The 57,671-nt window shown below is 47.5% G+C and carries 31 protein-coding genes (1 of these 31 running past the window's edge); 16 read left to right on the top strand and 15 right to left on the bottom strand.

Translation table 11 applies throughout. From position 1 onward, the window contains the following. The first annotated feature begins 46 nt into the window (after window positions 1-46). Both AC6R05_RS07400 and AC6R05_RS07405 read left to right on the top strand, forming a co-directional pair. Window positions 47-8,530: a hypothetical protein gene (locus AC6R05_RS07400; RefSeq protein WP_500647016.1), complete on the top strand. Its 8,484-nt coding sequence runs from the start codon at window positions 47-49 to the stop codon at window positions 8,528-8,530. A 6,574-nt stretch (window positions 8,531-15,104) separates the two neighbouring features. Beyond that, window positions 15,105-18,320 (top strand): Ig-like domain-containing protein, encoded by a 3,216-nt coding sequence (locus tag AC6R05_RS07405; RefSeq protein WP_500647094.1) that lies wholly within the window; start codon window positions 15,105-15,107, stop codon window positions 18,318-18,320. 93 nt (window positions 18,321-18,413) lie between these two features. On the opposite strand, the gene AC6R05_RS07410 is transcribed toward AC6R05_RS07405, so the two are convergent. Together AC6R05_RS07410 and AC6R05_RS07415 are read right to left on the bottom strand one after the other, a co-directional pair. Then, window positions 18,414-19,607 carry a class I SAM-dependent methyltransferase gene (locus tag AC6R05_RS07410; protein ID WP_500647017.1) on the bottom strand — a complete coding sequence of 398 codons (1,194 nt, stop codon included), beginning with the start codon at window positions 19,605-19,607 and terminating at the stop codon, window positions 18,414-18,416. Between the two features lie 129 nt (window positions 19,608-19,736). Further along, a complete protein-coding gene (locus AC6R05_RS07415) occupies window positions 19,737-21,140 on the bottom strand; it encodes a methyl-accepting chemotaxis protein (RefSeq protein ID WP_032549141.1) in 1,404 nt (467 codons plus the stop codon). An 88-nt stretch (window positions 21,141-21,228) separates the two neighbouring features. Between AC6R05_RS07415 and yccX the strand changes: the two genes are divergently transcribed. Continuing rightward, complete coding sequence (gene yccX, locus AC6R05_RS07420) at window positions 21,229-21,516, top strand: acylphosphatase (RefSeq protein WP_500647018.1); 288 nt, start codon at window positions 21,229-21,231, stop codon at window positions 21,514-21,516. Window positions 21,517-21,556: 40 nt separating this feature from the next. Here the strand turns inward: yccX and AC6R05_RS07425 are convergent, their stop codons facing one another. The 6 genes from AC6R05_RS07425 to AC6R05_RS07450 form a co-directional block, all read right to left on the bottom strand. Then, on the bottom strand, window positions 21,557-21,886 hold the full coding sequence (locus AC6R05_RS07425) for a TusE/DsrC/DsvC family sulfur relay protein (RefSeq protein WP_032549139.1): 330 nt from the start codon (window positions 21,884-21,886) through the stop codon (window positions 21,557-21,559). Window positions 21,887-22,022: 136 nt separating this feature from the next. Beyond that, the gene (locus AC6R05_RS07430; protein WP_150872326.1) at window positions 22,023-22,688 is read right to left on the bottom strand and encodes a Bax inhibitor-1/YccA family protein; all 666 of its coding nucleotides are present in this window, start codon (window positions 22,686-22,688) and stop codon (window positions 22,023-22,025) included. 221 nt (window positions 22,689-22,909) lie between these two features. Then, a complete protein-coding gene (locus AC6R05_RS07435; protein WP_032549136.1) occupies window positions 22,910-23,674 on the bottom strand; it encodes an amino acid ABC transporter ATP-binding protein in 765 nt (254 codons plus the stop codon). 22 nt (window positions 23,675-23,696) lie between these two features. Beyond that, complete coding sequence (locus AC6R05_RS07440) at window positions 23,697-24,794, bottom strand: amino acid ABC transporter permease (RefSeq protein WP_500647019.1); 1,098 nt, start codon at window positions 24,792-24,794, stop codon at window positions 23,697-23,699. 1 nt (window position 24,795) lies between these two features. Further along, window positions 24,796-26,001, bottom strand: a complete 1,206-nt coding sequence (locus AC6R05_RS07445; protein WP_032549134.1) for an amino acid ABC transporter permease — start codon at window positions 25,999-26,001, stop codon at window positions 24,796-24,798. 149 nt (window positions 26,002-26,150) lie between these two features. Then, complete coding sequence (locus AC6R05_RS07450; protein WP_150872329.1) at window positions 26,151-27,179, bottom strand: amino acid ABC transporter substrate-binding protein; 1,029 nt, start codon at window positions 27,177-27,179, stop codon at window positions 26,151-26,153. Window positions 27,180-27,669: 490 nt separating this feature from the next. On the opposite strand from AC6R05_RS07450, the gene AC6R05_RS07455 reads away from it, so the two are divergent. Then, window positions 27,670-28,608 (top strand): precorrin-2 dehydrogenase/sirohydrochlorin ferrochelatase family protein, encoded by a 939-nt coding sequence (locus AC6R05_RS07455; RefSeq protein ID WP_500647020.1) that lies wholly within the window; start codon window positions 27,670-27,672, stop codon window positions 28,606-28,608. A gap of 104 nt (window positions 28,609-28,712) precedes the next feature. Here the strand turns inward: AC6R05_RS07455 and AC6R05_RS07460 are convergent, their stop codons facing one another. Both AC6R05_RS07460 and AC6R05_RS07465 read right to left on the bottom strand, forming a co-directional pair. Further along, window positions 28,713-29,195 (bottom strand): YajQ family cyclic di-GMP-binding protein, encoded by a 483-nt coding sequence (locus AC6R05_RS07460; RefSeq protein WP_150872333.1) that lies wholly within the window; start codon window positions 29,193-29,195, stop codon window positions 28,713-28,715. A 10-nt stretch (window positions 29,196-29,205) separates the two neighbouring features. Continuing rightward, on the bottom strand, window positions 29,206-30,264 hold the full coding sequence (locus tag AC6R05_RS07465) for a 3-deoxy-7-phosphoheptulonate synthase (RefSeq protein ID WP_032549130.1): 1,059 nt from the start codon (window positions 30,262-30,264) through the stop codon (window positions 29,206-29,208). A gap of 264 nt (window positions 30,265-30,528) precedes the next feature. On the opposite strand from AC6R05_RS07465, the gene AC6R05_RS07470 reads away from it, so the two are divergent. Continuing rightward, on the top strand, window positions 30,529-31,008 hold the full coding sequence (locus AC6R05_RS07470; protein ID WP_500647021.1) for a PaaI family thioesterase: 480 nt from the start codon (window positions 30,529-30,531) through the stop codon (window positions 31,006-31,008). A 67-nt stretch (window positions 31,009-31,075) separates the two neighbouring features. On the opposite strand, the gene AC6R05_RS07475 is transcribed toward AC6R05_RS07470, so the two are convergent. Next, window positions 31,076-32,428, bottom strand: coding sequence for a hypothetical protein (locus AC6R05_RS07475; RefSeq protein WP_152468645.1), 1,353 nt, complete (start codon window positions 32,426-32,428; stop codon window positions 31,076-31,078). 97 nt (window positions 32,429-32,525) lie between these two features. Here AC6R05_RS07475 and AC6R05_RS07480 point away from each other — a divergent pair, with 97 nt between their 5' ends. Continuing rightward, entirely contained in the window at window positions 32,526-33,365 is an 840-nt protein-coding gene (locus tag AC6R05_RS07480; protein ID WP_150895953.1) for a CvfB family protein, read from the top strand. Between the two features lie 403 nt (window positions 33,366-33,768). Here AC6R05_RS07480 and rsmF read toward each other — a convergent pair whose 3' ends face one another. The 4 genes from rsmF to AC6R05_RS07500 form a co-directional block, all read right to left on the bottom strand. Further along, window positions 33,769-35,190, bottom strand: coding sequence for a 16S rRNA (cytosine(1407)-C(5))-methyltransferase RsmF (gene rsmF / locus AC6R05_RS07485; protein WP_500647022.1), 1,422 nt, complete (start codon window positions 35,188-35,190; stop codon window positions 33,769-33,771). A 145-nt stretch (window positions 35,191-35,335) separates the two neighbouring features. Further along, window positions 35,336-37,993: an MlaD family protein gene (locus AC6R05_RS07490; protein WP_500647023.1), complete on the bottom strand. Its 2,658-nt coding sequence runs from the start codon at window positions 37,991-37,993 to the stop codon at window positions 35,336-35,338. Beyond that, a complete protein-coding gene (locus AC6R05_RS07495) occupies window positions 37,980-39,263 on the bottom strand; it encodes a PqiA/YebS family transporter subunit (RefSeq protein WP_500647024.1) in 1,284 nt (427 codons plus the stop codon). The genes AC6R05_RS07490 and AC6R05_RS07495 overlap by 14 nt, the downstream gene beginning before the upstream one ends. 95 nt (window positions 39,264-39,358) lie before the next feature. Continuing rightward, window positions 39,359-41,155 carry an ABC transporter ATP-binding protein gene (locus tag AC6R05_RS07500; protein WP_500647025.1) on the bottom strand — a complete coding sequence of 599 codons (1,797 nt, stop codon included), beginning with the start codon at window positions 41,153-41,155 and terminating at the stop codon, window positions 39,359-39,361. An 89-nt stretch (window positions 41,156-41,244) separates the two neighbouring features. On the opposite strand from AC6R05_RS07500, the gene AC6R05_RS07505 reads away from it, so the two are divergent. The 10 genes from AC6R05_RS07505 to rlmKL form a co-directional block, all read left to right on the top strand. Next, the gene (locus AC6R05_RS07505; protein WP_500647026.1) at window positions 41,245-41,718 is read left to right on the top strand and encodes a GAF domain-containing protein; all 474 of its coding nucleotides are present in this window, start codon (window positions 41,245-41,247) and stop codon (window positions 41,716-41,718) included. A 97-nt stretch (window positions 41,719-41,815) separates the two neighbouring features. After that, window positions 41,816-42,439: an RNA chaperone ProQ gene (proQ, locus tag AC6R05_RS07510; protein WP_032549122.1), complete on the top strand. Its 624-nt coding sequence runs from the start codon at window positions 41,816-41,818 to the stop codon at window positions 42,437-42,439. Between the two features lie 17 nt (window positions 42,440-42,456). Continuing rightward, on the top strand, window positions 42,457-44,451 hold the full coding sequence (prc, locus tag AC6R05_RS07515; RefSeq protein ID WP_500647027.1) for a carboxy terminal-processing peptidase: 1,995 nt from the start codon (window positions 42,457-42,459) through the stop codon (window positions 44,449-44,451). A 190-nt stretch (window positions 44,452-44,641) separates the two neighbouring features. Next, window positions 44,642-45,340, top strand: a complete 699-nt coding sequence (locus AC6R05_RS07520; protein ID WP_500647028.1) for a hypothetical protein — start codon at window positions 44,642-44,644, stop codon at window positions 45,338-45,340. Between the two features lie 237 nt (window positions 45,341-45,577). Then, complete coding sequence (pepN, locus tag AC6R05_RS07525) at window positions 45,578-48,184, top strand: aminopeptidase N (RefSeq protein ID WP_500647029.1); 2,607 nt, start codon at window positions 45,578-45,580, stop codon at window positions 48,182-48,184. Between the two features lie 170 nt (window positions 48,185-48,354). Continuing rightward, complete coding sequence (locus AC6R05_RS07530) at window positions 48,355-48,573, top strand: DUF2835 domain-containing protein (protein WP_084181798.1); 219 nt, start codon at window positions 48,355-48,357, stop codon at window positions 48,571-48,573. 228 nt (window positions 48,574-48,801) lie between these two features. Beyond that, a complete protein-coding gene (locus AC6R05_RS07535) occupies window positions 48,802-53,646 on the top strand; it encodes an NAD-glutamate dehydrogenase (RefSeq protein ID WP_500647030.1) in 4,845 nt (1,614 codons plus the stop codon). Window positions 53,647-53,902: 256 nt separating this feature from the next. After that, entirely contained in the window at window positions 53,903-54,913 is a 1,011-nt protein-coding gene (gene pyrD / locus AC6R05_RS07540) for a quinone-dependent dihydroorotate dehydrogenase (protein ID WP_500647031.1), read from the top strand. 196 nt (window positions 54,914-55,109) lie between these two features. Beyond that, window positions 55,110-55,658, top strand: coding sequence for a cell division protein ZapC (locus AC6R05_RS07545; RefSeq protein ID WP_032549115.1), 549 nt, complete (start codon window positions 55,110-55,112; stop codon window positions 55,656-55,658). A 496-nt stretch (window positions 55,659-56,154) separates the two neighbouring features. Then, window positions 56,155-57,671, top strand: the 5' portion of a protein-coding gene (gene rlmKL / locus AC6R05_RS07550; RefSeq protein ID WP_500647032.1) for a bifunctional 23S rRNA (guanine(2069)-N(7))-methyltransferase RlmK/23S rRNA (guanine(2445)-N(2))-methyltransferase RlmL. 604 nt of this gene lie beyond the right edge of the window; the window shows 1,517 of its 2,121 coding nt (coding positions 1-1,517); its start codon is at window positions 56,155-56,157; its stop codon lies off the right edge, out of view.

Here is a 57,671-nt window from a genome sequence, read left to right on the forward strand (position 1 = left end):
GAGCACGCCAGCGCTGACGGAAGACTCTGTATCAGCAGGCACGACCGTGGCGACGCTGTCGGCGACGGACGAAGACGGTGGCAACATCAAGTTCAGCATCACTGACGACACCAACGGCTTCTTCAACATCGATGAAGACACGGGCGTGGTGACGCTGACGCCAGCGGGCGCGGACCATGTGAACGCGGGCAATGACCTACCAAACTTCAACGTGCACGCAGAGAGCACCACGGGCAACACGTCAGAGAACAACATCGACGTGAACCCAGCGGACACGACGGACGTGAACGATCCACTGAACATCACCGTGGAGAGCACGCCAGCGCTGACGGAAGACTCTGTATCAGCAGGCACGACCGTGGCGACGCTGTCGGCGACGGACGAAGACGGTGGCAACATCAAGTTCAGCATCACTGACGACACCAACGGCTTCTTCAACATCGATGAAGACACGGGCGTGGTGACGCTGACGCCAGCGGGCGCGGACCATGTGAACGCGGGCAATGACCTACCAAACTTCAACGTGCACGCAGAGAGCACCACGGGCAACACGTCAGAGAACAACATCGACGTGAACCCAGCGGACACGACGGACGTGAACGATCCACTGAACATCACCGTGGAGAGCACGCCAGCGCTGACGGAAGACTCTGTATCAGCAGGCACGACCGTGGCGACGCTGTCGGCGACGGACGAAGACGGTGGCAACATCAAGTTCAGCATCACTGACGACACCAACGGCTTCTTCAACATCGATGAAGACACGGGCGTGGTGACGCTGACGCCAGCGGGCGCGGACCATGTGAACGCGGGCAATGACCTACCAAACTTCAACGTGCACGCAGAGAGCACCACGGGCAACACGTCAGAGAACAACATCGACGTGAACCCAGCGGACACGACGGACGTGAACGATCCACTGAACATCACCGTGGAGAGCACGCCAGCGCTGACGGAAGACTCTGTATCAGCAGGCACGACCGTGGCGACGCTGTCGGCGACGGACGAAGACGGTGGCAACATCAAGTTCAGCATCACTGACGACACCAACGGCTTCTTCAACATCGATGAAGACACGGGCGTGGTGACGCTGACGCCAGCGGGCGCGGACCATGTGAACGCGGGCAATGACCTACCAAACTTCAACGTGCACGCAGAGAGCACCACGGGCAACACGTCAGAGAACAACATCGACGTGAACCCAGCGGACACGACGGACGTGAACGATCCACTGAACATCACCGTGGAGAGCACGCCAGCGCTGACGGAAGACTCTGTATCAGCAGGCACGACCGTGGCGACGCTGTCGGCGACGGACGAAGACGGTGGCAACATCAAGTTCAGCATCACTGACGACACCAACGGCTTCTTCAACATCGATGAAGACACGGGCGTGGTGACGCTGACGCCAGCGGGCGCGGACCATGTGAACGCGGGCAATGACCTACCAAACTTCAACGTGCACGCAGAGAGCACCACGGGCAACACGTCAGAGAACAACATCGACGTGAACCCAGCGGACACGACGGACGTGAACGATCCACTGAACATCACCGTGGAGAGCACGCCAGCGCTGACGGAAGACTCTGTATCAGCAGGCACGACCGTGGCGACGCTGTCGGCGACGGACGAAGACGGTGGCAACATCAAGTTCAGCATCACTGACGACACCAACGGCTTCTTCAACATCGATGAAGACACGGGCGTGGTGACGCTGACGCCAGCGGGCGCGGACCATGTGAACGCGGGCAATGACCTACCAAACTTCAACGTGCACGCAGAGAGCACCACGGGCAACACGTCAGAGAACAACATCGACGTGAACCCAGCGGACACGACGGACGTGAACGATCCACTGAACATCACCGTGGAGAGCACGCCAGCGCTGACGGAAGACTCTGTATCAGCAGGCACGACCGTGGCGACGCTGTCGGCGACGGACGAAGACGGTGGCAACATCAAGTTCAGCATCACTGACGACACCAACGGCTTCTTCAACATCGATGAAGACACGGGCGTGGTGACGCTGACGCCAGCGGGCGCGGACCATGTGAACGCGGGCAATGACCTACCAAACTTCAACGTGCACGCAGAGAGCACCACGGGCAACACGTCAGAGAACAACATCGACGTGAACCCAGCGGACACGACGGACGTGAACGATCCACTGAACATCACCGTGGAGAGCACGCCAGCGCTGACGGAAGACTCTGTATCAGCAGGCACGACCGTGGCGACGCTGTCGGCGACGGACGAAGACGGTGGCAACATCAAGTTCAGCATCACTGACGACACCAACGGCTTCTTCAACATCGATGAAGACACGGGCGTGGTGACGCTGACGCCAGCGGGCGCGGACCATGTGAACGCGGGCAATGACCTACCAAACTTCAACGTGCACGCAGAGAGCACCACGGGCAACACGTCAGAGAACAACATCGACGTGAACCCAGCGGACACGACGGACGTGAACGATCCACTGAACATCACCGTGGAGAGCACGCCAGCGCTGACGGAAGACTCTGTATCAGCAGGCACGACCGTGGCGACGCTGTCGGCGACGGACGAAGACGGTGGCAACATCAAGTTCAGCATCACTGACGACACCAACGGCTTCTTCAACATCGATGAAGACACGGGCGTGGTGACGCTGACGCCAGCGGGCGCGGACCATGTGAACGCGGGCAATGACCTACCAAACTTCAACGTGCACGCAGAGAGCACCACGGGCAACACGTCAGAGAACAACATCGACGTGAACCCAGCGGACACGACGGACGTGAACGATCCACTGAACATCACCGTGGAGAGCACGCCAGCGCTGACGGAAGACTCTGTATCAGCAGGCACGACCGTGGCGACGCTGTCGGCGACGGACGAAGACGGTGGCAACATCAAGTTCAGCATCACTGACGACACCAACGGCTTCTTCAACATCGATGAAGACACGGGCGTGGTGACGCTGACGCCAGCGGGCGCGGACCATGTGAACGCGGGCAATGACCTACCAAACTTCAACGTGCACGCAGAGAGCACCACGGGCAACACGTCAGAGAACAACATCGACGTGAACCCAGCGGACACGACGGACGTGAACGATCCACTGAACATCACCGTGGAGAGCACGCCAGCGCTGACGGAAGACTCTGTATCAGCAGGCACGACCGTGGCGACGCTGTCGGCGACGGACGAAGACGGTGGCAACATCAAGTTCAGCATCACTGACGACACCAACGGCTTCTTCAACATCGATGAAGACACGGGCGTGGTGACGCTGACGCCAGCGGGCGCGGACCATGTGAACGCGGGCAATGACCTACCAAACTTCAACGTGCACGCAGAGAGCACCACGGGCAACACGTCAGAGAACAACATCGACGTGAACCCAGCGGACACGACGGACGTGAACGATCCACTGAACATCACCGTGGAGAGCACGCCAGCGCTGACGGAAGACTCTGTATCAGCAGGCACGACCGTGGCGACGCTGTCGGCGACGGACGAAGACGGTGGCAACATCAAGTTCAGCATCACTGACGACACCAACGGCTTCTTCAACATCGATGAAGACACGGGCGTGGTGACGCTGACGCCAGCGGGCGCGGACCATGTGAACGCGGGCAATGACCTACCAAACTTCAACGTGCACGCAGAGAGCACCACGGGCAACACGTCAGAGAACAACATCGACGTGAACCCAGCGGACACGACGGACGTGAACGATCCACTGAACATCACCGTGGAGAGCACGCCAGCGCTGACGGAAGACTCTGTATCAGCAGGCACGACCGTGGCGACGCTGTCGGCGACGGACGAAGACGGTGGCAACATCAAGTTCAGCATCACTGACGACACCAACGGCTTCTTCAACATCGATGAAGACACGGGCGTGGTGACGCTGACGCCAGCGGGCGCGGACCATGTGAACGCGGGCAATGACCTACCAAACTTCAACGTGCACGCAGAGAGCACCACGGGCAACACGTCAGAGAACAACATCGACGTGAACCCAGCGGACACGACGGACGTGAACGATCCACTGAACATCACCGTGGAGAGCACGCCAGCGCTGACGGAAGACTCTGTATCAGCAGGCACGACCGTGGCGACGCTGTCGGCGACGGACGAAGACGGTGGCAACATCAAGTTCAGCATCACTGACGACACCAACGGCTTCTTCAACATCGATGAAGACACGGGCGTGGTGACGCTGACGCCAGCGGGCGCGGACCATGTGAACGCGGGCAATGACCTACCAAACTTCAACGTGCACGCAGAGAGCACCACGGGCAACACGTCAGAGAACAACATCGACGTGAACCCAGCGGACACGACGGACGTGAACGATCCACTGAACATCACCGTGGAGAGCACGCCAGCGCTGACGGAAGACTCTGTATCAGCAGGCACGACCGTGGCGACGCTGTCGGCGACGGACGAAGACGGTGGCAACATCAAGTTCAGCATCACTGACGACACCAACGGCTTCTTCAACATCGATGAAGACACGGGCGTGGTGACGCTGACGCCAGCGGGCGCGGACCATGTGAACGCGGGCAATGACCTACCAAACTTCAACGTGCACGCAGAGAGCACCACGGGCAACACGTCAGAGAACAACATCGACGTGAACCCAGCGGACACGACGGACGTGAACGATCCACTGAACATCACCGTGGAGAGCACGCCAGCGCTGACGGAAGACTCTGTATCAGCAGGCACGACCGTGGCGACGCTGTCGGCGACGGACGAAGACGGTGGCAACATCAAGTTCAGCATCACTGACGACACCAACGGCTTCTTCAACATCGATGAAGACACGGGCGTGGTGACGCTGACGCCAGCGGGCGCGGACCATGTGAACGCGGGCAATGACCTACCAAACTTCAACGTGCACGCAGAGAGCACCACGGGCAACACGTCAGAGAACAACATCGACGTGAACCCAGCGGACACGACGGACGTGAACGATCCACTGAACATCACCGTGGAGAGCACGCCAGCGCTGACGGAAGACTCTGTATCAGCAGGCACGACCGTGGCGACGCTGTCGGCGACGGACGAAGACGGTGGCAACATCAAGTTCAGCATCACTGACGACACCAACGGCTTCTTCAACATCGATGAAGACACGGGCGTGGTGACGCTGACGCCAGCGGGCGCGGACCATGTGAACGCGGGCAATGACCTACCAAACTTCAACGTGCACGCAGAGAGCACCACGGGCAACACGTCAGAGAACAACATCGACGTGAACCCAGCGGACACGACGGACGTGAACGATCCACTGAACATCACCGTGGAGAGCACGCCAGCGCTGACGGAAGACTCTGTATCAGCAGGCACGACCGTGGCGACGCTGTCGGCGACGGACGAAGACGGTGGCAACATCAAGTTCAGCATCACTGACGACACCAACGGCTTCTTCAACATCGATGAAGACACGGGCGTGGTGACGCTGACGCCAGCGGGCGCGGACCATGTGAACGCGGGCAATGACCTACCAAACTTCAACGTGCACGCAGAGAGCACCACGGGCAACACGTCAGAGAACAACATCGACGTGAACCCAGCGGACACGACGGACGTGAACGATCCACTGAACATCACCGTGGAGAGCACGCCAGCGCTGACGGAAGACTCTGTATCAGCAGGCACGACCGTGGCGACGCTGTCGGCGACGGACGAAGACGGTGGCAACATCAAGTTCAGCATCACTGACGACACCAACGGCTTCTTCAACATCGATGAAGACACGGGCGTGGTGACGCTGACGCCAGCGGGCGCGGACCATGTGAACGCGGGCAATGACCTACCAAACTTCAACGTGCACGCAGAGAGCACCACGGGCAACACGTCAGAGAACAACATCGACGTGAACCCAGCGGACACGACGGACGTGAACGATCCACTGAACATCACCGTGGAGAGCACGCCAGCGCTGACGGAAGACTCTGTATCAGCAGGCACGACCGTGGCGACGCTGTCGGCGACGGACGAAGACGGTGGCAACATCAAGTTCAGCATCACTGACGACACCAACGGCTTCTTCAACATCGATGAAGACACGGGCGTGGTGACGCTGACGCCAGCGGGCGCGGACCATGTGAACGCGGGCAATGACCTACCAAACTTCAACGTGCACGCAGAGAGCACCACGGGCAACACGTCAGAGAACAACATCGACGTGAACCCAGCGGACACGACGGACGTGAACGATCCACTGAACATCACCGTGGAGAGCACGCCAGCGCTGACGGAAGACTCTGTATCAGCAGGCACGACCGTGGCGACGCTGTCGGCGACGGACGAAGACGGTGGCAACATCAAGTTCAGCATCACTGACGACACCAACGGCTTCTTCAACATCGATGAAGACACGGGCGTGGTGACGCTGACGCCAGCGGGCGCGGACCATGTGAACGCGGGCAATGACCTACCAAACTTCAACGTGCACGCAGAGAGCACCACGGGCAACACGTCAGAGAACAACATCGACGTGAACCCAGCGGACACGACGGACGTGAACGATCCACTGAACATCACCGTGGAGAGCACGCCAGCGCTGACGGAAGACTCTGTATCAGCAGGCACGACCGTGGCGACGCTGTCGGCGACGGACGAAGACGGTGGCAACATCAAGTTCAGCATCACTGACGACACCAACGGCTTCTTCAACATCGATGAAGACACGGGCGTGGTGACGCTGACGCCAGCGGGCGCGGACCATGTGAACGCGGGCAATGACCTACCAAACTTCAACGTGCACGCAGAGAGCACCACGGGCAACACGTCAGAGAACAACATCGACGTGAACCCAGCGGACACGACGGACGTGAACGATCCACTGAACATCACCGTGGAGAGCACGCCAGCGCTGACGGAAGACTCTGTATCAGCAGGCACGACCGTGGCGACGCTGTCGGCGACGGACGAAGACGGTGGCAACATCAAGTTCAGCATCACTGACGACACCAACGGCTTCTTCAACATCGATGAAGACACGGGCGTGGTGACGCTGACGCCAGCGGGCGCGGACCATGTGAACGCGGGCAATGACCTACCAAACTTCAACGTGCACGCAGAGAGCACCACGGGCAACACGTCAGAGAACAACATCGACGTGAACCCAGCGGACACGACGGACGTGAACGATCCACTGAACATCACCGTGGAGAGCACGCCAGCGCTGACGGAAGACTCTGTATCAGCAGGCACGACCGTGGCGACGCTGTCGGCGACGGACGAAGACGGTGGCAACATCAAGTTCAGCATCACTGACGACACCAACGGCTTCTTCAACATCGATGAAGACACGGGCGTGGTGACGCTGACGCCAGCGGGCGCGGACCATGTGAACGCGGGCAATGACCTACCAAACTTCAACGTGCACGCAGAGAGCACCACGGGCAACACGTCAGAGAACAACATCGACGTGAACCCAGCGGACACGACGGACGTGAACGATCCACTGAACATCACCGTGGAGAGCACGCCAGCGCTGACGGAAGACTCTGTATCAGCAGGCACGACCGTGGCGACGCTGTCGGCGACGGACGAAGACGGTGGCAACATCAAGTTCAGCATCACTGACGACACCAACGGCTTCTTCAACATCGATGAAGACACGGGCGTGGTGACGCTGACGCCAGCGGGCGCGGACCATGTGAACGCGGGCAATGACCTACCAAACTTCAACGTGCACGCAGAGAGCACCACGGGCAACACGTCAGAGAACAACATCGACGTGAACCCAGCGGACACGACGGACGTGAACGATCCACTGAACATCACCGTGGAGAGCACGCCAGCGCTGACGGAAGACTCTGTATCAGCAGGCACGACCGTGGCGACGCTGTCGGCGACGGACGAAGACGGTGGCAACATGAAGTTCAGCATCACTGACGACACCAACGGCTTCTTCAACATCGATGAAGACACGGGCGTGGTGACGCTGACGCCAGCGGGCGCGGACCATGTGAACGCGGGCAATGACCTACCAAACTTCAACGTGCACGCAGAGAGCACCACGGGCAACACGTCAGAGAACAACATCGACGTGAACCCAGCGGACACGACGGACGTGAACGATCCACTGAACATCACCGTGGAGAGCACGCCAGCGCTGACGGAAGACTCTGTATCAGCAGGCACGACCGTGGCGACGCTGTCGGCGACGGACGAAGACGGTGGCAACATCAAGTTCAGCATCACTGACGACACCAACGGCTTCTTCAACATCGATGAAGACACGGGCGTGGTGACGCTGACGCCAGCGGGCGCGGACCATGTGAACGCGGGCAATGACCTACCAAACTTCAACGTGCACGCAGAGAGCACCACGGGCAACACGTCAGAGAACAACATCGACGTGAACCCAGCGGACACGACGGGACGTGAACGATCCACTGAACATCACCGTGGAGAGCACGCCAGCGCTGACGGAAGACTCTGTATCAGCAGGCACGACCGTGGCGACGCTGTCGGCGACGGACGAAGACGGTGGCAACATCAAGTTCAGCATCACTGACGACACCAACGGCTTCTTCAACATCGATGAAGACACGGGCGTGGTGACGCTGACGCCAGCGGGCGCGGACCATGTGAACGCGGGCAATGACCTACCAAACTTCAACGTGCACGCAGAGAGCACCACGGGCAACACGTCAGAGAACAACATCGACGTGAACCCAGCGGACACGACGGACGTGAACGATCCACTGAACATCACCGTGGAGAGCACGCCAGCGCTGACGGAAGACTCTGTATCAGCAGGCACGACCGTGGCGACGCTGTCGGCGACGGACGAAGACGGTGGCAACATCAAGTTCAGCATCACTGACGACACCAACGGCTTCTTCAACATCGATGAAGACACGGGCGTGGTGACGCTGACGCCAGCGGGCGCGGACCATGTGAACGCGGGCAATGACCTACCAAACTTCAACGTGCACGCAGAGAGCACCACGGGCAACACGTCAGAGAACAACATCGACGTGAACCCAGCGGACACGACGGACGTGAACGATCCACTGAACATCACCGTGGAGAGCACGCCAGCGCTGACGGAAGACTCTGTATCAGCAGGCACGACCGTGGCGACGCTGTCGGCGACGGACGAAGACGGTGGCAACATCAAGTTCAGCATCACTGACGACACCAACGGCTTCTTCAACATCGATGAAGACACGGGCGTGGTGACGCTGACGCCAGCGGGCGCGGACCATGTGAACGCGGGCAATGACCTACCAAACTTCAACGTGCACGCAGAGAGCACCACGGGCAACACGTCAGAGAACAACATCGACGTGAACCCAGCGGACACGACGGACGTGAACGATCCACTGAACATCACCGTGGAGAGCACGCCAGCGCTGACGGAAGACTCTGTATCAGCAGGCACGACCGTGGCGACGCTGTCGGCGACGGACGAAGACGGTGGCAACATCAAGTTCAGCATCACTGACGACACCAACGGCTTCTTCAACATCGATGAAGACACGGGCGTGGTGACGCTGACGCCAGCGGGCGCGGACCATGTGAACGCGGGCAATGACCTACCAAACTTCAACGTGCACGCAGAGAGCACCACGGGCAACACGTCAGAGAACAACATCGACGTGAACCCAGCGGACACGACGGACGTGAACGATCCACTGAACATCACCGTGGAGAGCACGCCAGCGCTGACGGAAGACTCTGTATCAGCAGGCACGACCGTGGCGACGCTGTCGGCGACGGACGAAGACGGTGGCAACATCAAGTTCAGCATCACTGACGACACCAACGGCTTCTTCAACATCGATGAAGACACGGGCGTGGTGACGCTGACGCCAGCGGGCGCGGACCATGTGAACGCGGGCAATGACCTACCAAACTTCAACGTGCACGCAGAGAGCACCACGGGCAACACGTCAGAGAACAACATCGACGTGAACCCAGCGGACACGACGGACGTGAACGATCCACTGAACATCACCGTGGAGAGCACGCCAGCGCTGACGGAAGACTCTGTATCAGCAGGCACGACCGTGGCGACGCTGTCGGCGACGGACGAAGACGGTGGCAACATCAAGTTCAGCATCACTGACGACACCAACGGCTTCTTCAACATCGATGAAGACACGGGCGTGGTGACGCTGACGCCAGCGGGCGCGGACCATGTGAACGCGGGCAATGACCTACCAAACTTCAACGTGCACGCAGAGAGCACCACGGGCAACACGTCAGAGAACAACATCGACGTGAACCCAGCGGACACGACGGACGTGAACGATCCACTGAACATCACCGTGGAGAGCACGCCAGCGCTGACGGAAGACTCTGTATCAGCAGGCACGACCGTGGCGACGCTGTCGGCGACGGACGAAGACGGTGGCAACATCAAGTTCAGCATCACTGACGACACCAACGGCTTCTTCAACATCGATGAAGACACGGGCGTGGTGACGCTGACGCCAGCGGGCGCGGACCATGTGAACGCGGGCAATGACCTACCAAACTTCAACGTGCACGCAGAGAGCACCACGGGCAACACGTCAGAGAACAACATCGACGTGAACCCAGCGGACACGACGGACGTGAACGATCCACTGAACATCACCGTGGAGAGCACGCCAGCGCTGACGGAAGACTCTGTATCAGCAGGCACGACCGTGGCGACGCTGTCGGCGACGGACGAAGACGGTGGCAACATCAAGTTCAGCATCACTGACGACACCAACGGCTTCTTCAACATCGATGAAGACACGGGCGTGGTGACGCTGACGCCAGCGGGCGCGGACCATGTGAACGCGGGCAATGACCTACCAAACTTCAACGTGCACGCAGAGAGCACCACGGGCAACACGTCAGAGAACAACATCGACGTGAACCCAGCGGACACGACGGACGTGAACGATCCACTGAACATCACCGTGGAGAGCACGCCAGCGCTGACGGAAGACTCTGTATCAGCAGGCACGACCGTGGCGACGCTGTCGGCGACGGACGAAGACGGTGGCAACATCAAGTTCAGCATCACTGACGACACCAACGGCTTCTTCAACATCGATGAAGACACGGGCGTGGTGACGCTGACGCCAGCGGGCGCGGACCATGTGAACGCGGGCAATGACCTACCAAACTTCAACGTGCACGCAGAGAGCACCACGGGCAACACGTCAGAGAACAACATCGACGTGAACCCAGCGGACACGACGGACGTGAACGATCCACTGAACATCACCGTGGAGAGCACGCCAGCGCTGACGGAAGACTCTGTATCAGCAGGCACGACCGTGGCGACGCTGTCGGCGACGGACGAAGACGGTGGCAACATCAAGTTCAGCATCACTGACGACACCAACGGCTTCTTCAACATCGATGAAGACACGGGCGTGGTGACGCTGACGCCAGCGGGCGCGGACCATGTGAACGCGGGCAATGACCTACCAAACTTCAACGTGCACGCAGAGAGCACCACGGGCAACACGTCAGAGAACAACATCGACGTGAACCCAGCGGACACGACGGACGTGAACGATCCACTGAACATCACCGTGGAGAGCACGCCAGCGCTGACGGAAGACTCTGTATCAGCAGGCACGACCGTGGCGACGCTGTCGGCGACGGACGAAGACGGTGGCAACATCAAGTTCAGCATCACTGACGACACCAACGGCTTCTTCAACATCGATGAAGACACGGGCGTGGTGACGCTGACGCCAGCGGGCGCGGACCATGTGAACGCGGGCAATGACCTACCAAACTTCAACGTGCACGCAGAGAGCACCACGGGCAACACGTCAGAGAACAACATCGACGTGAACCCAGCGGACACGACGGACGTGAACGATCCACTGAACATCACCGTGGAGAGCACGCCAGCGCTGACGGAAGACTCTGTATCAGCAGGCACGACCGTGGCGACGCTGTCGGCGACGGACGAAGACGGTGGCAACATCAAGTTCAGCATCACTGACGACACCAACGGCTTCTTCAACATCGATGAAGACACGGGCGTGGTGACGCTGACGCCAGCGGGCGCGGACCATGTGAACGCGGGCAATGACCTACCAAACTTCAACGTGCACGCAGAGAGCACCACGGGCAACACGTCAGAGAACAACATCGACGTGAACCCAGCGGACACGACGGACGTGAACGATCCACTGAACATCACCGTGGAGAGCACGCCAGCGCTGACGGAAGACTCTGTATCAGCAGGCACGACCGTGGCGACGCTGTCGGCGACGGACGAAGACGGTGGCAACATCAAGTTCAGCATCACTGACGACACCAACGGCTTCTTCAACATCGATGAAGACACGGGCGTGGTGACGCTGACGCCAGCGGGCGCGGACCATGTGAACGCGGGCAATGACCTACCAAACTTCAACGTGCACGCAGAGAGCACCACGGGCAACACGTCAGAGAACAACATCGACGTGAACCCAGCGGACACGACGGACGTGAACGATCCACTGAACATCACCGTGGAGAGCACGCCAGCGCTGACGGAAGACTCTGTATCAGCAGGCACGACCGTGGCGACGCTGTCGGCGACGGACGAAGACGGTGGCAACATCAAGTTCAGCATCACTGACGACACCAACGGCTTCTTCAACATCGATGAAGACACGGGCGTGGTGACGCTGACGCCAGCGGGCGCGGACCATGTGAACGCGGGCAATGACCTACCAAACTTCAACGTGCACGCAGAGAGCACCACGGGCAACACGTCAGAGAACAACATCGACGTGAACCCAGCGGACACGACGGACGTGAACGATCCACTGAACATCACCGTGGAGAGCACGCCAGCGCTGACGGAAGACTCTGTATCAGCAGGCACGACCGTGGCGACGCTGTCGGCGACGGACGAAGACGGTGGCAACATCAAGTTCAGCATCACTGACGACACCAACGGCTTCTTCAACATCGATGAAGACACGGGCGTGGTGACGCTGACGCCAGCGGGCGCGGACCATGTGAACGCGGGCAATGACCTACCAAACTTCAACGTGCACGCAGAGAGCACCACGGGCAACACGTCAGAGAACAACATCGACGTGAACCCAGCGGACACGACGGACGTGAACGATCCACTGAACATCACCGTGGAGAGCACGCCAGCGCTGACGGAAGACTCTGTATCAGCAGGCACGACCGTGGCGACGCTGTCGGCGACGGACGAAGACGGTGGCAACATCAAGTTCAGCATCACTGACGACACCAACGGCTTCTTCAACATCGATGAAGACACGGGCGTGGTGACGCTGACGCCAGCGGGCGCGGACCATGTGAACGCGGGCAATGACCTACCAAACTTCAACGTGCACGCAGAGAGCACCACGGGCAACACGTCAGAGAACAACATCGACGTGAACCCAGCGGACACGACGGACGTGAACGATCCACTGAACATCACCGTGGAGAGCACGCCAGCGCTGACGGAAGACTCTGTATCAGCAGGCACGACCGTGGCGACGCTGTCGGCGACGGACGAAGACGGTGGCAACATCAAGTTCAGCATCACTGACGACACCAACGGCTTCTTCAACATCGATGAAGACACGGGCGTGGTGACGCTGACGCCAGCGGGCGCGGACCATGTGAACGCGGGCAATGACCTACCAAACTTCAACGTGCACGCAGAGAGCACCACGGGCAACACGTCAGAGAACAACATCGACGTGAACCCAGCGGACACGACGGACGTGAACGACAAACCAACCGCAACTGACTTCTCAGTAACCCTAGACAATCAAGATGAAGCGTTCTTTACGTTTGATGGTGGTCAGTCTGGTTCGCAAGATAACGTTGGTGACGTTGAAGATGACGCTTCTGGTACACCTGTTGACGTGAAGATTCTTGAAGAGCCTTTATTTGGTAACCTTTACGATGTTAGCGGTGGAGGTAAAGTATTAATTGAAGCTGGAGATATCATCAGTAGTGATGCTCAAATCGAATATGAGCAAGATCAGAATGCTGTCGATAACTTGGACTTCGTCGCTAGTACATTCGAAAATCAAGTAGGGAATGGCACTTCTAGCGTTAGTTATTTACAAAGTGATTCCAACGATCCACAGAGCGGTGTGGTTATTAGTGCAGGCCTATATAATGGTGCGTCTCCAGTTGGTGACAACATCAGTAGCACACCTAGCTATCTCGTTTACGATGGTAGCGGTCAAGAGGATGGTTTTGGTGTCTCTCAAAGTGCTAATGCGAATAGCGGCGAACTTGATGTTATTAACGGTGGTGCTCAGGAATACATTTCAATTGATTACTCTGCTACTGGAGCATCAATCACCGAGGCCAATATCGACTTCGGTAGTGTTTATGGAAACTACAATGCTAATAACAGTGCCGGTGGTCGAATTGAAGTCATTGCCCTTGATGAAAGTGGTAATGTTGTCGGAACTTTCTACTTCGATAGCGATGAGTCTGGAGAAAACGGACTGACTATCGATAACAACGGGAATGCGACTGTAAATATTCAGGTAGACGGCGGTTTTACTGAGTTGCGTGTATTCACCACTCAGGATGGTTCTGATAACCCTAACCGAAACTCTAACATCACGCTTAAAGGTGTAGATGTAGTCAGCGCGGATATTTCCGAAGAGATTGATTATCAATCGGTTGATTCGAGTGGTTTGGTTAGTGACGAAATCGCTCAACTTACTATTACGCCAAATACAACTAATGCTAATCCAGTCGCTCAAGACGATACTGTATCTGTCTTTGGTGGTTTATCTGGTTACTACTACAGTTCAAATGACAGCGTTAATGGCAACATCGACTCTGTACAAGACGCGTTAGATGTTATCGCTGGTAAAGATGCTGATCTTACATTTGAAGCAAAAGACATTAACTATACGTTGAACGGAAATAACAACGGCTTAAGTTCTCAAAGTCAGTTTGAAGACTTCTTAAACGACGACTCTGGCTCTGTTGAAGGTACAGTCGGTGCACACACTGACGGTGTCGTTCAAATGAGTGGATCTGTTTATCTAGAAGCCGGTGATTATGCGTTTAAAGTTACTGCCGATGATGGTTACACGATCTTAATTGATGGAGTAGCAGTTGCTACGGTGGATCAGAATCAGTCGTCTACAACTACCATGCATGATTCATTTACGATTGATAGCGATGGGTATCATTCCATCGAAATCGTTTATTGGGACCAAGGTGGTGCTGCTAACCTGGATATCAATCTTGGTACCGTTGACGGTAATGGTAATTACAACAATGGTGAGCACGACCTAAATGACTTCCCATTGATTGGTGAGGTTCTGTCTGTACGAGAGGGTGAAACTTTAACGGTAGATTCTTCACTGCTGCTTGCTAACGATTATGATCCAAACACAGGTGACACCGTTGCGATTGTCGCGGATGGATTTAGTTCAGCCGATGGAACAGTGTCATACGATCAAAACAGCGGGGAGATTTCTTTCACGCCGAATAGTAATGTGACGGGTAGTGCGTCGTTCACATATACCATTGTTGATAGCTCAGGCTTGACTAGCAGTGCAACGGTAACAACGACAGTTGCACCAATTAGTAACGGTTTATTGGTTTCTGCGAACTTAACCAGCGTAAGTGGAAATGTTGCTGACTCTATAGTTGCAGGTATTGAATCTAGTTTGGCGAACGCTACTGTAGATCCCACAGCAGATGGCGATGACAACCACCTTCAGACAACAAGTGGTGCTTGGGTCGAAGCTCTTGACGGTAATGACACAGTCGTTTACGGCAGCGGGGATCATATGCAGGTACGCGGTGGAGAGGGTGAAGACGTCATTATCGGAAATGATGGTACATCCACTGTTGTAACTGAAAACCTACAAGGCGGTGATGGCAGTGACATTTTGGTTGGCGGTATAGACGCATCAACAAGCATTAATCTGCTGGGTGATGATACTGGAGAGTCTGGTGATGACGTACTCATTTCTCGTAGTCCAACGACAAGCACAGCATACTATGGTGGTTCAGGTAATGATGTTGCATACCTAACAGGCCAAAGTACCGACTACACATTTAGTTCGGTGGGAGCTCCAGATTTCCGTTTAACTCATACTGGAACAGGCAATGCAAATCATGATTTCTATAGTATTGAGTCATTGTACTTCTCTGATGGTAAGTTTGAGGCTCAAAGTGGCAGCTTAGTTAAAGTTGCTGAGGTTTATGAACTTAACATTGATATCGATCTGAATGACAATGACGGCAGCGAACAAGTAAGTTCATTGATCGTTAGTGATGTACCTTCAGATGTAACACTGTCGACAGGTACTAAACAAGCTGATGGAACGTGGGTGATTGATACTGCCGAACTCGATGACGACGGCAAGTTAACAGTCATCGTAGAAGCACCAGTTGACACAGTGCCTGTTCTAACTGTTACAGCAGGCGCTTATGAGGTCGATGACCAAGGACAAGCTGTTGACTCGGAAATGTTTGCTGATACTCAAACAGGTACAGTAATAGCACCTACTTCAGGCAGTGAAAACGGCGATAACACCATTATTGGCTTTGGTGGTGACGATGTGTTGTTCGGTGATACTGGTGGTGTAGTTGATAACTCTGTTGCACCAACTAACTACAATATTGCTTTAGTCGTTGATACTTCAGGCAGTATGAGAGACGCACTCAATAGTAACAGTAGTCAATCTAAGTTAGACGTGGTTAAAGCGTCAATCATTGCTATGTTGGCTGATATCGCGTCGCACCCAGGCATTATTAATCTGGCGCTAATTGGTTTCGAGGCGAGTGCGAGTATAGAAATCGATTTACAGAACCTAGAAGAATCAGATTTAGAGCAGACAGTTAATTCGGCAATTAATGCTCTTACGGCTGACGGGGCAACTAACTATGAGGCAGCATTCGATTCAGTAAAAGATTGGTTTGAAGATGACGATCAACCATCCAGTTATGAAAACTTAACCTTCTTCTTAACTGATGGTAAACCAACTGTATCAAACAACTCTAATAGCGGTGGTTCTACTACTCAGTTCGATGAATTTGCTGACTCAGTGACTGCTTTTGACGAGTTAGCGGATGTATCGAAAGTTAGAACTATTGGTATCGGTGATGGCATTGATGCAGAAATATTAGAGCATTTCGTAAATGACAATGGCTCTTCGTATACGTACACATCAACGACAACGCAACTTGCAAACTTTAGCTCTAGCACAGGTGAAGCTTGGAGTCTTGATAACTTTACGGTTTCCGGCGGTACAGCAGTATTTACTGATTCGCGTATCTTGTTCACGGATCCAAACGACACTTCTAGTTCAGCGTCAATGACCAGTCCTGAGTTCACGGTTGCTAATGGTGAAGCATCTGTTTTGACATTCGATGTATCACAAGGTAGCCATTTCGGTGGCGGCGATGTGTTTAGCTGGAGTGTTCAGAAATTTGACGAACAAACTCAGTCATGGGTAAGTGTCTCATCTGGAAGCAGTACTGGCTCGATTGAAACAGATCTACTTCATGAAGGTAAGTACCAGTTAGTGCTCTCGGTTTACGAAGACCAAAGTGGATACACTGCAGACGTATACTTAGATAACTTTGCAATTAAGACAGTAGCAAGTACGACGGGTGACGTTGAAATCGTTCAATCAAGCCAAGGTTTAGATGCTGCACTTGAGGAAGGTAGCAACGAAATCACGCTACTGCCTGTAGGCAATGATGATCTAAGCGGCGGTGCAGGCAACGATATCTTGTTTGGTGATGTTATCAATACCGATAACTTGCCATGGGACGAGAAAGGTCTTGTTCGCCCAGATGCGTTACCTGATGGTTCAGGTATGGAAGCGCTGACGACGTTCTTGCAGATGTTAAATGGTGCAGAACCTACAGAAATGGAAATCTATGAGTATATTAAAGATAACCATGAACTGTTTAATGCCGATAGTGATACGCGTGGTGGAGATGATACCGTAGCTGGCGGGCTAGGTAATGATATCCTCTATGGCCAAGGTGGTGACGATACACTGATTGGTGGATTGGGTGATGACATTCTAACTGGTGGTGAAGGAGAAGATATCTTTAAGTGGGTAGACATGGACGATAGTTCTTCCGACACTATTACTGATTTCAGTGTGGCAGATGGAGACAAGCTTGACCTATCTGAGCTGTTGGCTGACCTTGAGACAGATGATATTAGTGCTTTGCTAAACAACATCGAAGGTTCGATCACTGATAACGGCAATGGCGGTTCAGCACTAACCATTGATAAAGGTGGCGAGTCTATGACAATTGAGTTTAACAATGTCACTTCATCAGAGTTAACAGATTATCTATTTAATCAAGATGGTTTGAAATACACTGATAGCTAATGTTCATTGAAGCGCATGAGATAACAAAAGGGTCACCAAACGGTGACCCTTTTTACTTATCAATCTTTAACGAGATATGTAACGCTTAAAGAACTAAAGAACCTTACACGCAAAACCTTTTAGGTAGAAACCTTCCGGGTAGGCTGTGTCTGTCAGGTGGTCTGCAGCTTGTTCGAAGCGCTCAACAAACTTAACTGTGCGACCAGCATCGATAGCAGCATCGGCAATGATCTTTTGGAACAGGTCAGTGCCCATTAAGCCAGAACATGAGTAAGTAAGCAGTGTGCCACCAGGCTTAAGGATCTGTATTGCTAGCATGTTTACATCTTTATAGCCGTTCGCACCTGATGTTAGGTTGTTTTTGCTAGAAACGAACTTTGGTGGATCCATGATCACAACATCGAATTTGGTGCCTTGGTCACGGTATTCACGCAGAAGTTTAAATACGTCAGCATTTAAGAACACCGCGCGTTTTTTTGAAATATCGAATTCATTTAATTCAGCGTTTTGCTTAGCTGTGTCTAAAGCAAGCTGTGAAACGTCAGCGTTGATAACACGCTTTGCTTCGCCTTTTAGTGCGTACAGACCAAAGCCACCAGTGTAAGAGAAGCAGTTCAAGACTTCTTTGCCTTTTACGTACTTCATTGATTCTTTACGGCTGTCACGTTGGTCTAGATAGAAACCTGTTTTGTGGCCTTCAACGATATTTACGCTGATTTTTACGCCGTTCTCTTCGATTACAACTGATTTAGGTGGTTCTTCACCATGAAGCACGCCGACAGTTTGTTCTAGTCCTTCTTTTTTGCGAACTGCAACGTCCGAACGCTCATATACGTTGCAGTCAGGGAAGCACTCAACTAAAGCTTCTACAAGGTCAGATTTATGATACTCCGCCCCAGCACTTAGCAGTTGGCATACTAGGAAGTTCTGATATTTGTCGATAGTTATGCCGGGTAAACCATCAGATTCAGCGGCAATCAATCGGTAGCCAGTAAGACCATCACGAACGATGATGTCTTCACGAAGCATTTGTGCATCTTTGATGCGTTTTACAAAGAATGCTTTATTGATATCTTCTTTTTCAAATGTCCAAACACGAGCTCGAATTTGCGAAGCAGGAGAGTAGGCAGCTTTTGCTAGCCATTGACCGTTGCTTGCGAAAACGTCGACCGTTTCACCGAGTTGTGGCTCACCCGTTACTTTGTCGATGCCACGAGAGAATACCCATGGGTGTTTGCGGCGTAGCGATTTATCACGGCCTTTTGCTAATTGAATCGATGGAGTCATAGTTTACTCTGATTGTTTGAATTCGAAGGGGATGTATTGTCATGGAAGCGTTAGGCAAAATCAAACGCCAAAGACGTTAGATACAAAAAAGGGCCACAAAAGCGGCCCTAATCTTCGAAATTACTACTCCTAGGCTTTAAGACCTGTGAGTAATCCTTCCATTGAGTCACTTTGCTGACGAAGTTGGTCAACGTTCGCGTTACTCTTACTAATCATGTCGCAGATGTTGTTTGACTGATTACGAATCTCTTCAACACTCTGTGCGATGTTGTCCGCAACCACACCTTGCTCTTCCGCAGCCGTAGCAATTTGGGTACTGCTGTCTGAAATAGATTGGTTTTTTTCTGCTAATGAACCAATTTCAACGTTAACTTCAGACATTAGTGTTTGACCTTCATTAGCGTTGTTTACTGTTACTTCCATTAGTTTAGTAAGCGACTGGCTGTTACGTTGTAGCGCTTCAATCATGGTTTGGATTTCAACGGTTGCTTGCTGCGTGCGGCCGGCTAGGGCACGAACTTCGTCTGCAACGACAGCGAAGCCACGGCCTTGCTCTCCAGCACGAGCAGCTTCAATCGCCGCGTTCAATGCAAGCAGGTTTGTCTGCTCTGAAATTGCATTAATGGTCGTTACCACTTCATCGATTTGTGCCGCGTTTGCATCGAGCTCTTCAACCGCTTGAGAAGCCGATTGAATCTCTTGAGAAAGGTTAGAAATTGATGCAAGTGTATTTGACACTTTATGCTGACCACTTTCTGCAACACCATGAGCGTCCATTGTTTGAGAACTCGATTCATGTGCTAGGTTAGCGACTTCACGAATAGTTGAAGCCATCTCTTCGGTCGCGCTTGCAAGACTGTTTAGATGCTCTTGTTGAACGCCCGAAATATCTGAGCTTTGTTGAGTCGATTGGTTTAGATCTGAGCTGATTTGCTGCATCAAAGCGACAGACTCTTGAATCGAAAGCACCATTTTTTGCTCACGCTCTGCTACCTTATCAATAGTGATGGCAATTTCGCTAAACTCATCACGAACCAAGAAGTAGTTCATGCGACACGTCAGATCGCCATCCGCGAGCGTGTTAAGAGCTTTATTCATGGAGAACATCGCACCGCCAATAAAGGTCATGATGTAGTAAACACCTAGGGCGATTAAAGTAAGCGTGATGCCAATGATCGTGATTTGTGTCGTTGAAAGTGCAGACCAGAGGTTTTGGTCGTGTGTCGCTACTAAGCTAAAGGCACCATTCATCACTGGTACTGCACCTTCGCCAAAACCTAGAGAGATGGTGTCAGATTGGCTGATAAGCTGCGCCACTTGGTCACGAGATAGCTGGCCTGCTTCAATAAGGCCTTTCATTAGCATCAGTTCGTCTTGATAAAGATGGACTAAAAGCGCGTCGGCAGCGCTATCTAGGACTAGAGTTAAGATAACAAGAGCTAATACAGGAAGTAGAAAAAGAAGGTAGAATTTCTCTTGGATCTTTAGGTGGATTAGATATTTATCAATCCAGCGGAAAGGGATTTCTTTCATATTAATGGTGCTCAAGTAATTCCACCCAACTGGGGCGGATGAATAGATTTATCAACTATATCACCCAAGTAAATTATGAGGCAATGTTATGGATCGTTCCCATCGTATATTTCTGGTAACAGGTCATGTTCAATGTGTGGGCTTTAGATACTCGACACGAATAAGAGCAATGGATTTAGATCTAACTGGTTATGCAAAGAATCTAAACAATGGTGATGTGGAGGTTCTTGCTGTAGGAAACAGTGCCAACATTGAGAAGTTGCATACCTGGCTTCATAAAGGTCCAGACACTGCAAGAGTAGAGCGGGTAGCAGAGCAAGATGCTGCTGGTATTAAGATTGATGATACCAACAGCAGATACTTTCAAGTTCTTTAAAAGGTGAGCTTGTTATTTAGTGAGTTATGACTGAAGAGCCTTAGAGGCATTTTGCTGGTTTAGGAAGACCAGCTAGTTTAGTTGCCTGCTTTGCTGGGCCCTTTTTAAACAGCTTAAACAGGTATTTGCTGTTGCCTTTTTCAGGACCATGAGCCTTTTCCATCGCTTTTACAAGCATGCGAACTGCAGGGGAAGTGTTGAACTCTTCATAGAAATCACGCACGAAATGAACGACTTCTAGGTGAGCTTCTGTGAGTTCAATACCTTCGTCATCAGCCAGAATCTCGATCATACCTTCTTCCCATTGCGTGTGATCTAGAAGGTAGCCTTGGGCGTCGGTTTCGATTTGTTTTCCGTTATATTCAAACATGTTTAATCCAGAGTCATATCAATCAGCTGCGTAGGGTACATTACTCAGTAAGGTTTCCCAACAAATAATAGCCAATAGAAAACAAAAAGCCCAAGACGAATCTTGGGCTCTCAAGGTTATTTAGTTGACGATGTTATTAGTCGTCGTTACCCATAATACCTAGGATGCTTAGTAGGCTGATGAAGATGTTGTAGATAGATACATACAGCGTAACTGTCGCTGAAATGTAGTTAGTTTCACCGCCACGAATGATACCTTGAGTTGTCATCAAGATAGCCATTGTAGAGAACACGATAAATAGGCTGCTAAGCGCTAGGTGTAGAATTGTCGATTGGATGAAAAAGCTTGCAATCATACCAACAACTAGCACTACGAATAGTGAAAGCATTAGACCACCCATCATTGATAGGTCGCGTTTAGTCGTTAATGCGTACGCTGATGCTGCCATAAACGATAGTGCAGTACCGCCCAGAGCAGTTAGAACCACATCTCCCATGCCTGCGCCGATGTAAGCATTAAGAAGAGGGCCAATGGTGTAGCCTAGGAAACCAGTGAATAGGAATGTAAACACTAGGCCCATGCTGTTGTCACGGTTCTTCTCTGTTAGGAAAAGTAGACCATAGAAACCAACCAGCATAATGATTAGGCCAGGGCGAGGCAGATTCATTGCCATCGAAATGCCTGCTACAACAGCAGACCAAAGTAGTGTCATTGAAAGTAGCGCGTAGGTATTACGCAGTACTTTGTTGGTTTGCAGAGCGCTCTCTTGAGAGGCCGTGCGAGAAAACATAGGGCTGTTCATAATCTTCCTCGTAAGGTGATATCAATAGTTATTAGTACATTTATGGGGCTGAAAGTTCGAAAAATCAAGCCTTTCATTCAATTTGTCTACTTAAAATGATAATCAAAATAGAGAGTTAAGTGTTTTTCAAGGTGTAACACAATGTAACTGTGCGACGGTATCTTGCCCTCTAAAATAGAAAGGGCAGCAAAAATAGCTGCCCTGTTAGGTAGATAAGGATTCTAGTGGTGCAGAATCTGACTCAAGAAGTTTTGAGTTCGATCGGACTGCGGATTTTCGAAGAAGTCGACAGGATTGTTCTCTTCGATGATTTCACCCGCATCCATAAAGATCACTCGGTCGGCCACCTCTTTAGCAAAGCCCATTTCGTGCGTTACACAAAGCATGGTCATGCCTTCTTCCGCTAATTCAACCATAACGTCTAGAACCTCACGAACCATCTCTGGGTCAAGTGCCGAAGTTGGTTCATCGAACAACATTACTTGTGGGTTCATACATAGAGAGCGTGCGATTGCTACACGTTGTTGCTGACCACCAGAAAGCTGACCTGGAAACTTATCCGCTTGTTCTGGGATTTTTACACGTTCTAGGTATTTCATTGCGATTGCTTCAGCTTCTTCCTTCGGCATTTTCTTTACCCAAATTGGAGCTAGGGTACAGTTCTCTAATACAGTAAGGTGAGGGAACAGGTTGAAGTGCTGAAAACACATACCTACGTCTTTACGTACGGCTTCAATGTTTTTTAGATCTTCCGTTAGCTCATTACCTGAAACAAAGATGTGTCCTTTTTGGTGCTCTTCTAATCGGTTGATACAGCGAATCATCGTTGATTTACCCGAGCCAGAAGGGCCACAGATTACGATTTTCTCGCCTTTCTTAACTTCTAGATTGATGTTCTTAAGAACGTGGAACTCACCGTACCACTTGTTCATATCTTTCAGTTCAATCATCAATTCTTGAGATTCGTTGTTTTGTTGTTGCGTCATAATACGTCCTTGATCTCTTTAACTATCGTTTGTGACCGGTGTGAAGTCTGTTTTCTAGCCATATCGAGTATCTCGACATACCAAAACAGAACACCCAGAACACTAACGCGACAAATACATAACTTTCTGTTGCAAAGCCTAACCACTCAGGGTCGGTGTTAGCTGCTTGACCGATACCCAGTACATCGAACATACCGATGATGAGAACCAGACTGGTATCTTTAAACAGGCCGATAAAGGTGTTTACGATAGATGGAATCGTAATCTTTAGAGCTTGAGGAAGAATGATAAGTCCCATTTTCTTCCAGTAAGTTAAGCCAAGCGCATCTGCGGCCTCATATTGACCTTTAGGAATCGCTTGTAAACCACCACGGATAACCTCTGCCATGTAAGCTGCACTGAACAGCACCACACCGACTAGTGCACGAAGCAGTTTATCTGTTTCTGAACCCGCAGATAGGAACAGTGGAAGCATTACTGATGCCATGAACAGCACGGTGATCAGAGGTACACCACGCCAGATTTCGATATATACAGTACAGATACTGCGAATAATCGGCATTTCTGAGCGTCGTCCTAGTGCCAGTGCGACACCTATAGGTAGGGACACCACAATACCAACAAGTGCGATGATTAGTGTAACTAGCAAACCGCCCCATTTGTGTGTCTCTACAACCTCTAGACCAAATATGCCGCCATAAAGCAGAGCACCAACTAGGAATGGGTAGATGTTCACGAAGAATAGCCAAATCCACGTACGCTTCGGAGTTCCTTCATAGGCTAATAAGCCAACGAAGACAGCAAGCGTAAAGTAGAATAGGCGAGGGCGCCACAGTTCAGCTTCAGGGTAGAAGCCGTACATAAACTGCTCCCAACGAACACTGATGAATACCCAACACGCACCATCACTTGTACAAGCGTCACGTGTTGTACCTACCCAATCTGCGTTTAGGATACCCCAGTCAAAAACTGTCCAAATTAATGAGAATGCGAAGTAACCTAGAATGACTGTTACGACACTATTCACAGGACCGTTAAATAGGTTTTTTCGAAGCCAACCTACAACACCGACCGTATTCGCTGGAGGTGGTAAATCAGGCTGAAATTGATGTGTGCTCATTTTATCTCTCCACCAATGCAACTTTACGGTTATAGATATTCATTAACGCAGAGGTTAATAAGCTCAATGTGAGGTAAACACCCATTGTCATCGCGATAATCTCTATCGCTTGACCAGTTTGGTTAAGAGTCGTACCTGCGAACACAGAAACCAAATCAGGATAACCAATCGCCATTGCTAGTGATGAGTTTTTAGTTAGGTTTAAGTATTGGCTTGTTAACGGTGGGATAATAATTCTCAACGCTTGCGGAATGATAACTAGCTTCAAAGTTCGAGAACGTGGCAAACCTAGAGACATTGCCGCTTCAGTTTGGCCATGACTTACAGCGTTAATACCTGAACGAACGATCTCAGCAATAAATGACGCCGTATAGATACTTAGGGCAAGCATAAGAGCTGCAAGCTCTGGGATAATGCTAATACCGCCTTTAAAGTTAAAACCTTTAAGCGCAGGATATTCAGCTGAAATTGGCATACCCATGATGAAGTAAACAATGATTGGTAGAACAACAATTAAACCAAGAGCAATACGACCCATAGGTGTCTGTTGCCCCGTTAAACGCTGTTTGTTATTAGCCCAAATATTAATGATGATGGTTGCTACAATACCCGCTATAAAAGCGGCGATAACAATGCTACTTCCTGCCTCAAAGACAGGTGCAGGGAAGTAAAGACCACGAACATTAAGAAAGATAGCTTCACCAAGACTTAAGCTTTGGCGAGCTGATGGTAGCGCTTGTAGAACAGCGAAGTACCAGAAGAAAATTTGTAGTAAAAGAGGAACGTTACGGAAAATTTCGATATAAACCGCAGCGAGTCGGCTAACTAGCCAGTTTGATGATAGACGCGCAACACCCATGGTAAAACCAAGAACTGTCGCTAGGATGATACCCAGAACAGAAACGAGTGCGGTATTAAGCAGGCCAACGATGAATGTTCGACCATAAGAGAAGGTTTCGTCATATTCGACGAGTGTTAAACCGATACCAAAGCCAGCTTCTTGGCTAAGGAAATCGAAACCGGTAGCGATGCCGCGCGCGTCCAAGTTCGTTAACGCATTGTTGACAATGGTATAGAAGAAAGCGGCGAGAGCACCAAGAGCGATGATCTGAAAGACGACCGATCTGAAAGTTGGGTTATAAAGAAGGTTTGCGCTTTTAGCTTGGGGCTTTTCCTGGGAAGGAATAGAAGTGTTATTAGGTTTCATACTGCAATAACCTCAAATCCATTTAACAGTTAGGGCGGAAATCCGCCCTAATTTCGTGTTACTCAGTTGTAAATTCAGCGACTCTAGGTCAATCGGCTCTATAAAGGATTGGCCAGAAGCCGCTGTGTAAAGTAATCACGTAGTGGCTATTAACGGATTGGTGGAGCGTACATAAAGCCGCCCGCATTCCATAGCGCGTTTACACCACGAGAGATCTGAAGAGGAGAACCTGTACCTACAGTACGCTCGAAACTCTCACCATAGTTACCCACTTGCTTGATAACTTGGTAACCCCAGTCATCACGGATACCTAGGCCTTTACCTTTAGGACCATCAACGCCAAGGATACGCTTGATGTTTGGATCTTTAGATTTCAGCATTTCGTCTGCATTTTTAGATGTAATGCCGTACTCTTCAGCGTTAACCATTGCAGACAGTGTCCACTTAGCAACGTTGAACCACTTGTCGTCATCTTGACGAACTACTGGACCTAGAGGCTCTTTAGAGATGATCTCTGGAAGTACTTCAGCAGACTTAGGATCTGCAAGGTTTAGACGAAGTGCGTAAAGACCAGATTGGTCTGTTGTAAGAACGTCACAACGACCTGCATCGAAACCTTTAGAAGTTTGCGCAGCCGTATCAAATACCACTGGCTTGTAAGACATACCGTTGTTACGGAAGTAGTCAGCAAGGTTAAGCTCTGTTGTTGTACCAGACTGAACACATACAGATGCGCCGTCTAGTTCTTTAGCACTCGTTAGGCCAAGATCTTTCTTAACCATAAAGCCTTGACCATCGTAGTAGTTAACGCCTACGAAGTTCAGACCAAGTGCAGTATCACGGTGCAGCGTCCATGTCGTGTTACGTGACAGAACATCGATCTCACCCGATTGTAGAGCCGTAAAACGCTCTTTAGCCGTTAGAGGAACGTATTTAACTTTAGTCTTATCACCGAGTACAGCCGCTGCAAGAGCTTGACAATACTCAACATCAATTCCTTCCCATTCACCTTTTGAGTTAGGGTTAGAGAACCCTGGAAGACCTGTACTTACACCACAAGTTAGAAAGCCTTGAGATGTGACTTTGTCCAGAGTGCTTTCTGCCGCTGATGCAGATGTTGCCATCATTGCAGTTGATGCAGCTACTACTGAAGCAAGAAGTGTTAATTTATTTGTCATTTGTATCCTTCCTTGTTAAACCAGGTGACACCTGATACACGTGCTCGATTTGTGTTGTGCTTGCTGTGTTGCTTGTTTTTGTTACCTTTAAGCGCGGCTGCCCAAATCATGATTTGCATTTTGCAAATAACATTGTGTGCGATTTGAACAACTGTTTATAAGGTTAGGAAAGGATTTGCAGTTTCTCAAATGTATAATTTAAAAAGATTTTTGAGTGAAATCACAAATCCGGACACATTTAGAATGACCAAATGTTACGTGAATGTAAATAGTGCAAGGGCTCACACTGTTGGTGCAACGAGATTTAGGTTTCTAATTTCTCAATAGCCTAGCTGAATATATTGTTTAGGTGATTTTCTGTCGAAACTTTAACCTTAAGAAAATCTGAAATTTGGTGAAATATTATTTTAATTATGCAAATGCACCTAGGATTATGCCCCAAATTTGGTAGCATGCATGAATAGTTATTAAAGAGGTCTCAAGGAAGAAAATGCGTTACTTTCCAATGTTTTTAGACATCGAAAACAAACCGATTTTGGTTGTGGGTGGTGGCGAAGTAGCCTGTCGAAAAGTCGATAGTTTGCTTCGAGCTGGAGGCGATGTAACCCTTATATCACCGAAGGTTGAACCTTATTTGCAGCAATTAATAGATGAAAATAAACTGCACTGGGTGCAAAATTTTTATTCGTCTCAAATGCTGTCGAATCGTTACTTGCAAGTATGGGCAACGACGGACAACCCAGAGCTAAACCATCAAGTGCATAGTGATGCAAAAAAAATGGGTATTTTAGTAAATGTGGTCGACGACCAGCCATATTGTGACTTTATTACTCCTTCGATGATCAACCGAGGTAGAATTCAGATCGCGATATCCAGTGGTGGTGCGTCACCTGTTTTAGTTCGTAATATTCGTGAAAAGTTTGAGAGCTTATTACCGCAAAACTTGGGTCTACTCGCCGACTTTGGTGCTTCGAAACGTAACTCAATTAAAGAAACCTTTCCAACGGTAGATGAACGTCGTAAGTTTTGGGAGCGTTTTTTATCTTCATCGCGTATAGAACGTATTACAGAGCGAGAAGAGCTTGAAGCATTCTATCAAGAGTCGTTAAAAGAAGAGGTCGATTCACAAGGGCAGGTGACTTGGATCGAGTTTGAGTCAGACGTCGAGCTACTATCAATTAAAGCATTACGTCTGATGCAGGAAGCTGAACTTGTTTTACATCCAACTGACTGTCCATTTGAATATGTGGATTTGTGTCGTCGTGACGCTGAACGTGAGCAGTTCAAAGACAGTGGTGACCTGTCTACCAAGCTGATGAAGGCTCGTAGCGAGAACATGCGAGTGTGTGTTTTTGTGCCTCCAAGTAGCGTCGAATTTAACCTGCTTATCGGTAGTGATGTTAAGTTGGCGTCAGGGCGAAGCCTTTAAGCTTTATTACTCGACTACGCTATGACTGAAATCACAGTCATATAGAAACACAAAAGCCTCAATGTGATTAGACATTGAGGCTTTTTTATACGGCTAAATTAATATTAGTCGCGGAAATTATCGAACTGGAATGGTTGACCTAGCTCACCGTTGCGAACCAGAGCCATAACAGCTTGCAGATCGTCACGCTTCTTACCTGTCACGCGAACTTTCTCACCTTGGATCGCAGCTTGAACTTTGATTTTGTTGTCTTTAATTAGCTTAACGATTTTCTTAGCAACTGGAGTCTCGATACCTTGTTTGAAGATAACGGTTTGGTGCCAATATTTACCAGATTGATCAGCTTTTTGAGATTCCATAGCTGACACATCTACACCACGTTTGGTTAGGTTGCCACGCAGGATGTCACGAAGCTGTTTTAGTTGAAAGTCGTGCTCTGCAGACAGTTTTACTGTTTCATCTTTGAATTCAAAGCTTGCTTCAACACCACGGAAGTCGAAACGTGTCGCAAGTTCGCGGTTTGCATTGTCTACGGCGTGGCGCAGTTCAACGGTTTCGATCTCAGAGATAATATCAAATGAAGGCATGGTTAATTCCTTAAGCTAAGTTTCTATCTTTAATTGCAGTTGCAAGCAGTTCAAGCATGCTCGCTGTATCGTCCCAGCTTAGACATGGATCAGTGATTGATTTGCCATACTCTAAGTTGTTGATGTCTTTCATCGACTGGTTGCCTTCTTCAATGAAGCTCTCAGCCATGATACCTGCGATTTGATTCTTACCAGACTTGATCTGCTCACAGATGTCTTTAGCAACATCAAGTTGTTTACGGTGTTGTTTCTGACAGTTAGCGTGGCTAAAGTCGACAACAAGACGTTGTGGCAGATCGAACTCAGCCAGTTGTTGGCATGCTTGATCAACAGACTCAGCGTCGAAGTTAGGACCTTTATCACCACCACGTAGGATAACGTGACCGTATGGGTTACCAGAAGTGCGGTAAACAGTCATGCGACCATTTTTATCTGGCGAGTAGAAGTAGTGAGAGGCTTGTGAAGCACGGATAGCGTCGATAGCGATCTTGATGTTGCCGTTAGTCGCGTTTTTAAAACCAACAGGGCAAGACAGAGCAGACGCCATCTCACGGTGAATTTGTGACTCAGTGGTACGTGCACCAATTGCGCCCCAAGTAATCAGGTCAGCAATGTATTGGCCAGTGATCATATCCAAGAACTCAGTTGCCGTTGCTAGACCAAGTTTATTGATATCAAGTAGAAGCTTACGAGCTTTGTTAAGACCGGCTTCTAGTGCGTAAGAGCCGTCTAAATTCGGGTCAGTAATCAGACCTTTCCAACCTACGACAGTGCGCGGCTTTTCAAAGTAAGTTCTCATTACGACGAACAGTTCGTCTTTATATTGCTCTTGAATTTTGCTTAGACGCTCAGCGTAATCTAAAGCGGCATCAGTGTCGTGCACAGAACAAGGGCCAACGATGACCAGTAGACGGTTGTCGCGTCCAGTGAGGATGTCTTCGATTTGGCGGCGAGAGTTTGCAATGCGCTCAGCAACGTCGTCAGTGATTGGGTGTGCGTTGCCTAATTCGGCAGGAGTTGGCATTGGCCCAAGTGCTTGGGTTCTCAACTCATCAGTTTTTAATGGCATGTGATAGCTTTTTATTCTATTGCGAAGCAGTAAAGATAACGGAATTAATCGGAGGAATAAACTCCCTTAGGTCAAAGTTATCTCGGATATCGGCAATATTCTTAGATTTATCAGTTTGCTTGGGGCGTACTTCAAGGTGAGATTCATTGAAACGAGTTGAATTACGGGATGAGTAACGTTAGCTCTCTTTTTTGTAACATTTTTTTGACATTCAAACGCGCGTTAGGTTAACTGGTCAGACAACTATAAAGCTAGGACGCAGCAATGTTATCACCACTTCAGAAAGCAAATTTTTATCTCAACATGTTTGGTTTTTTTAAAGTGCCTTTGATTTGGTTATGTCGACCAAAACTGTTGGCGTTAGATGATACCCATGTCGAAGTAAAAATTCCCTTGAAAAGAAGGACGAAAAACCACCTCAATAGCATGTATTTTGGTGTATTAGCAGTAGGGGCGGATGTGGCCGGCGGTTTCCTTGCGATGAGTAAGTCTCAGCAACAAGGCGAAAAGATCTCTTTGGCTTTTAAGGGAGTGAATGGCCAGTTTCTGAAAAGACCAGAAGGGGATGTGCATTTTACGTGTCGTGATGGCGCTCTGATTAACGATATGTTGGCAGAGACGATGAAAACCGGTGAAAGGGTTAATCAACCCGTTACTATTGTCGCGACATGTCCAACTCTGCACGGTGATGAGCCTATGGCTGAGTTTATTTTAACGCTCTCTATTAAAAAGGTCAGCCGTTAAGCTGACCTCTATATTTTGAACTCGAGTAAGACTTCCCTTAAGTGACCCGGTCAAGTAAAGGTGAGCGTTAGACTTGAGTGATCTCTTCAATATCGACTATCTTCGAACGGTTCATAACGATTTTCCAACGATAGTATGTCGGCTCGCTATCGTGATTGTTCTCTTTGATGATCAAATTGAGCAGATGACGTTTCTCGACCGACTCTCGACTGACCTGACCTTCATTCAAACGATAGACTTTATTAGAACCCTTATCCATCAAACGAGTTAATGCTCTTAGGCTGATAGAGAGCGTCTCGCGTGTCTCTTCGTAACCACTCATGAAAGTTGATGTCGACATTTCTGTATGTGAGCGATAATGAAGGATTTGTTCCTCGCGCTGTACAACACGCTTTTTACGTATCGCTTGAATACGATCTGCAAGCTTCGAAAAACTGGTGTAGTCGAGCCACTCTAACTTGTGTCCAACGACTTTCTTGGTTGTAGGATCCAGATAACGGCGTTTCCACTTAGGTTTCCCTTTACGAATCCAACGCCAAAGAATATCACGTAGATCATCTTTAAATATCTCGCGTAACGCGTAGATAAATGACATAGCGACAATAAATGATGCCGTAATCTCGCCAAGGAAGTCTCGAGCCAAGATAACCGTGGTTGTCACGAACACCATCACAAGACCGGTTGCGATACCCTTAACGGCACGTTTAACGTTATTACCCATGGAGACCGCTTTCTCTTGCAGAACGATAGGGTGTTCAATCAGACGGCGTAGTAAGCGCATCTTATTGCTTAAACGAGTAACATCTTCACGAACTTTCGCTGAGTTGTATCGATTGAGCTTTCGGTGCGCGGTCTCTTTTTCACACAGCGCAATCAAACGTTCTTTAATCGTGGAGTATTCACTGCCTCTTGGCATATGAGAAACCAACGATAGGAACTTTTGCTCGGTATACCAAGATAGATAGTTATCGATATTGGCATAGTAACGCTTTAGATTTTCTTCATATGGAATGCTTCGGCGAAGTTTCTTTAGGATGTCGAGTGCGAGCTCAATAACTTCGTCTACTTCATCTGAAGTGACCGTGTCACCATCATTCTTATTTAAGCTAGATACCGCTTTATCCAAAGCAATAACATACTGATATGCGAACAAACTTAGGCTGACACGATATTGTGTTGTCGACAGGCGTCCTCGTTTTGCAAGGCGACTGTGAACGAGAGGCAACAGTGTCTTATCACTGTAATAGGCACGTTTCTGAGTGATGGAACTGTAGAAGAATGCACTCTCAGAGAGAACCTCTGGCGTTAGGCCGAGCTCACCGGGAACAAAGAGATACACATCCATGTCGAGCTTTTTTGTCTTGGCCATTGCATGGTTTATTTTTAGTGTAATCGCGTCTTGTTTATCAACGGTGATCAACGAAAGTTCCTCTAATGTAAAAATATGAATGAAATTAGCGAAAGCATAACAGAGATCACGTATAATCTCTGCCAAATTTAATGTAGAGACAATTTTGATGATTAATATTGGTCAAATAAACAACTTAGAAGTAGTAAAACAGGCAGATTTCGGTGTATTCCTTGACGCAAGCGACTATGGAACCGTGTTGCTACCAAAGAAATTTACTCCTGAAGGCGTTGAAATTGGTCAAAAGTTAGATGTGTTACTTTACATCGATTCAGACAATCAAGTTGCAGCAACGACAGAAACACCAATCGCGCAAGTGGGCGAGTGGGGTCTAATGCAAGTTGAGGGTGTGAACAGCACAGGTGCATTCGTTAACTGGGGCATCAAAGGTAAAGACCTACTAGTACCATTTAGCGAGCAACGTGGCCGTCTACATGAAGGCCAATCTATCCTTGTTTATGTTTACATTGATAAAGCGTCTAGTCGTATCGTTGGTACAACGAAGTTCAATAAGCTACTAGATAACACGCCAGCAAACTACAAGCGTAATCAGCAAGTAGACCTTATTATTGCTGAGCGTAGCCAACTGGGTTACAAAGCGATCGTAAACGGCGAGCACTGGGGTATGATTTTCCCGTCAGACGTTATCGGCAAGCTTTTCATCGGTAAAACGTTGAAAGGTTACATCAAGAACATTCGTGAAGAAGACGGCAAGATTGACCTTTCTTTGCAGAAAGTCGGTGTGGCGAAGATGGACGACCTAAGCGTTAAGATCCTAGACCTACTCGAGAAAAAAGGCGGCTTTTTACCGCTGAATGATAAGTCTTCACCTGATGCTATCTTCTCTGCTTTCCGTACTAGTAAAGGTACATTTAAGAAAACGATCGGTGGCCTTTACAAAGCAGGTAAAATCTCGATTGATAAAGAAGGTATTACCTTAGTTAAGTAAATAGCCATATGGAGTTAGCACTCAGCTAAGTTCGTGTTTGCAGAGGGGCTCTTTATGAGCTCCTTTTTGTATTCAACGCTTCTATTTTTGCGGACCACGGAAACGAAAAAAAAGCCCAAACGTTCCTGTCAGGGCTTAGGGGAAAGGGCTCCTAGGAGCCTACGCTTACAGCGCTATTTATCTGTCTGATAGGTCAAGTTTAGTCGAGTTTTACCAAATAGCGATTTATTTCCTTTAAAAGCAGATATATTTATTAATAATTTTAATATTAATGAAACTGAATGCATTCCCTTAGGTTCGGCCATTCACTTATAGCACTGAGCACACCGGAACCAAAAGAGCCCAATAACACGGGATATTTATTGGTGTGCTATCGGGCTTTTTGTCACTTTAGTGTGGAGCTTTAAAACAAGTTTTTGTCTCGGACTAACTCGCGAGGTAGGCCATTTTTAATCCGGTTGCCGACCCATTTACCAAGTCCGATAATCGCACCTTCAAACTTAACTAGAACTTCGCCTTTGCCTGATAGGCCGTCAGGGCGAACGTCGCGTCCCATGAACCACTCTCGAGCATCTTCAATGGTTAGCTCAACGACATTTGATTCGTTCCCTGTTGCCAGCGAAGTCGCTACTTGATGCTGCCAGCGATAGCCTTTCTTGTGTGTCTCGGCGATCTTTATACCCATACGCGAGAAACGTAGCTCACCAATCATTGGCTCAAGCGCAGCAGGGAATAGCCACACATCTTTATCGCGCAGCCATACTTGTGCATCTTTTGGTAAAGAAATATCCAAAGCGGTATTTAGATGAGTTTCAACTTCTTGTTGTACTTTCTTCGACGCTTTTTCAAATGGAAATTTACCCATTCGTTTTTTAACTTGTGGTGGTGTAACTGAAGCTACCTTACGTATACGTGCGACAAAGAAGCCCTCTGAGTCGTAAACTTGAGGGAAGATGTGCAGGAATCCTTCTTCAGTTAGGGTTGCTTTTGCATCTTCAAATAAACCTTCGAGAGATTCAAACTCAACGGCATCACCAAATGTTTCTTTGAGATGATGACAAACTTGCTGGTTTTCTTCGGTACTCAGGGTACAAGTTGAGTAGACCAACACACCCTCAGTCTTCAAAGCATGGAAAGCGCTCTCAATCAGATCTTTTTGCGTATTCGCGATATCAACAACCGAATCGTAGGTCCAGTTTTTCATTGCGTCCGCGTCTTTACGAACGGTACCTTCGCCAGAACATGGAGCGTCAAGAAGAACAGCGTCAAACGTTTCTGGTAGCCAACCACCAAACACACGCCCGTCGAAGTTACTCAGTGCCGTATTGCGAACGCCACAACGTTCAATATTTGCGTGAAGTACTTTTACACGGCTCGCTGCGTATTCATTTGCAACTAATACACCTTCATTGTTCATCAGAGCGGCGATCTGTGTCGTTTTAGAACCTGGAGCCGCAGCGGTGTCGAGTACCACGTCATATTCCTCGTTACCGAAGAATAATGCTGAAGGTGGCATCATCGAGCTGGCTTCTTGAATGTAGAAAAGGCCAGACATATGCTCAGATGTGTTCCCAAGTGGGACAACACTCTCGTCTGCAGTGATCCAAAAACCAGTATCGCACCATGGCACAGCTTCTAGTTCCCAGCCTTTGCCTTTTGCTCGAACGAGGAAGTCTTCAACACTGATCTTAAGTGTGTTGACTCGAATACTTTTGCGTAGTGGCTTCTGACAGGATTCGATGAATGAAGCCATGTCCAGATGACTAGGCATAAAGGTTTCGATATGAGTAAGAAACTCTTCAGGGATATAGACGTTAGCGTGCAAAGGGAAATCTCAGCTGTGACTTGAATGTGACAAGTTTAAAGCAAAATGGTTGAGGGCTAAACCACAATTGGCTTAGATAATAAAAATGCAGCCTATTGGCTGCATTTACGTTTAATTATTGTTCTGTCAGGAGCCTATTGGAAAATTAAGGCTTTGGAATCGCGGTACGCCACATTTTCCAATCATCCTCCGCTTGCGGGTAAAGATAGAAAGATTGGTCCTCAGCCGCTTGTGGTTGGAGTGTATCTGTTGGTGGTGTCGCAAACGTGATTCCCCCGCGTAGCAAGCTCTCTACCGTTCCTGCTTTAATATTTGCACCAGATAAGCCAATAGAAACATCTACACCTGAGACATTCCAGAACACGCTGTTTGCGCGCACCAAGTAGGCATATTCGGAGTCGATGCGGATCGTTGAGATGATACGATCTGCGAACTCACCCAGACGAACATCAATCACTGACCCGATCTCTAATTCGCGGAATAGAATAGGGGTACCTTTAGTCACAGAACCACGAGATTCACTCTGAAGTACAAACACTTTACCTTGAGAGGCAACAGGCGCGTCTGCGAGTACAAACTGATTAGCACGTTTTCCTGAGCCAGGCTCAACACTGATGTGCTTAGATAGCAGCGCCGAAACGTTTTTGATACCACTCAGCCCAATCTCAGGGCTTGCCAGCCAGAAATGACTATTCTGAACCGCTACTTTATCTACGTACTCCGGAAGAATTCGCGCTGTGATCTCGATACCTTTGCGATTAAAGTTAGGAACAACCAGCGTTACTTCGCCAACGGTGACACCCTGGTATTTAATCGCTGTGCCTTTGCTCACTTCAATATCACCACCAGCGGTTAACTGAATTGCTCGTCCAAACTTGCGAGCCGTTTTTGCGTTTTCGTACAGTTTCCAAGATGAGCCAATTTTGTTGTCGATCCCTGGTAATGAGTCAAACGCAATACCACCTTGAATCAGCGTTTTTACAGGTGCCGCAGTAATGTTTACGCCTGCTAAAGAAGCATCGACTTCAACACCAGAGCGGTTCCAGAATACAGTCTGAGCGGTAATTAGGTGTGTATAGCGGTTCTCGACCTTAGCTTTGATCTTCACACCACCATCAGACAGTTGAAAGTCGGATACAGTACCCACTTCTAGGTTTCGATAAAGAATAGGGCTACCTTTCGAGATAGGAGGCAGTTCGTTGGCAAATAGAGTGATCGACTTTGAACCACTATGATTCAGTTTAGCCAACTCAGCCAAAGATTTACTTTGGAACAGCTGATATGTTGGTTGTACTTTAGCTTGCCCTTCGCTTACAAAGCTGATTGAGCCCGTTAACAATTGTTTCGCTGGTGGTACTGTGACACTCAAGCCAGACTCAGTGAGTTCAGCGGACGCGCTGCCTGTCACAAAGAAACGGTTGTTGCTCTTGATAAGGTGCGCGTATTGGTTGTCGATTAGCGCATCCATGTAGACTTCGTGCTTATCACTTCCCGTGCCAACACCATCTACCAAGCCCACTTCAATGATCGAACCGACAGCTATGCCTTTGTAAAGAAGGTTGGTGCCAACATCTAGACCAAATGAATTGTTCGACGTAAGACGAATCGCGACTGACTTTTCTTGTTGTTGGTTGTACTCATGTTTGCGGATAGCTGTAAATTGACGAGCCTTGTCACCTTCGCCCGGTACCAGCGTTAAGAAGTTACCTGTTACTAGGTTGCCAATGTTTTCGACACCAGTTAAAGATAGCTTGGCTTCCTCTAGGATGAACTTACTACCAGAGTTCAGGAAATCACTAAACGCAGGTTGAATGGCTGCTGAAGCGACTACATTTTCACGGCCCTTGCTCAGTGACAGATCGGTAATCTGACCGATTTCGATACCGCGGTACATAATCGGAGCGCCTGTTGCGCTGATGTTGTTGTCGTCAGGCACGGCAATCTTGACCGAGATACCACGACCAGCAGTCTTCAAGTCTGGGTAAAGCTTGAACTTGGTATTCATTTCGACTGGCTGACCTTCTCCTGGCGAGTCCACAGCAATCGAGCCACCCAGCAGGGCACTAAGACTTTCCAAACGTACGTCGACACCTGAAAAGCCAATGCTTGCACCTAAACCACTTACATTCCAGAAACGACTCTGGTCAGTGATGATATGGCTGTATTCATCTTTAATGGCCGCTTGAATGGTGACTGACTTTCCACTCTCGTTGAGCTGATAATTGTATACCTCACCGATTGGGATTTTGCGGTAGACAATTTGAGAACCAACCGATACGCCGCCAAGGTCTTTTGCTGTCAGCATTATATTCAAACCTTCAGAGGCGAGCAGGTCAGAAGGGGATGACTCTAAAGCCTTGAACACGGTTTCAGGATCTTGCTCAGTCTCACTTGGGTGAATCGCAATATAGTTACCAGATACCAAAGCATCCAAACCTGAAATTCCAGATAGGCTAGCCGTTGGTTTCACTAACCAAAATCGGGTACCTTTGCTAAGAAGCTTTTTCGCCTCAGGGTAGATGTCTGCATCAACATAGATACTTTCAAGATCTTCCGAGAGAGTGATGTCTCGCACCATACCTACTTCGAGACCTTGATAGCGAATGGTCGTTCGGCCTGCGATTAAACCTGCCGCATCGGAGAAGTAGATCTGAACGCGTTGTCCAGCATCATGGATAGATTTCATCACCAACCAACCGGCGAGAGCGACGGTTAATATTGGAAGAATCCACAAAGGCGAGATACCTTTGTTTTTTCTTATCTCTGGTGAGTACGACGTTTGTGATTGGTTATTGTTGTTCATTCACTGACCCATCATTAGAGGTGTGGTTATCCCAAATAAGCCTTGGATCTAAGCTTTCAGCAGCGAGCATGGTAAGTACTACCACAATGCCAAAAGCCACAGCACCGTATCCCGGTGTAAAATTAAGTATTTGACCGCGGTCGACCAGCGTCATCATGATTGAGATAACGAACAGATCCATCACAGACCATTTCCCAATCCATTTAACGATAAAGTAGATCGTCATACGCTGACGGCGGTAGAGTGTTCTTTTGACTTGAATGCATATAAGAATGTAAGCAAGCCCAAGGATCTTAGCGACAGGCACGACGATACTGGCGATAAAAATGATCGCTGCGATGCCATACATCTCACTATTTATTAATGAGGCAACACCGGAGATTATTGTATCTTCAAGACGTTGGCCGTTAGTGATGAGTATCGAAATAGGGATGACATTAGCAGGTATGATTGCAACAGATGCGGCAAATAGAAGGCACCACGTCTTTTGAATGGAGTATGGTTTGCGATGATAAAGCTGGTGGTGGCAGCGCACGCAACTTTCGCCTTCTGGCTGAGAAAGGTGACAGTTATGGCAGTGAACACTTTTAGCTTCTTCAAATTCGAAGCTTGTCTCTTCCTTCCACGCTTCCCAATAACGGCGAACACTAATCCGGCTCACCAGCAGTACACTAAACAGTTGCAGAAGTAGCAGGCCGATAAGTCCAGGGCCAACAAAAATGTCTGAGTAATCCTGCAGCTTAAAACACGAGACCGCAACACTAACAAGGAATACATCGAGCATCATCCAGTGTTTGAGGGTTTGGATGATAGCCAGCGAATAACGAAATGGCATAAACCACTTCATGTCTAAAGCTAGGTGAGTCATCAATACTGAGCTGCAGACAAGAAAAGGTGCAATGGAACTGCAGAATAGGATTAATAGTCCGAGTAGCGGGAAACCTTCCGCCATCAGTGTGAAGACGCCCGAAGGAAGTGTTGCGGGGATCATCACGCCAATTAGACGAATACTGATGTAATCAAAAAAGTGCGATGGAATGAACAACAGCAAACAGGTGACTGCTATTGCTAGGTTGCCTGATAGGCTAGGAGATCCACCTCGATAAAGCTGAGTACCGCAGCGAGGACAATACGCTGATTTTCCGCTCGGGACGGCGGTTTTATCTACCGGTAACTCGCACCCTTGGCAAAGACGCACATTTTGCGCCTCTTTCTGATGATGTTCTGGTAATGAAACAGATGAGTTTGGAGCTTTAGAAGTGGAGGCCATAAGACCTCCAGAAGATGATTTGATTGTTGCTAAATGGAAACTGGTTTTGTTTGATTGGGCGAGTATTAGCCTCGCCCTTAGATGGTGAACAAACGTTAGGCGTGAGATTGCACACTGCCGTAGAGTGTTTGATACAGTCCTTGTTGTTCAACCAATTCACCATGTGTACCTGTTTGTGTTACTTGCCCATCTTCTAATACATAGATGAGGTCAGCTTGTTTTACCGCTGAAAGTCGGTGCGCAACAATCAATGTTGTGCGGTCTTTCAAAAATTCACTCAACGCTTTGTGCAGCGCAGCTTCCGTTGCAGTATCTAGGGCAGACGTCGCTTCGTCGAGGATAACAAACTTAGGATTACTCAACACCATGCGAGCGATAGCTAAACGCTGTCTTTGACCGCCAGATAGACGAACCCCGTTCTTACCAATTTGTGTATCTAGACCATCACTTAATTGCGAAATGACGTCTTGCATTTGAGCAATATCTAGAGCACGCCACAACGACATTTCGTCGTAATCAGCACCAAGGGTTAGATTATGCCTTAATGTATCGTTGAAAAGTATAGGTTGTTGTAAAACAACGGCTATTTGATTGCGAATTACATCGAAGCTGATGTCGTCGGTTGTCTCACCGTTGTATTTAATGTGGCCCGAGTCTGCGCGATAAACACCAATCAGTAGTTGAATTAACGTGGATTTACCGCCACCACTTGCACCCACCAGCGCCACTTTCTTCCCTGCTGGAATAGAAAGTGAAAGTTGGTTTAAAACAGTGTTTTCTAAAGTGTAAGAGAATGTAACATTTTCAATATCAACTGACACTTCTTTATTTTCAGAGAATGGATTCACTTTACTGATAGGGCGGTGCTCTTCCTCAAGTGTAAGCAGGTCATTGATACGCTTTAATGCCGCCTTCGCGCTGTACCAAGAAAACTGAATACCCAGTAGTTCTTGCACTGGGCCTAACATAAACCAAAGGTAACCAAATACCGCAAAGATTTGCCCAATGGTTAAGTCGCTAAATAGCACCATTAACATCGCCACAGCTCTAAACAGTTCAAAGCCGAGTAAGAATAGGAGAAATGATAGGCGACCGGCTGCTTCAGACTGCCAAGCGTATTTGTCGGCATCGATACGAACCTGATCCGCTTGCTGTTTAAGTTCGTCTAAGAAGATACGTTCTTTATTAGCCGCTCTTAATTGGTAAATGCCATCCAAAGTCTCGACAAGACGATTCTGGAAACGCTCAAAAGACTGGTTTTCATGTTTCTTAAGGTGTTTAACCTTACTACCTAGTTTTCGAGAGAAGTAAATGACCACAGGGTTAACTAACAAGATGAATAAACCCAAGCGCCACTCTAACCAGAGCAACACAATTGAAGTCCCTAGCACGGTGAGAAAACTGATCAGAAACTTAGATAGTGTTGAACCAATGAATTTATCGATGGTCTCTATGTCAGTGATTAAGTGAGCATTGATACCGCCGCTCCCTTTTGTTTCGTACTGTCTGATACTAATGCGCCCAAGCTTGTCGATCATCTTGCTACGCATTTGGTAGGTGATGGTTTTCGATACTAGGGTAAATTGGCGCCCCTGCAGGATGTTAAGCCCTTGGCTAACTGTACGCATTACAATAACTAACAGCAAAGTGAGTGCAATGTAGCCTGTGGGAGTTTGCATTGAATCTGGTAGTAGATGATTCATCATCTCTAAGCCGGAGGCGGGCTTGTCGAGCAGCACTTCATCAACCATTAACGGCATTAATAGAGGAATAGGGACGCTGATAAGCGTGGCGAGAATGGCAATAATGTTGGCAAACACCAGCTTGGACTTGTGTTTTTTTACTTGAGTCACCAGCCAAGAGCGGCTGATAGTGTCATCTGAATTGGTCATTGTAATGAGAATAAGTCCTATTTGGGTTGGTGGCCGCATTCTACTGCGTTCTCTTAATAATGGAAGTCTCAATTTAATTGGAAGTTAATATGAAAATAGAACATTGCCATCGCTTAACCAAACAAGCCGTCGCTTTAATCGAATCAGAAACCGATGTGATCGCAAATTTGTCAAATATCAGTGCATTACTGTCGATGGAACTTGACGATCTTAACTGGGCAGGCTTTTACTTAATGAAAGGCGATGAGTTGGTTCTTGGTCCATTTCAAGGTAAACCTGCGTGTGTTCGTATTCCAGTTGGCCGTGGTGTGTGTGGAACGGAAGTGGCAACAAATTCTGTACAACGTATATACGACGTACATGAGTTTGAAGGTCACATCGCTTGCGATGCAGCAAGTAACTCAGAGATCGTGATTCCGTTCTCGATCAATGGTGAAATTGCTGGCGTGCTTGATATCGATAGCCCAAATGTTGGCCGATTTAGCGAAATTGATGAGGAAGGATTGGTATTTTTCATGGCAGAAGTGGAAAAGCTGCTTAATTCGCATACGAACAAGGCATAAATTATTCTCTTACTGTGGTTTTTCCCAAGCATCTCTCTATAATACGTAAAAATATTTTCTTAATGCTCGCGGAAAACCGCAAAAACCAGGAACCCTCATGGAAAACACTGAAAAGTTAAAAAACAGCAAAGAAGTTATCGCATATATTGCTGAATGTTTCCCTAAATGCTTTACTCTAGAAGGTGAAGCAAAACCACTTAAAATTGGTATTTTTCAAGATCTTGCTGAACGTCTAAGTGAAGACGAGAAAGTAAGCAAGACTCAGCTACGTGCAGCGTTAAGACAGTACACTTCATCATGGCGTTACCTGCACGGCGTAAAAGCTGGTGCAGAGCGTGTTGACCTAGATGGCAACGCATGTGGTGTTCTAGAAGAAGAGCACGTAGAGCACGCTAAAGCGACTCTTGCAGAAAGCAAAGCAAAAGTTCAAGCTCGTCGTAAAGAGCAAGCGCAAAAAGCTCGCGAAGAGAACAAAGCAAAACCTAAGGCGAAGAAAGCTCAACAGCCTCGTCGTCAAGCACCAAAAGCTCCAAAAGTAGAAAAGCCTGTTGAAACACGCGCTCTAAATGCTGACGAATTCGTTACTGGCAAAGAAGTGAATGTGAACATGGGTAAAGGAAACATGGCTGCGACCATTGTTGAAATCAATAAGGAAGATGTACGTGTTCAGTTAGCAAACGGCCTACAAATGGTTGTTAAAGCGGAGCACTTGCGCGCTTAAAGGAGATACTCCTACGCATGAAATGCCGTTCAAAATTGACACTGATTGCTGCTAGCTTTTGGCTAGCAGCTTCAGCTCAGGCTCTAGAAGCCAAACTCGATCAGGATGATTTACCTCTACTCGCTCCTGAAGTCCAACATGAAACCGCGAGTAAACGTGTAACTTCTCGTTTCACGCGCTCTCACTACAAACACTTCAATCTCAACGACGATTTCTCTCAAGCTATCTTTAATCGTTATCTAGAGATGCTCGACTATAACCGTAATATCTTCACTCAAGCGGATATCGACTCGTTTACTTCTAAAGCCATTCAACTTGATGACCAATTGAAAGCAGGTAATAACCAGATCGCTTTTGATGTGTACAACCTCTCGATGCAAAAGCGCTTTGAACGTTTTCAATATGCGTTATCTCTGCTTGATGAAGAAATTAAGTTTGATGTCGACGAAAGCATTGAACTCGACCGTAGTGAAGCGGCTTGGCCTAAAGATACCGCTGAAGTGAATGAGCTTTGGCGCAAACGTGTTAAATACGATGCGTTAAATCTCAAGCTGACGGGTAAAGAGTGGCCTGAAATTCAAGAAGTTTTGGAAAAGCGTTACAACAATGCGATGAAGCGAATTACGCAATCGCACAACGAAGATGCTTTCCAGATCTACATGAATGCATTCGCTCGAGAAGTTGACCCTCACACTAGCTACTTGTCACCACGCAACGCCGAGCAGTTCCAATCAGAAATGAATCTTTCATTAGAAGGTATTGGTGCTGTGTTACAAATGACCGATGACTACACGGTTATTCGTTCATTAGTGGCTGGTGGTCCTGCGTCTAACAGTAAACAGTTGGGCGAGGGGGATCGCATTGTTGGTGTCGGTCAAGATGGCGAAGAAATCGTTGATGTTATTGGTTGGCGCTTGGATGACGTTGTTCAATTAATCAAAGGTCCAAAAGGAACCAAGGTTAAGCTTCAGATTCTGCCTGATGGCAAAGATGCAAAAAGTCACGTTGTCACAATTGTTCGCGATAAGATTCGTCTAGAAGACCGAGCCGTTAAGTCTGAAGTGATTGAGAAAGATGGTAAGAAGATTGGTGTACTCGAAGTACCGAGCTTCTACGTTGGTCTTTCAAAAGATACTGATAAACTGATCACAGACCTTAAGAAGCAAGGTGTCGACGGCATTATTGTTGATCTTCGTAACAACGGTGGTGGCGCCCTGACCGAGGCAACGGCACTTTCTGGTCTGTTCATTAAAGAAGGCCCAGTCGTTCAAGTTCGTGATAGCTATGGTCGTGTAAAAGTGAATAGTGATACCGATGGTGAAATCAGCTATCAAGGTCCACTGACAGTTTTGATTAATCGATACAGTGCATCGGCATCAGAAATCTTTGCTGCAGCAATGCAAGATTATGGTCGAGCAATCATTTTGGGTGAGAACTCGTTTGGTAAGGGAACGGTACAACAACACCGCTCATTGAATCATATCTACGATTTATTCGATAAAGAGTTAGGTTATGTTCAATATACCATTCAAAAGTTCTACCGAATCAATGGTGGTAGTACACAGAACAAAGGTGTTGTACCAGATATCGCTTATCCTACACCAGTCGATCCTGCTGAAACAGGTGAGAGTGTAGAAGATAATGCGCTACCATGGGACAGTATCGACAAAGCAAAATACTCTGTGTTACAGCGTAACGATCAACAAATCGCGAAGTTAACGACGCAGCATCAAGCTCGTATTGCTCAAGATATGGAGTTCGGATTTATCGCTCAAGATATTGAAAAATACAAAGCAGATAAAGACGACAACATGCTTTCTCTTAACGAGAAAATGAGACAAGAAGAGACAGATACAGCAGAAGCGCTTCGTTTAGAACGTATCAACTTGCGTCAAAAAGCTAACGGTGAAGAGGCCTTTAAGACACTCGATGATGTGCCTAAAGACTATGAAGCTCCTGATGCCTATCTCGACGAGTCGGTTGCGATCATGCTAGATATGCTTAAGAAGTAGTTCTTAATGAATAATTAAAAGCGAGCCTTGTGTTCGCTTTTTTATTGTCTGTTGTTTGCGAGTGATCCGCGCTTTTTACTTTTAAGATGACAATAATGTTACTTCGTAAGTAAAATTTAGTGATTTGGATCATATTTTTCGCTTTATATGAATAACGTGCCTAAGCTTAAAGAAACATAAGGGGGCGCGTATGAAATGGATACTTCTGACATTATCTTGTCTATCATTTATCGCTATAGCTGGTGAAGGTGCTGCACCGGTACCAACTGAGCCAACCCAACCAGCTAAGAGTGACAGTAATCTGTCGCACTTCGATCTTCCACTTTTGCTGGGCGACTGGTATTTACTAAACCCTAATCCTGAAGATGGCACTGAAGATTTCCGAGCGATTAAGCTCACCCTAGATTCCAACTACACGTTTAGCATCGATATTCAAAAGAGAGATTTTAGTGTCGATCACTGGGAAGGAATGTATAACGCTAACGGCGATACAATCATTCTTGGTCTAAACACCTCTGAACCTCAGGTTTACTCTTATAGCAGTAATCATAATATGTTAAACCTAAACGGTGTACTGTTCACCAAAGCGCTACCCAATGCGCTGGCTGGAATCTGGTCAAGTGCAGAGCTTTCAGGCAGTGATTTAAGAGCAAGCAACATCCAGAAAATGGATCTAGTGCTGCAGCCTGATTTCATTTTTATGTTCCGAGTGTCTGATGAGTCGGGCGGGGAGATCGTCCAGCGTGGTGTTTACTACACCGAAGGTGATCAACTGGTTCTTCTATATGAAGATGGTGAGCATGGTACGCGTTATACACTTAACAGTGATGTATTGACGCTAGAAGGCGAAGAGAGTGACATGTATGCCGTGCTCAACAGGATTCGTTAACACGCTGTTTCCAAAGAGGTTGTGTTGGTTTGTTACTTCTATTGATTGATGGAAAATAGTAACGTCGCCCCCAATCACAGTGATAAATAACATTTCTGGTTAAAAAACTAGCAAATATAAGAGGCATTTATACCAAATGCCTCTTTTTGTTCATCTAGCCCTTGTGTTCTGACTAAACTGCCTTTAGATATATACAGTTATTTCAAATTTACGCATAACGATCAAAAGGAACAAGTCATGGCACATACCCCTCAAGCCAAGTATCGTAAAGATTATCAATCACCTTCTCATAGTATCTCAGAGATAGACCTAACATTTGACCTATATGACACGGCTTCTATCGTGACCGCCGTTTCTAAGGTGAAGCAAGAAAAGGAAAGCTCAACACTGGTACTGGATGGTGAAGGCTTGAAGCTGGTATCTGTGTCGGTCAATGGCGCAGAGTGGACTCAGTACGAGCAATCTGAAACGCAACTAACATTGACAGATCTTCCGCAAGAGCTTGATCTTACAATTGTGACGGAAGTGAACCCGGAAGGTAACAGCGCATTAGAAGGCTTATATAAGTCTGGTGGCGCTTTCTGTACTCAGTGTGAAGCGGAAGGTTTCCGTCGTATTACTTATTACATGGATCGCCCTGATGTATTGGCTAAGTTCACTACGACAGTCATCGCTGACAAAGCGGAAAACCCATTCCTATTGAGCAATGGTAACCGTATCGATGAAGGCGAGTTAGAGAATGGCCGTCATTGGGTTAAGTGGGAAGACCCGCATCCAAAACCAGCGTACCTGTTCGCATTGGTTGCAGGTGACTTTGATGTACTGCGTGACAAATACACGACTCAATCTGGCCGCAATGTTGATTTAGAAATCTTTGTTGATAAAGGCAACCTAGACCGTGCGAATCATGCGATGGTGTCGCTAGTAAATTCGATGAAGTGGGATGAAGAGCGCTTCGATTTAGAATACGACCTAGATATTTACATGATCGTAGCGGTTGATTTCTTCAACATGGGTGCGATGGAAAACAAAGGTCTTAACGTATTCAACTCTAAGTTTGTTTTGGCTAATGACCAAACAGCAACGGATACAGATTACCTCGGTATCGAAGCGGTAATTGGCCACGAGTACTTCCACAACTGGACTGGTAACCGCGTTACTTGTCGCGACTGGTTCCAATTAAGCCTAAAAGAAGGTCTAACCGTATTCCGCGACCAAGAGTTCTCCTCTGATCTGGGTTCAAGAGCGGTAAACCGAATCAATAACGTTCGTATTATTCGTGGTCCTCAGTTTGCAGAAGATGCGAGCCCAATGTCTCATCCAATCCGTCCTGAGAAAGTGATCGAAATGAATAACTTCTACACTTTGACGGTTTACGAGAAAGGCAGTGAAGTCATTCGTATGATCCACACTTTGCTAGGTGAAGAGGGATTCCAAAAAGGCATGAAGCTTTACTTTGAGCGCCATGATGGCACAGCGGCGACTTGTGAAGATTTTGTCGCTGCAATGGAAGATGCATCAGGTGTGGATCTGACTCAGTTCCGTTTATGGTACAGCCAATCGGGTACACCGACTTTATCTGTAGAAAGTCACTACGATGCAGAAGTTAAACAGTTCACGTTGAAAACAAGCCAACGCACTGAGCCAACACACGAGCAATCTGAAAAACAAGCGCTACACATTCCTTTCGACATCGAACTCTACACATCGAAAGGCGATGTGATTGAGTTACAATGTAACGGTGAGCGAGTAGGCAATGTGTTAGATGTCAAAGAAGCGGAGCAAACCTTCGTATTTGATAACGTTCAAGAGCAACCAATTCCATCTCTACTGCGTGAGTTCTCTGCACCTGTGAAACTTGAATATGATTATTCAGACGAAGAACTTATCTTCTTGATGGTTCACGCTCGCAATGAATTTTCTCGTTGGGATGCAGGCCAGATGCTATTGGCAAAATACATCCGCAGTAATGTAGCGAATGTACAGCAAGGTAAAGAGTTTGAACTGTCTACTTCGGTCGTTGATGCGTTCCGTGGAGTACTACTGAGTGAAACTCTTGAACCCGCGTTTATTGCTGAGATGCTATCACTACCAAGCCACAATGAAGTGTCGGGTTGGTATGAGCGTGTCGATATCGATGCAATTGCATCTGTACTGAAATCAATGAAAGTAACACTGGCTACAGAACTGCAAGATGAACTGGCTGCTGTATACCATAGCCATGCGCTAAAAGAGTACACCATCGATCATGACTCAATTGGTAAGCGTACATTGCGTAAAGTTTGCTTGACCTACCTCGCACACACAGAGCTTGGTAATGATCTGGCGGTTGAGATGTACGAATCTGCGAATAATATGACAGATACGATGGCAGCAATGGGTGCGGCGAACAGTGCACAACTTGCGTGTCGTGAAACGCTAATGGCTGACTACAGCGATAAGTGGAAGCATGACGGTTTGGTTATGGATAAGTGGTTTGCACTGCAAGGTACCAACCCAAGTAGGGATGCGCTAGAAGTGATCAAAGCATCTATGTCCCATCAAGCATTTAGCTTGAAGAACCCGAACCGTACACGTAACTTGGTTGGCTCATTCCTGAACATGAACCCAGTTCAGTTCCATGACAAGTCGGGTAAGGGCTATGAGTTTGCGGGTGAGATCCTGCGTGAGCTAAACAGCACCAACCCGCAAGTTGCTTCTCGATTGATTGACCCACTACTTAAATTCCGTAAATACGACGAAGAGCGCCAAGCGTTGATCAAAGCGGAACTTGAGACGTTAAAGTCGATGGACAATCTTGCAAAAGACCTGTTTGAGAAAGTGACGAAAGCGCTTGAGGCGTAATCTAGGTCATGATTCTCTGCTAACTTTAGCGAGATTATCTTCTAACTATACAGCGAAAAGCGATATAGTCAGATAATGTTTAAATTTAAGCCAGTAATACATTCGTATTGCTGGCTTTTTAATCAAAAGTGCCGATTTTTCGGGATACTGTTTATTTATACAGGTGTTGTATGAACAGCTACCATTTCAGACTCAACATTACTTATCAGCAATTTTTGGCGAATTATTCGGGGGCCGCAAGTAACGTACATGTTATTACGACGACGGGTTTAAGGCTCCAATTACCTGCAACTCGATTCAGACCATTTCTTACACAAATAGGGGTGAAAGGGCTGTTTAGACTAACAACTGACCAAAATAATAAGTTTATTAAGTTAGAAGCTCTGTAAGCCTCGCCATAACTAGAGAGTTAAAAGGAATCTTAATCACATAATCAAACATTTCACCTCCTACCAGCCCGAAAATTATTAACTATTTTTCAATAATGCTTTTACAATAAATGGATGCATTACCTTTGCTTAACTCGCTTGTGAAACCAGAGGTTTAGAGCCCTGTTTTCGAGCGAGCTGAGTGATCCCCCTAATAATAAAATACAATTTTAATTGTGGAGTGTGACTATGACCGCACGTGAAACTGTGGTTCCAGTTTTGCTTGAAAAAGTGTACAAACTGATTCAAGACAAACTAGACCTTGCTCATCGACCTCTAGTAACTCAACTTGCTCAACACATGTTTAGTAATGTTTCTCACGACGACCTTATCCAGAGAAACGAATCCGATTTATACGGTGCTGTAGTTAGCTTATGGCATCACATCAATGAGAAGAAAGCCGACGATATCTCTGTGCGAGTATTCAACCCGACGGTTAGTCGTCAAGGTTGGCAATCAACGCACACGATTGTTGAAATTGTGGTGCCAGACAGCCCATTTCTTGTCGACTCGGTAAAAATGGCACTAACACGCCTTGATCTCTCTTCTCACTTAATGCTCCACAACCCAACTCAAATTCTTCGTTCAGACAAAGGCGATGTCGTCGGTGTTAGCGCTAACAAAGGTGTTTTCCAGTCACTGTTCCACATTGAGGTTGACCGCTTAAGCAGCAAAGCTGAAATGACTCAACTGAAAGAAGAGTTACTGGCGATCTTCCGCGATACTGGTCTGGTTGTTAATGACTGGATGAAAATGGTTGAGCGACTACAAACGGTTACAGACCAAGTTGAAGCGCAAAAAGATTCTATTCCAGTTGACGAAAAACGTTTCGAAGAAACCGTTGCGTTTTTGCGTTGGCTAGGTGAGCACAACTTCACTTTCATGGGATACAAAGAGTACGACCTAGTATCTGTTGATGGCGATACAGTTTTAAAACCAACGGAAGAGCAAGGCCTTGGTTTATTCGCGAACTCAAATCGTGTCCGTGATGTAAAACTGTCTGAATTCTCTGACTCGGCAAGACTAGAAGCTAAGAAGCCTTACGTTCTTATTCTAACGAAAGGTAATACAGCGTCACGTATCCACCGTCCGGCATATACCGATTACATCGGAATTAAAAAGTTTGATGAGAACGGTAAAGTGATCGGTGAGCACCGTTTCACAGGTCTTTACACATCTGCAGTTTATAACCACACAGTAGAAACGATCCCACTCGTGCGCGAGAAGGTAGAGCGTATTCTGGAAGCAAGTGGTTACCGTGAAGGCTCATACTCTTACAAAGCACTGCATAATATTCTTGAAAACTACCCACGCGACGAACTTCTTCAAGCTCGTGAAGAAGAGTTGTTAGAAGTTGGTACTGGTGTCGTACAGATGCAAGATCGCGATCTATTGCGTCTGTTTGTTCGCAAAGACCCGTTCGGCCGCTTCTTTAGCTGTATGGTGTATGTGACGAAAGACCGATACAACACTGAATTGCGTCGTCAAACTCAACGTATCCTTAAGCAGTACTTTGGTTGTGAGCAAGAAGTTGAGTTCACGACTTATTTCTCTGAAAGCCCACTGGCTAGAACGCATTACATTGTTCGTGTTGATAACAACAACATGGACGTTGACGTTAAGACAATCGAGCAGAATTTAATGGAAGTATCATCGACTTGGGATGACCGCCTATCGGAGTCAATCATTGCAAACTTTGGTGAGAGCAAGGGACTTCCTCTGTCGAAAGAGTACATGCGTGCATTCCCACGTTCATACAAAGAAGACATGATGCCAGGTTCTGCGGTTGCAGACATTGAGCGCTTGGAAGCTCTGACTGAAGAAAACAAGCTGGGCATGTTATTCTACCGCCCACAAGAAGAGGCAGCGGACTCGAAAGCGGTTCGACTAAAGCTTTTCTACCACAGTGATGAGCCAATCCACCTTTCAGACGTTATGCCTATGTTGGAAAATCTAGGTCTTCGCGTGATTGGTGAGTCGCCTTATGAAGTTCGTAAGACTAATGGCGTTACATACTGGATCCTTGATTTCTCAATGCTGCATAAGAGCGAAGAGACGATTGATCTTCGTGAAGCGCGTGATCTTTTCCAACAAGCATTCGCTGCGATTTGGGCTGGTGAGCTAGAGAGTGATGGTTTCAACCGCTTAGTACTGGGTGCTGGTCTATCAGGCCGTGAAATCTCTATCCTTCGTGCGTATGCTCGTTACATGCGTCAAGTCGGCTTCCCATTCAGTCAACAATACATTGAAGAAACACTGTCGCATTACCCTGAACTTGCAAAAGGTCTGGTTAAGCTGTTTGCCAAGCGCTTTGATCCTAAACACAAAGGCAGCGCGAAAGGTCAACAAGATCTTATCAACACAATCACTGAGCAGTTAGATCATGTAGAGAGCCTGGATGATGATCGTATCATTCGTCGTTACATGGAAATGATCAGTGCAACGCTTCGTACTAACTACTACCAAGTAGACGAGAACAAGCAAGCAAAACCATGGCTAGCACTTAAGATGAAGCCAAGCGAGATTCCAGATATCCCGGCACCAGTTCCGGCATTTGAGATCTTCGTTTACGCACCAGACATTGAAGGTGTTCACCTACGTGGCGGTAAAGTAGCTCGTGGTGGTCTTCGTTGGTCAGATCGCCAAGAAGATTTCCGTACCGAGATTCTTGGTCTAGTTAAAGCGCAACAAGTTAAGAACACAGTTATTGTTCCTGTTGGTGCGAAAGGTGGTTTTGTATGTAAGCGTCAGCACACAATGACTGGCCGTGACGAAATCTTTGCTGAAGGTCAACGTTGTTACAAACGCTTCATTCGCGCATTGCTGGATGTATCCGATAACATCATCGAAGGTGAAGTAATTCCACCTAAGAGTGTTGTTCGTCATGACGAAGATGATCCGTACTTGGTTGTTGCAGCCGATAAAGGTACCGCAACCTTCTCAGATTTAGCGAACTCAGTGTCTGCTGAATACAACTTCTGGCTGGGTGATGCATTCGCATCGGGTGGCTCTAACGGTTACGACCACAAAGCGATGGGTATCACTGCGAAAGGTGGTTGGGAATCGGTTAAGCGTCACTTCCGTGAAATGGGCATCGACTGTCAAACTACCGACTTCACTGCAATTGGTGTAGGTGACATGGCGGGTGACGTATTTGGTAACGGTATGTTGCTATCTAAGCACATTCGTCTGCAAGCTGCGTTTAACCACATGCATATCTTCATCGACCCGAATCCAGAATCTGCGAGCAGCTGGGAAGAGCGTAACCGCCTATTTAATCTGCCGCGTTCTAGCTGGGAAGATTACAACAAAGAGCTGATTTCTAAGGGGGGCGGTATTTTCTCTCGTCGTTCTAAGTCAATTGCTCTGACACCTGAAATCCAAAAGATGCTTGGTACTAAGAAAGCATCTCTAGCGCCAAATGATTTGATCAAGATGATCTTGTCTATGAAGGTGGATCTACTTTGGAATGGTGGTATCGGTACTTATGTGAAATCTTCAAATGAGACTCACACTGATGTAGGTGACCGTGCAAACGACGTGTTACGCATCGATGGCCGTGACCTACAAGCGAAAGTTGTTGGTGAAGGTGGTAACTTAGGTATGACTCAACTGGGTCGTATTGAGTATGGTCTAGCTGGTGGTCGCGTAAATACTGACTTTGTTGATAACGTTGGTGGTGTTGACTGCTCGGATAACGAAGTTAACATTAAGATCTTCCTGAATGGTCTTGTATCAAATGGCGATCTAACGGTTAAGCAACGTAACCAAGTACTTGAGTCGATGGAAGATGAAGTCGGTGAGATTGTACTGGATGATGCATACTGCCAAGCTGAGTCTATCTCTGTAACCGAGCACCAAGGTGTGAGCCTAGTGAAAGAGCAAATTCGCTTTATTCATACTATGGAGAAAGCGGGTTACCTAGATCGTGGTCTAGAGTACATTCCAGATGATGAGACACTGCTTGAGCGTGAGAAGCAGGGTAACGCACTAACACGTCCTGAACTATCTGTACTTATTGCATACGCTAAGATGGTACTGAAAGAAGATCTTGTTTGTGATGAGATTGCGAACGATGAGTTCCATGCGCAACAGCTGATCCAGTACTTCCCAACTGAGTTACGCCGTAACTATGTGCAGCACATGGATAGCCATCCGCTACGCGCTGAGATCATTGCAACCGCACTGGCTAACCAAATGGTTAACGAAATGGGCTGTAATTTCGTGACTCGTCTTCAAGAAGAGACGGGCGCAGACATCGTTGATATCGCTAATGCTTACACAGCATCACGTGAGATCTACGGTTTTGGTGATGTGCTTAAGCGTATTCGTGCCCTAGATAACGTGGCTTCGTCTGACGCGCAATACGATCTTATCTTCCACGTTCGTCGTGCGATGCGTCGTATCAGCCGTTGGTTGTTAAGAAACCGTCCTGGCAAACAGTCTGTGACTGCACTGATTGAGCTATACCGTGGAGATGTGAATGCGATTACTAAGGTTCTTGATGAAACGTTAGTAGCTGCAGAAGTTGAAGAGCACAACTCAGTAGCTAAGGTTTGGGTAGAACAAGGTGTTGAAGAAGAGTTAGCAAACTCGGTAGCGCGTTTGTCTAGCCTATACTCGGCACTGGATATATCCACAGTAGCTCGTGAAACGGGTAAAACAGTTGAGCAAGCGTCTAAATTATACTTTAACCTTGGTGACCGTCTATCACTGCACTGGTTCTTGAAACAGATCAATAGCCAAGCAGTAGACAATAACTGGCAAGCACTGGCTCGTGCTGCATTCCGTGAAGATCTTGATTGGCAGCAACGTCAACTAACCGGCCAAGTTCTAACATGTGGCTGTGCAGCTGACCTTGATGTGATTAAGGCACTGGATGATTGGATGGAAAGTAATGCAGTATCACTGCATCGCTGGGAAAGCATCCTAAACGAGTTTAAAGTCGGCTCAGTTCATGAGTTTGCTAAGTTCTCAGTAGCTTTACGTGAACTTATGCTTCTTAATCTAAACTGTATGTCGAAAGACCAATAAGGTTTAGGGTAACTTAAGTACCGATATGAAGTGGCGGCCGAGTGGGGCTGCCATTTTTTATGCGTCAAAATAGGGCGAGATTGTTAATTACTTTAAGTTCCAAGCAGATAGACGATAACGTTTGCCTAATTATTGACGAACTTTGTTAAGAATTCGAATTATCTTACCCTTACTGGTAGTAATAGATTGAATTGTTGGGTAAATAAGTAAATAATATCGCCCCGTTTACACGGGGCTTTTTTCTATCGGAGGCACAATGCTTTACCGTCTAGCCAGAACTGGCTTTTTCCAACTTGATGCCGAAAAGGCACATGATCTTGCAATTCAAAACTTCAAGCGTTTCACTGGCACTCCTGTCGATCTGCTTTACCGTCAACAGTTACCGCATCGTCCTGTAGAGGTGATGGGGCTAACGTTTAAAAACCCAGTTGGTCTTGCTGCTGGCTTAGATAAGAACGGCGAGTGTATTGATGCATTCGGTGCAATGGGCTTCGGCTTTGTTGAAGTCGGTACTGTTACTCCACGCCCTCAAGCGGGTAATGACAAACCTCGTCTTTTCCGTCTTGTTGAAGCGGAAGGTATTATCAACCGTATGGGTTTCAACAACCTTGGTGTCGATAACCTAGTCGAGAATGTTAAGAGATCAAACTACGATGGCATTCTTGGTATCAACATCGGTAAGAACAAAGATACTCCAATTGAGAAGGGCGCTGAAGATTACCTAATCTGTATGGAAAAGGTTTATCAGTACGCAGGCTACATTGCTGTAAACATCTCTTCACCAAATACTCCGGGACTTCGTTCTCTACAATACGGTGAAGCACTAGATGAGCTTCTAGCTGAGCTAAAAACTAAGCAAGCTGAGTTAGAACAGAAACACGGTAAGTATGTCCCACTTGCACTTAAGATCGCACCGGATCTAAGTGATGATGAAATCAGCCAAATCTGTGAATCGTTGATCAAGAATAAGATCGATGGTGTGATCGCAACCAACACAACACTGGATCGTTCAATCGTTGAAGGTATGAAGCATGCTGACGAAGCTGGTGGTCTAAGCGGTCGTCCAGTTCAATCTCGCAGCACTGAAGTCGTTCGTAAGCTTCACGAAGAGTTAGGTGATAAGCTTCCTATCATTGGGGTAGGCGGTGTTGACTCGTACGTGGCAGCAAAAGAGAAAATGATGGCTGGTGCTAAACTTGTTCAAGTTTACTCAGGTTTCATTTACAAAGGTCCAAGTCTAGTGAGTGATATTGTTAAAAACCTATAATGTTAGGGACGATCTTGAACGTCACGTTATAAGTTGATAGATATCACTAAAAGATACACTGTAACTCGCTGAGTTTTAGAGAAAAGAGGAATTTCATTTCCTCTTTTTTTTTGCCTATTGCTCAGTAAAATTACTGCATTGAAGGGTAATTTTGCGTTTTACCTAATGGAATGCTTCAACAGTGTGAGACGAAACGATGCTTAAACCTAGTGATACATGGAGTTGGTACTACGATGAACAGCAATGTTCATTAATGCTAAATCTGGGGGAGGATATGATTTTCAAAACTAACCTCGTCCGTAACAAGCTGGTGGATTGTGCATTTAAAGAGAACGAATTCACTGTTGATGATGCTTCTTCCTACCAGACTTTCAAAGAACAGATCTCCGGGCTAGAGCTTTCTGAGCCCCGTCAAGCAGAACTGGCACTATACTGTGTTGCTGCAAAGCGCTTCCATAAACCTGTTCAACCGAAAAGTTGGTTTTTTGAGTCTCAGATTCAAGGCCATGAATGCCCAGAAGAGGGCGACATTGTGCGTATGAATAACCAGTACAGTTTAGGTTACTTCATTGTGCTAGAGGTTGGAGAGAACGCGAGTTTATGTGCTTCAGTAGACCTTGATGAATTTAATCTAACCTCATCAAAAGCACTTCAGTTTGGTGATTCCATTAAAGTGATGCACGATAGAATGGTAGACGCAAATGCTATCCTGCATCATCACCGCCACATAGCGATGGTTGGTTAGTCAAAAACAACGCTCTCACACTCAAGAAAATCGACCCCAGGGTCGATTTTTTTATACCTGAAATTCTGGAATCCAACCAAATCACCCATAGATAATTTGTCTATGAGGTGCTTTTTCACACAACCAAAGCTTATTTTTTCAACTTAATTTCAACACATCTCTGAGCCTATTTCTGGAAATAGGCCTACAAAATTCCCTGTTTAAGTGGCTTTGTAACCGAGTTACACCCCTTGCTTGCGTCTGGTATATACCAAAATGTGGCGGAATAATAATTCAAAAACCTATGTTAGAATGAATATTTAGTGCATAGAGTCTGTTATAAGGTTGTTTTTTGAGCGCAAGGTATATCTTGGCTTAGAGAGTTAGCGACTGCTTCGCTCAATGAACATTTGCTGAGCAATTAGGTAGAAGAATCAATGAAAAGATGTGTTTCGAGTGACGCTTATTGACTCAAATAAGGTATAATCGAGCTCATTTTTATCAATAAAAGAACACTATGAATCAATATCTAGCGGTTACCTCAAACGGCCTTGAGAATTTATTAGTTGAAGAACTAACCCAACTAGGGATTACAAACGCAAAACCTGTTCAAGCAGGTGTTAAATTCAAAGCGACGAATGAGCAAATTTATCGTTGTTGTTTGTGGAGTCGTTTGGCTTCAAGATTTGTACGTGTGCTTTCTGAGTTCACCTGTCAAGATGACATGGATCTGTACCTTTCTACGACGGCAGTAAACTGGGTAAATCAATTCCATAGCTCTAAGCGTTTTGTGGTTGATTTTAACGGTACTAACCGTGAGATTCGCAACAGCCAGTATGGTGCTATGAAGGTTAAAGATGCGGTTGTCGACTGCTTCGAAAAGAAATCGTTACCTCGTCCAAATATCAGTAAAGAGAACCCAGATATTCGTATCCATGTTCGTCTGCACCGTGATAAAGCGATCTTAGGCGTTGATATGGTTGGTAGCGGTCTTCACCAACGTGGCTATCGTCCAGAGTCTGGTCGTGCACCTCTACGTGAGACTTTAGCTGCAGCAATCCTGCTACGTAGTGGTTGGGATGCGACCAAACCATTCTTAGATCCAATGTGTGGTTCGGGTACGTTAGTTATCGAAGCGGCAATGATGGCAGCAAATATGGCGCCAGGCGTTAAACGTCAGAAGTGGGGCTTCCAAGCGCTGGAAGACTTTGATGCTGAGCTATGGGCGGAAATCAAATCAGAAGCCAATGTTCAAGCTCGTCGCGGTTTGAAAAAAGTAGAGTGCAAGTTCTACGGCTATGATAACGACGCACGCGTTTTGAAAACAGCGCGTGATAACGCGCGCCGTGCAGGCGTTGAAGACTTAATCGAATTCGAATTGGGTGATGCGGCGCTAGTGAAACGTCCTGCTGAGTTTGATAACGGTGTTATTGTATCGAACCCACCATATGGTGAACGTCTAGGTACAGAACCGGGCCTTATCGCACTGTACACAGCATTTGGTGCTCAATTGAAATCAGAGTTTGGCGGTTGCAATGCGTCAATCTTCTCTAGTTCTGATGAACTGCTAAGTTGCCTGCGTATGCGTGCTGACAAACAGTTCAAATTGAACAATGGTGCGTTACCGTGTCACCAAAAGAACTACTCAATCTCTGATCGTCCTATGTCAGAGCGTCCTTCTGAGCAGCAAGAACAACAAATTGCACCTGATTTTGCTAACCGTTTGAAAAAGAACATTGGCAAAATTGGTAAATGGGCGAAGAAAGAACAACTTGACTGCTACCGTATCTACGACGCAGATCTTCCAGAATACAACGTCGCTATTGACGTTTATCCGGGTCACCTTGTGATTCAAGAGTATGCAGCACCGAAGAACGTTCCTGAAGAGAAGGCGAAACGCCGCCTAACAGACATCATTCGCGCATCTATTCAGGTAACAGGCGTAGAAGCGAACAATGTCGTTCTTAAAGTGCGTCAGAAGCAAAAGGGTTCTTCTCAGTATCAAAAGCTATCTCAAGATTCGTCAAACCTCGA

This window comes from Vibrio sp. R11-SG3-ISO9 (assembly GCF_059834255.1).

Coding starts and splice junctions, on each gene's coding strand:
- AC6R05_RS07410 (WP_500647017.1), bottom strand. CDS start 19,607: ATGACTCCATCGATTCAATTAGCAAAAGGCCGTGATAAATCGCTACGC.
- AC6R05_RS07445 (WP_032549134.1), bottom strand. CDS start 26,001: ATGAAACCTAATAACACTTCTATTCCTTCCCAGGAAAAGCCCCAAGCT.
- AC6R05_RS07520 (WP_500647028.1), top strand. CDS start 44,642: ATGAAATGGATACTTCTGACATTATCTTGTCTATCATTTATCGCTATA.
- AC6R05_RS07470 (WP_500647021.1), top strand. CDS start 30,529: ATGTTATCACCACTTCAGAAAGCAAATTTTTATCTCAACATGTTTGGT.
- AC6R05_RS07465 (WP_032549130.1), bottom strand. CDS start 30,264: ATGCCATTAAAAACTGATGAGTTGAGAACCCAAGCACTTGGGCCAATG.
- proQ (WP_032549122.1), top strand. CDS start 41,816: ATGGAAAACACTGAAAAGTTAAAAAACAGCAAAGAAGTTATCGCATAT.
- AC6R05_RS07505 (WP_500647026.1), top strand. CDS start 41,245: ATGAAAATAGAACATTGCCATCGCTTAACCAAACAAGCCGTCGCTTTA.
- AC6R05_RS07450 (WP_150872329.1), bottom strand. CDS start 27,179: ATGACAAATAAATTAACACTTCTTGCTTCAGTAGTAGCTGCATCAACT.
- pyrD (WP_500647031.1), top strand. CDS start 53,903: ATGCTTTACCGTCTAGCCAGAACTGGCTTTTTCCAACTTGATGCCGAA.
- AC6R05_RS07425 (WP_032549139.1), bottom strand. CDS start 21,886: ATGTTTGAATATAACGGAAAACAAATCGAAACCGACGCCCAAGGCTAC.
- AC6R05_RS07495 (WP_500647024.1), bottom strand. CDS start 39,263: ATGGCCTCCACTTCTAAAGCTCCAAACTCATCTGTTTCATTACCAGAA.
- AC6R05_RS07500 (WP_500647025.1), bottom strand. CDS start 41,155: ATGACCAATTCAGATGACACTATCAGCCGCTCTTGGCTGGTGACTCAA.
- AC6R05_RS07455 (WP_500647020.1), top strand. CDS start 27,670: ATGCGTTACTTTCCAATGTTTTTAGACATCGAAAACAAACCGATTTTG.
- AC6R05_RS07430 (WP_150872326.1), bottom strand. CDS start 22,688: ATGAACAGCCCTATGTTTTCTCGCACGGCCTCTCAAGAGAGCGCTCTG.
- AC6R05_RS07460 (WP_150872333.1), bottom strand. CDS start 29,195: ATGCCTTCATTTGATATTATCTCTGAGATCGAAACCGTTGAACTGCGC.
- AC6R05_RS07415 (WP_032549141.1), bottom strand. CDS start 21,140: ATGAAAGAAATCCCTTTCCGCTGGATTGATAAATATCTAATCCACCTA.
- yccX (WP_500647018.1), top strand. CDS start 21,229: ATGGATCGTTCCCATCGTATATTTCTGGTAACAGGTCATGTTCAATGT.
- AC6R05_RS07480 (WP_150895953.1), top strand. CDS start 32,526: ATGATTAATATTGGTCAAATAAACAACTTAGAAGTAGTAAAACAGGCA.
- pepN (WP_500647029.1), top strand. CDS start 45,578: ATGGCACATACCCCTCAAGCCAAGTATCGTAAAGATTATCAATCACCT.
- AC6R05_RS07545 (WP_032549115.1), top strand. CDS start 55,110: ATGCTTAAACCTAGTGATACATGGAGTTGGTACTACGATGAACAGCAA.
- AC6R05_RS07530 (WP_084181798.1), top strand. CDS start 48,355: ATGAACAGCTACCATTTCAGACTCAACATTACTTATCAGCAATTTTTG.
- AC6R05_RS07405 (WP_500647094.1), top strand. CDS start 15,105: ATGCATGATTCATTTACGATTGATAGCGATGGGTATCATTCCATCGAA.
- AC6R05_RS07435 (WP_032549136.1), bottom strand. CDS start 23,674: ATGACGCAACAACAAAACAACGAATCTCAAGAATTGATGATTGAACTG.
- AC6R05_RS07535 (WP_500647030.1), top strand. CDS start 48,802: ATGACCGCACGTGAAACTGTGGTTCCAGTTTTGCTTGAAAAAGTGTAC.
- AC6R05_RS07490 (WP_500647023.1), bottom strand. CDS start 37,993: ATGAACAACAATAACCAATCACAAACGTCGTACTCACCAGAGATAAGA.
- AC6R05_RS07440 (WP_500647019.1), bottom strand. CDS start 24,794: ATGAGCACACATCAATTTCAGCCTGATTTACCACCTCCAGCGAATACG.
- prc (WP_500647027.1), top strand. CDS start 42,457: ATGAAATGCCGTTCAAAATTGACACTGATTGCTGCTAGCTTTTGGCTA.